This window comes from Embleya sp. NPDC056575, assembly GCF_042793325.1.
Classification (GTDB): Bacteria; Actinomycetota; Actinomycetes; order Streptomycetales; family Streptomycetaceae; genus Embleya.
The window spans coordinates 56,371-114,041 of sequence record NZ_JBHTVA010000026.1; the positions used below are offsets into that span (position 1 = coordinate 56,371).

At 70.5% G+C, this 57,671-nt stretch carries 51 protein-coding genes and 1 tRNA gene; 46 read left to right on the forward strand and 6 right to left on the reverse strand.

The window, feature by feature from the left end; genetic code table 11:
• The first annotated feature begins 247 nt into the window (after nucleotides 1–247).
• The 3 genes from sigK to ACFRCG_RS21610 all read left to right on the forward strand — a co-directional run bounded on the left by sigK (nucleotide 248) and on the right by ACFRCG_RS21610 (nucleotide 2,236).
• Nucleotides 248–832, forward strand: coding sequence for an ECF RNA polymerase sigma factor SigK (gene sigK / locus ACFRCG_RS21600; RefSeq protein ID WP_380033723.1), 585 nt, complete (start codon nucleotides 248–250; stop codon nucleotides 830–832).
• Nucleotides 829–1,581 carry an anti-sigma factor domain-containing protein gene (locus ACFRCG_RS21605; RefSeq protein ID WP_380033724.1) on the forward strand — a complete coding sequence of 251 codons (753 nt, stop codon included), beginning with the start codon at nucleotides 829–831 and terminating at the stop codon, nucleotides 1,579–1,581. Before sigK ends, ACFRCG_RS21605 begins: the two co-directional genes overlap by 4 nt.
• A 124-nt stretch (nucleotides 1,582–1,705) precedes the next feature.
• Nucleotides 1,706–2,236, forward strand: a complete 531-nt coding sequence (locus ACFRCG_RS21610; protein WP_126637333.1) for a hypothetical protein — start codon at nucleotides 1,706–1,708, stop codon at nucleotides 2,234–2,236.
• A gap of 205 nt (nucleotides 2,237–2,441) precedes the next feature.
• Here the strand turns inward: ACFRCG_RS21610 and recQ are convergent, their stop codons facing one another.
• The 3 genes from recQ to ACFRCG_RS21625 all read right to left on the reverse strand — a co-directional run bounded on the left by recQ (nucleotide 2,442) and on the right by ACFRCG_RS21625 (nucleotide 7,295).
• The gene (recQ, locus tag ACFRCG_RS21615; protein ID WP_380033726.1) at nucleotides 2,442–4,514 is read right to left on the reverse strand and encodes a DNA helicase RecQ; all 2,073 of its coding nucleotides are present in this window, start codon (nucleotides 4,512–4,514) and stop codon (nucleotides 2,442–2,444) included.
• Between the two features lie 76 nt (nucleotides 4,515–4,590).
• On the reverse strand, nucleotides 4,591–6,108 hold the full coding sequence (locus ACFRCG_RS21620) for an aldehyde dehydrogenase (NADP(+)) (protein ID WP_380033728.1): 1,518 nt from the start codon (nucleotides 6,106–6,108) through the stop codon (nucleotides 4,591–4,593).
• Between the two features lie 131 nt (nucleotides 6,109–6,239).
• On the reverse strand, nucleotides 6,240–7,295 hold the full coding sequence (locus ACFRCG_RS21625) for a LacI family DNA-binding transcriptional regulator (protein ID WP_379994904.1): 1,056 nt from the start codon (nucleotides 7,293–7,295) through the stop codon (nucleotides 6,240–6,242).
• A 167-nt stretch (nucleotides 7,296–7,462) separates the two neighbouring features.
• Between ACFRCG_RS21625 and ACFRCG_RS21630 the strand changes: the two genes are divergently transcribed.
• The 14 genes from ACFRCG_RS21630 to ACFRCG_RS21695 all read left to right on the forward strand — a co-directional run bounded on the left by ACFRCG_RS21630 (nucleotide 7,463) and on the right by ACFRCG_RS21695 (nucleotide 21,320).
• A complete protein-coding gene (locus ACFRCG_RS21630) occupies nucleotides 7,463–9,079 on the forward strand; it encodes an ABC transporter substrate-binding protein (RefSeq protein WP_380033829.1) in 1,617 nt (538 codons plus the stop codon).
• Entirely contained in the window at nucleotides 9,079–10,029 is a 951-nt protein-coding gene (locus ACFRCG_RS21635) for an ABC transporter permease (RefSeq protein ID WP_380033730.1), read from the forward strand. Before ACFRCG_RS21630 ends, ACFRCG_RS21635 begins: the two co-directional genes overlap by 1 nt.
• Complete coding sequence (locus ACFRCG_RS21640) at nucleotides 10,026–10,913, forward strand: ABC transporter permease (RefSeq protein ID WP_380033732.1); 888 nt, start codon at nucleotides 10,026–10,028, stop codon at nucleotides 10,911–10,913. Before ACFRCG_RS21635 ends, ACFRCG_RS21640 begins: the two co-directional genes overlap by 4 nt.
• A gap of 7 nt (nucleotides 10,914–10,920) precedes the next feature.
• Nucleotides 10,921–11,886, forward strand: coding sequence for an ABC transporter ATP-binding protein (locus tag ACFRCG_RS21645; protein ID WP_380033734.1), 966 nt, complete (start codon nucleotides 10,921–10,923; stop codon nucleotides 11,884–11,886).
• A 71-nt stretch (nucleotides 11,887–11,957) separates the two neighbouring features.
• The gene (locus ACFRCG_RS21650; protein ID WP_380033736.1) at nucleotides 11,958–12,851 is read left to right on the forward strand and encodes an ABC transporter ATP-binding protein; all 894 of its coding nucleotides are present in this window, start codon (nucleotides 11,958–11,960) and stop codon (nucleotides 12,849–12,851) included.
• A gap of 78 nt (nucleotides 12,852–12,929) precedes the next feature.
• On the forward strand, nucleotides 12,930–14,372 hold the full coding sequence (locus tag ACFRCG_RS21655) for an amidase (RefSeq protein WP_380033738.1): 1,443 nt from the start codon (nucleotides 12,930–12,932) through the stop codon (nucleotides 14,370–14,372).
• A gap of 139 nt (nucleotides 14,373–14,511) precedes the next feature.
• The gene (locus tag ACFRCG_RS21660) at nucleotides 14,512–16,170 is read left to right on the forward strand and encodes an amidohydrolase (RefSeq protein ID WP_380033740.1); all 1,659 of its coding nucleotides are present in this window, start codon (nucleotides 14,512–14,514) and stop codon (nucleotides 16,168–16,170) included.
• Nucleotides 16,171–16,601: 431 nt separating this feature from the next.
• Nucleotides 16,602–17,036, forward strand: coding sequence for a MarR family winged helix-turn-helix transcriptional regulator (locus tag ACFRCG_RS21665; RefSeq protein ID WP_380033742.1), 435 nt, complete (start codon nucleotides 16,602–16,604; stop codon nucleotides 17,034–17,036).
• A gap of 402 nt (nucleotides 17,037–17,438) precedes the next feature.
• Nucleotides 17,439–18,581, forward strand: coding sequence for an acyltransferase family protein (locus ACFRCG_RS21670; protein ID WP_380033743.1), 1,143 nt, complete (start codon nucleotides 17,439–17,441; stop codon nucleotides 18,579–18,581).
• Between the two features lie 883 nt (nucleotides 18,582–19,464).
• A complete protein-coding gene (locus ACFRCG_RS21675; protein WP_380033745.1) occupies nucleotides 19,465–19,701 on the forward strand; it encodes a hypothetical protein in 237 nt (78 codons plus the stop codon).
• A 561-nt stretch (nucleotides 19,702–20,262) separates the two neighbouring features.
• Nucleotides 20,263–20,580 (forward strand): hypothetical protein, encoded by a 318-nt coding sequence (locus tag ACFRCG_RS21680; protein ID WP_380033747.1) that lies wholly within the window; start codon nucleotides 20,263–20,265, stop codon nucleotides 20,578–20,580.
• Complete coding sequence (locus ACFRCG_RS21685; protein WP_380033749.1) at nucleotides 20,577–20,756, forward strand: hypothetical protein; 180 nt, start codon at nucleotides 20,577–20,579, stop codon at nucleotides 20,754–20,756. The genes ACFRCG_RS21680 and ACFRCG_RS21685 overlap by 4 nt, the downstream gene beginning before the upstream one ends.
• Before the next feature lie 39 nt (nucleotides 20,757–20,795).
• On the forward strand, nucleotides 20,796–21,074 hold the full coding sequence (locus ACFRCG_RS21690; protein ID WP_380033751.1) for a hypothetical protein: 279 nt from the start codon (nucleotides 20,796–20,798) through the stop codon (nucleotides 21,072–21,074).
• Between the two features lie 36 nt (nucleotides 21,075–21,110).
• Nucleotides 21,111–21,320: a hypothetical protein gene (locus ACFRCG_RS21695; RefSeq protein ID WP_380033753.1), complete on the forward strand. Its 210-nt coding sequence runs from the start codon at nucleotides 21,111–21,113 to the stop codon at nucleotides 21,318–21,320.
• A 138-nt stretch (nucleotides 21,321–21,458) separates the two neighbouring features.
• Here the strand turns inward: ACFRCG_RS21695 and ACFRCG_RS21700 are convergent.
• Nucleotides 21,459–21,530, reverse strand: a tRNA-Arg gene (locus ACFRCG_RS21700).
• Between the two features lie 130 nt (nucleotides 21,531–21,660).
• Here ACFRCG_RS21700 and ACFRCG_RS21705 point away from each other — a divergent pair.
• From ACFRCG_RS21705 to ACFRCG_RS21825, 25 genes are all read left to right on the forward strand, one after another.
• Entirely contained in the window at nucleotides 21,661–22,059 is a 399-nt protein-coding gene (locus tag ACFRCG_RS21705) for a response regulator (protein ID WP_379994952.1), read from the forward strand.
• Between the two features lie 52 nt (nucleotides 22,060–22,111).
• Nucleotides 22,112–23,764, forward strand: a complete 1,653-nt coding sequence (argS, locus tag ACFRCG_RS21710) for an arginine--tRNA ligase (protein WP_380033755.1) — start codon at nucleotides 22,112–22,114, stop codon at nucleotides 23,762–23,764.
• A 203-nt stretch (nucleotides 23,765–23,967) separates the two neighbouring features.
• The gene (gene lysA, locus ACFRCG_RS21715) at nucleotides 23,968–25,356 is read left to right on the forward strand and encodes a diaminopimelate decarboxylase (protein ID WP_380033757.1); all 1,389 of its coding nucleotides are present in this window, start codon (nucleotides 23,968–23,970) and stop codon (nucleotides 25,354–25,356) included.
• A 229-nt stretch (nucleotides 25,357–25,585) separates the two neighbouring features.
• Nucleotides 25,586–26,878: a homoserine dehydrogenase gene (locus ACFRCG_RS21720; protein WP_380033759.1), complete on the forward strand. Its 1,293-nt coding sequence runs from the start codon at nucleotides 25,586–25,588 to the stop codon at nucleotides 26,876–26,878.
• 6 nt (nucleotides 26,879–26,884) lie between these two features.
• Nucleotides 26,885–27,967 carry a threonine synthase gene (gene thrC, locus ACFRCG_RS21725; RefSeq protein WP_380033761.1) on the forward strand — a complete coding sequence of 361 codons (1,083 nt, stop codon included), beginning with the start codon at nucleotides 26,885–26,887 and terminating at the stop codon, nucleotides 27,965–27,967.
• A gap of 836 nt (nucleotides 27,968–28,803) precedes the next feature.
• Nucleotides 28,804–29,718 carry a homoserine kinase gene (thrB, locus tag ACFRCG_RS21730; protein WP_380033763.1) on the forward strand — a complete coding sequence of 305 codons (915 nt, stop codon included), beginning with the start codon at nucleotides 28,804–28,806 and terminating at the stop codon, nucleotides 29,716–29,718.
• A gap of 574 nt (nucleotides 29,719–30,292) precedes the next feature.
• A complete protein-coding gene (gene rho, locus ACFRCG_RS21735) occupies nucleotides 30,293–32,377 on the forward strand; it encodes a transcription termination factor Rho (RefSeq protein WP_380033765.1) in 2,085 nt (694 codons plus the stop codon).
• A 280-nt stretch (nucleotides 32,378–32,657) separates the two neighbouring features.
• On the forward strand, nucleotides 32,658–32,882 hold the full coding sequence (gene rpmE, locus ACFRCG_RS21740; protein WP_078975440.1) for a 50S ribosomal protein L31: 225 nt from the start codon (nucleotides 32,658–32,660) through the stop codon (nucleotides 32,880–32,882).
• 180 nt (nucleotides 32,883–33,062) lie between these two features.
• Complete coding sequence (prfA, locus tag ACFRCG_RS21745; protein WP_078975439.1) at nucleotides 33,063–34,130, forward strand: peptide chain release factor 1; 1,068 nt, start codon at nucleotides 33,063–33,065, stop codon at nucleotides 34,128–34,130.
• A 10-nt stretch (nucleotides 34,131–34,140) separates the two neighbouring features.
• Nucleotides 34,141–34,986: a peptide chain release factor N(5)-glutamine methyltransferase gene (gene prmC / locus ACFRCG_RS21750; RefSeq protein ID WP_380033767.1), complete on the forward strand. Its 846-nt coding sequence runs from the start codon at nucleotides 34,141–34,143 to the stop codon at nucleotides 34,984–34,986.
• A 172-nt stretch (nucleotides 34,987–35,158) separates the two neighbouring features.
• Nucleotides 35,159–35,806: an L-threonylcarbamoyladenylate synthase gene (locus ACFRCG_RS21755; protein WP_078975437.1), complete on the forward strand. Its 648-nt coding sequence runs from the start codon at nucleotides 35,159–35,161 to the stop codon at nucleotides 35,804–35,806.
• A complete protein-coding gene (locus ACFRCG_RS21760) occupies nucleotides 35,803–36,465 on the forward strand; it encodes a low molecular weight phosphatase family protein (protein ID WP_380033768.1) in 663 nt (220 codons plus the stop codon). Before ACFRCG_RS21755 ends, ACFRCG_RS21760 begins: the two co-directional genes overlap by 4 nt.
• 138 nt (nucleotides 36,466–36,603) lie before the next feature.
• Nucleotides 36,604–37,887 carry a serine hydroxymethyltransferase gene (gene glyA / locus ACFRCG_RS21765; protein WP_380033770.1) on the forward strand — a complete coding sequence of 428 codons (1,284 nt, stop codon included), beginning with the start codon at nucleotides 36,604–36,606 and terminating at the stop codon, nucleotides 37,885–37,887.
• A 256-nt stretch (nucleotides 37,888–38,143) separates the two neighbouring features.
• Nucleotides 38,144–39,499 (forward strand): MraY family glycosyltransferase, encoded by a 1,356-nt coding sequence (locus ACFRCG_RS21770; protein WP_380033772.1) that lies wholly within the window; start codon nucleotides 38,144–38,146, stop codon nucleotides 39,497–39,499.
• 234 nt (nucleotides 39,500–39,733) lie between these two features.
• Nucleotides 39,734–40,099: a hypothetical protein gene (locus ACFRCG_RS21775; RefSeq protein ID WP_379994976.1), complete on the forward strand. Its 366-nt coding sequence runs from the start codon at nucleotides 39,734–39,736 to the stop codon at nucleotides 40,097–40,099.
• Nucleotides 40,100–40,217: 118 nt separating this feature from the next.
• Nucleotides 40,218–40,400, forward strand: coding sequence for an AtpZ/AtpI family protein (locus tag ACFRCG_RS21780; RefSeq protein WP_078975432.1), 183 nt, complete (start codon nucleotides 40,218–40,220; stop codon nucleotides 40,398–40,400).
• Nucleotides 40,401–40,487: 87 nt separating this feature from the next.
• The gene (atpB, locus tag ACFRCG_RS21785; protein ID WP_380033774.1) at nucleotides 40,488–41,303 is read left to right on the forward strand and encodes a F0F1 ATP synthase subunit A; all 816 of its coding nucleotides are present in this window, start codon (nucleotides 40,488–40,490) and stop codon (nucleotides 41,301–41,303) included.
• Between the two features lie 76 nt (nucleotides 41,304–41,379).
• Nucleotides 41,380–41,613, forward strand: coding sequence for an ATP synthase F0 subunit C (gene atpE, locus ACFRCG_RS21790; protein WP_174861358.1), 234 nt, complete (start codon nucleotides 41,380–41,382; stop codon nucleotides 41,611–41,613).
• Between the two features lie 62 nt (nucleotides 41,614–41,675).
• The gene (locus ACFRCG_RS21795) at nucleotides 41,676–42,203 is read left to right on the forward strand and encodes a F0F1 ATP synthase subunit B (protein WP_235618905.1); all 528 of its coding nucleotides are present in this window, start codon (nucleotides 41,676–41,678) and stop codon (nucleotides 42,201–42,203) included.
• Nucleotides 42,203–43,018 (forward strand): F0F1 ATP synthase subunit delta, encoded by an 816-nt coding sequence (locus tag ACFRCG_RS21800; protein WP_379994980.1) that lies wholly within the window; start codon nucleotides 42,203–42,205, stop codon nucleotides 43,016–43,018. The genes ACFRCG_RS21795 and ACFRCG_RS21800 overlap by 1 nt, the downstream gene beginning before the upstream one ends.
• A 145-nt stretch (nucleotides 43,019–43,163) precedes the next feature.
• A complete protein-coding gene (gene atpA / locus ACFRCG_RS21805; protein ID WP_380033776.1) occupies nucleotides 43,164–44,807 on the forward strand; it encodes a F0F1 ATP synthase subunit alpha in 1,644 nt (547 codons plus the stop codon).
• 20 nt (nucleotides 44,808–44,827) lie between these two features.
• Nucleotides 44,828–45,736: a F0F1 ATP synthase subunit gamma gene (locus ACFRCG_RS21810; protein ID WP_078975427.1), complete on the forward strand. Its 909-nt coding sequence runs from the start codon at nucleotides 44,828–44,830 to the stop codon at nucleotides 45,734–45,736.
• A gap of 5 nt (nucleotides 45,737–45,741) precedes the next feature.
• A complete protein-coding gene (gene atpD / locus ACFRCG_RS21815; protein WP_380033777.1) occupies nucleotides 45,742–47,190 on the forward strand; it encodes a F0F1 ATP synthase subunit beta in 1,449 nt (482 codons plus the stop codon).
• Between the two features lie 207 nt (nucleotides 47,191–47,397).
• A complete protein-coding gene (locus tag ACFRCG_RS21820) occupies nucleotides 47,398–47,769 on the forward strand; it encodes a F0F1 ATP synthase subunit epsilon (protein WP_078975425.1) in 372 nt (123 codons plus the stop codon).
• A 79-nt stretch (nucleotides 47,770–47,848) separates the two neighbouring features.
• On the forward strand, nucleotides 47,849–48,424 hold the full coding sequence (locus ACFRCG_RS21825) for a DUF2550 domain-containing protein (RefSeq protein WP_380033779.1): 576 nt from the start codon (nucleotides 47,849–47,851) through the stop codon (nucleotides 48,422–48,424).
• Nucleotides 48,425–48,439: 15 nt separating this feature from the next.
• Here ACFRCG_RS21825 and ACFRCG_RS21830 read toward each other — a convergent pair whose 3' ends face one another.
• Nucleotides 48,440–49,012, reverse strand: coding sequence for a cob(I)yrinic acid a,c-diamide adenosyltransferase (locus ACFRCG_RS21830; RefSeq protein ID WP_078975424.1), 573 nt, complete (start codon nucleotides 49,010–49,012; stop codon nucleotides 48,440–48,442).
• An 88-nt stretch (nucleotides 49,013–49,100) separates the two neighbouring features.
• On the opposite strand from ACFRCG_RS21830, the gene murA reads away from it, so the two are divergent.
• The 4 genes from murA (at nucleotide 49,101) to ACFRCG_RS21850 (ending at nucleotide 54,057) form a co-directional block, all read left to right on the forward strand.
• Complete coding sequence (gene murA, locus ACFRCG_RS21835) at nucleotides 49,101–50,381, forward strand: UDP-N-acetylglucosamine 1-carboxyvinyltransferase (RefSeq protein ID WP_380033780.1); 1,281 nt, start codon at nucleotides 49,101–49,103, stop codon at nucleotides 50,379–50,381.
• Between the two features lie 112 nt (nucleotides 50,382–50,493).
• The gene (locus tag ACFRCG_RS21840; RefSeq protein ID WP_380033782.1) at nucleotides 50,494–51,342 is read left to right on the forward strand and encodes a 3-hydroxyacyl-CoA dehydrogenase family protein; all 849 of its coding nucleotides are present in this window, start codon (nucleotides 50,494–50,496) and stop codon (nucleotides 51,340–51,342) included.
• A 159-nt stretch (nucleotides 51,343–51,501) separates the two neighbouring features.
• On the forward strand, nucleotides 51,502–51,807 hold the full coding sequence (locus ACFRCG_RS21845; protein WP_380033784.1) for an STAS domain-containing protein: 306 nt from the start codon (nucleotides 51,502–51,504) through the stop codon (nucleotides 51,805–51,807).
• A gap of 282 nt (nucleotides 51,808–52,089) precedes the next feature.
• A complete protein-coding gene (locus tag ACFRCG_RS21850) occupies nucleotides 52,090–54,057 on the forward strand; it encodes a protein meaA (protein WP_380033831.1) in 1,968 nt (655 codons plus the stop codon).
• Nucleotides 54,058–54,339: 282 nt separating this feature from the next.
• Here the strand turns inward: ACFRCG_RS21850 and ACFRCG_RS21855 are convergent, their stop codons facing one another.
• Entirely contained in the window at nucleotides 54,340–57,309 is a 2,970-nt protein-coding gene (locus tag ACFRCG_RS21855) for a LamG-like jellyroll fold domain-containing protein (protein WP_380033786.1), read from the reverse strand.
• Between the last annotated feature and the right edge of the window lie 362 nt (nucleotides 57,310–57,671).

Here is a 57,671-nt window from a genome sequence, read left to right on the forward strand (position 1 = left end):
GATTGGTCGTTCACTCGAACGGGTCGGGGTGGCGACCCGGCCCGGAAATCGATGGGCGCGCGGACCAATCCGGGCGGTCCGCGGCGCCGAATACGGCTCGGATGGCCGTGTGTGGTGACGGGGCCGGGTGGGGCCCGGATGCCCGGCGCGGGTGTCCGCCTCGGGATCGGCGCGAGTGGGAGTGGGACATGGACGATCGGCACGGACACCGCCGCCGGGACGGGCTCGGGCAGGGGGGTGAGGCCGGGTGAGGACCGTCGTACACATCGCCGCGCCGGGTGGACGCGGGCCCACGCTGGAGGACCGGCTCGCCCTCGTCGCGCAGGGCGACCAGGAGGCGTTCTCGTTCGTCTACGACGCGGTGATCGGCGCGGTGCTCGGGGTCGCCCGGCGGGTGGTCCGCGATCCCGCGCAGTCGGAGGAGGTGGCACAGGAGGTGCTGCTCGACGTCTGGCGCGGCGCCGCGCGATTTCGCCCCGATCGGGGCAGCGCGATGACCTGGGTCCTGACGATGGCGCACCGTCGCGCCGTCGACCGGGTGCGCTCGGCCCAGGCGGCCACCGATCGGGAGCACCGCACCGCGCTGCGCGAGCACACGCCCGAGTACGACGAGGTGGTCGAGGAGGTCGAGGCGCGGCTGGAGCGCGAGCAGGTACGGCGCTGCCTGCGCACGCTCACCGAGTTGCAGCGCCAGTCCGTGACCCTGGCCTACTACCGGGGCTGTACCCACCGTGAGGTGGCCGGCCTGCTCGACGTACCGCTGGGCACGATCAAGACCCGCCTGCGGGACGGTCTGATCCGCCTCCGCGACTGCCTGGGAGTGGGCGCATGACTTCCGCCGACCTGCACACGATGACGGGCGCGTACGCCCTGCACGCCCTCGACGAGGACGAACGGCGGGAGTTCGAGAGCCACTTGGCCGATTGCCCGGCGTGCGCGGGGGAGGTGCGCGAGTTCCGGGAGACCTCGGCACGACTGGCCGTCGCGGTGGCCGAGACGCCGAGCCCGGAGCTGAAGCGGCGGGTGATGGACGAGATCGTGACCGTGCGTCAGCTGCCGCCGGAACTGCCCGATCGGCCCTCGCCCACCCCGGTGGAGCCGCGCCGGACCCGGCGGGTGGTGGTTTTGGTACTGGCGGCCTGCCTGGCGGCGATCGGCACGCTGGGCGGGGTGGCGATCGATCAGTACCGGGACGCGCGGGACGCCGAACGGGCCGTGGCCGAGCAGCGGGCGCGGGGCGCGGCGATCGAAGCGGTGATCACCGCGCCGGACGCGGTCGGGGGCTCGGCGCCGGCCGGTGGCGGCGGGACGGTGCGGGTGATCGCCTCGCCCGCGCTGGACCGGACCGTGGTGCTGACCTCGGGGCTGCCGGCGCTGCCGGACGCGCGGGTGTACCAGGGGTGGTACAACGACCACGGCCACATGCGGTCGATCGGGCTGATCCGGCCGGGGACGGCGCTGCTGGCGTCGGGGTTGGATCGGGCGTCGGGGGTCGGGGTGACGGTGGAGCCGGCGGGCGGCTCGACGCAACCTTCAGGTGAGCCGATCGTGCTGATCGACTTCCCGGTGGGGCGGTCGTGAGCGGTGAGTCGGGCGGCTCGGGCGACCTTGCGGGGTGCGGATCGGAGTTGCTGCGTCACGGTGGGTGATCAGCGATGTGGGCGTGACTTGATTTGTGGTCCGTCGTGTTCGAGGATTTCGGACCATGGGACCTCTCAAGCCGGATGTCGGCGAACTGATCTTCGGAGTCATCGTTTTCGGGCTGGTCTTCGCGGTCTTCGCGAAGGTCCTGCTGCCGCGGATCGGGAAGACGCTCGCCGAACGGCACGACGCGCTCGAAGGCGGCTTCGACCGGGCGACCGACATCCAGGCGGAGAGCGAGGCCGCGCTGGCCGAGCTGCGGGCGCAGATGGCCGAGACCCGGCGCGAGACCGCGCTGGTTCGGCAGCAGGCGGCCGAGGAGGGGGCCAGGCTGATCGCGGAGGCGCGCGCCGAGGGGCAGCGCATTCGTGAGGAGCTGGTGACCACCGGCCACGAGAAGCTGAACGGCGACGTCACGCTCGCGACCGCGTCGCTGCACGCGGAGCTGGGCCTGATCGCGACCGAGCTGGCGAGCAAGGTGCTCGGCGAGCCGGTCGGCACGCTGGTGGCCGACAGCGACGTGATCGAGCGCTTCATGGCGGAGCTGGCCGAGCTCGACGAGACGCCGGAAGGCGGCGCGGCGGACAAGGGCTGACCGACACGCTTTCGAGGCGACCGGTTCCGGGGTGCACTCCCCGGGGCCGGTCGTCTTCGTTTTCGGGGTGGGCCTGTGGTGTGGACGCGGGCGTGGGTTTTTTTTGGGACGGCGAGGCATTCGGGCCGGGCCGCGGTGGTCCCCGCGGCCCGGCTCTCGGCTCGGTACGGGGTGATCCGCGCGGCCCGGCCCTCGGCTCGGTTCGTCAGCCCCGGTAGTCGGGATCCGGGTCGAAGTCCGGGTCGTATTCCGGGGTGGGCTCGAAGTCCGGCTCGTAGTCGGGCGGGTAGTCGGCCTGATAGTCCGGCTGGTAGTCGGGGAGGGGCTCGCGGATGAGTTCGGACACGGGCTCGCGGGTGAGCTCGGCCGCCGGCCGCGTCGATTGCGCCGGTTGTGCGGGCACGGTGGCCGCGGCCGCCGGGGCCGCGCCGGCCAGCGTGTCCAGGATCGGCTGCCCGTACTTGGCCAGCTTGTTCTCGCCGATCCCGCTGATCGTGCCCAGCTCGGCGAGCGTGGTCGGCAGGGCCGTCGCGATCTCGCGCAGGGTCGCGTCGTGGAAGATCACGTAGGCCGGGACACCCTGCTCCTTCGCGGTCGCCCCGCGCCACGCCCGCAGCGCCTCGAAGATCGGCGTGGCCGCCGCCGGCATCTCGACCGGCGCCGCCTTGCCCTTGCCGGTCTTGGCCGCCTTCGCCGCCTTCGCCGCGCGCGCCGGCCGCTCGGGCTCGCGCCGCAACATCACCTCGCGCTTGCGGCCCAGCACCTCGTCGCTGCCCTCGGTGAGCACGAGCGCGTTGTACGACGGCTCCACGGCGAGCAGCTTCATCGCGAGCAACTGCCGCACCACGCTCATCCATTCGGTCCGGCTCAGCTCGGTACCGATGCCGAAGACGCGCAGCGTGTCGTGGTCGAACTGGATCACCTTGGCGGTCTTCGCGCCGAGCAGGATGTCGACGATCTGGCCCGCGCCGAACTTCTGCCCGCGCCGCTCGTTCTTGAGCCGCCATACCGTCGACAACACCTTCTGCGCCGCGATCGTGCCGTCCCACGCGGCGGGCGGGGACAGGCAGGTGTCGCAGTTGCCGCACGCGGTGCTCTGCTGGCCGAAGTAGGCGAGCAGGCGCACCCGGCGGCACTCGACCGTCTCGCACAGCGCCAGCATCGCGTCCAGGTGGGTGCCGAGTCGGCGGCGGTGGGCCGCGTCGCCCTCCGAGCCCTCGATCATCTTGCGCTGCTGTACGACGTCCTGGAGGCCGTAGGCCAGCCACGCGGTGGACGGCAGCCCGTCACGCCCCGCGCGGCCGGTCTCCTGGTAGTAGCCCTCGACCGACTTGGGCAGGTCCAGGTGCGCGACGAAGCGCACGTCGGGCTTGTCGATACCCATGCCGAAGGCGATGGTCGCCACCATCACCATGCCGTCCTCGCGCAGGAAGCGGGCCTGGTTGGCGGCGCGCACCCGCGAGTCCAGGCCCGCGTGGTACGGCAGCGCGTCGACGCCGTTGTCGACCAGGAACGCGGCGGTCTTCTCCACCGAGGCCCGGGACAGGCAGTAGACGATGCCCGCGTCGCCCGCGTGCTCGGCCCGGAGCAGGTCGAGGAGCTGCTTTTGCGGCTTGTCCTTGTGGGCGATCCGGTACTGGATGTTGGGCCGGTCGAAGCTGGCCACGAAGTGCCTGGCCTGCCGCAGGTTCAGCCGGGAGGCGATCTCGGCGTGGGTGGCCTCGGTCGCCGTCGCGGTGAGCGCCACGCGCGGCACGTCGGGCCAGCGCTCGTGCAGCTGGGACAGGGTGAGGTAGTCGGGCCGGAAGTCGTGTCCCCACTGCGCCACGCAGTGTGCCTCGTCGATCGCGAACAGCGAGACGATGCCCCGGTCCAGGAGCCGCAGCGTGGCGTCGACCCTCAGCCGCTCGGGCGCGAGGTAGAGCAGGTCCAGCTCGCCGGCCAGGAACTCCGCCTCGACCATGCGCCGCTCGTCGGGGTTCTGCGTGGAGTTGAGGAATCCGGCTCGCACGCCGAGCGCGGTCAGCGCGTCGACCTGGTCCTGCATGAGCGCGATCAGCGGGGAGATGACCACCCCGACGCCTTTGCGGACCAGCGCGGGGATCTGGTAGCAGAGCGACTTGCCGCCACCGGTGGGCATGAGCACGAGGGCGTCGCCGCCGCCGATCACATGCTCGATGATCTCCTGCTGGCTGCCGCGAAAGGAGTCGTAGCCGAAGACGCGATGCAGAACCTGCAGCGCTTCGCTGATCTGGGGACCGTCGTCGAGCGCTGTCATCCGAGCAGTCTAAGAGCTTGTGGCGACACCCGAGTGCGGTCTGTGGACAAGTGGTCGGGTCGGGGCCGTCGACGGGTCAGGGCTGGATTTCGCGGGGTACGCCCAGCGGGTTGGCGTCGCGCAGTTCCGGAGGCAGGAGGGCGTCGGGCCAGTCCTGGTAGGCGGTCGGGACGAGCCAGCGCCGCAGTGCGGTGCCGCCGACGGAGGTGTGGCCGGGGGCGGTGGTGGCGGGCCAGGGGCCGCCGTGGTGCATGGCCCAGCACACCGCGACGCCCGTGGGCCAGCCGTTGTGGACGAGCCGGCCGACGCGCGGGCGCAGGACGGCGGCGACCCGGGCGGCGAGCGGATGGTCGGCCTCGACGGCGTGGACCGAGCCGGTGAGGCTGCCCGGGAGCACGGCGAGGGCGGCGAGGAGGGCGTCCGGGTCGGGGTAGGTGACGACCAGGCCGGCCGGGCCGAAGGTCTCCTCGGTCAGCTCGGCGGCGTGCGCGACGAACTCGGCGAGGTCGGCGCGCCGGACCACGGGGGCGACCGCCCAGGCGCCTTCGCCGGCGATGCCTCGGGCCGCTTCGGGCCCGGTGTGCGTCGCCGTGGCCCGCTCGTACGCGTCCCGGACGCGCTCGGACAACATCGGGCCGCCGGTCGCGGTGCGGGTGTGCGCGGCGATGGCGTCGGGGAGGCCGCCGGTCTCGGGGACGAACAGCAGGCCGGGATTGGTACAGAACTGGCCGGTGCCCAGGGTGAGCGAGCCGAGGTAGCCCCGGGCCAGTTCGTCGGCCCGCTCGGCCGCCGCGCCGGGCAGTACCACGACCGGGTTGACGCTGCCGAGTTCGCCGAAGAACGGGATCGGGTCGCGCCGGCCGGCGGCCAGGTCGAACAGGGCCCGGCCGCCGGCGAGCGAGCCGGTGAAGCCGACGGCCGCGACGCCGGGGTGGGTGACCAGCGGAGCGCCGGAGGCGGGGCCGACGACCAGGCCGAGCAGGTCCTCGGCGACACCGGCGGCGGTCAGCGCGGCGCGGACCACCCGGGCCACCGCGATCGAGGTCGCCGGGTGCGCCTCGTGCACCTTGACCACGACCGGACACCCGGCCGCCCACGCGGACGCGGTGTCGCCGCCGACCACGGAGAACGCGAACGGGAAGTTGCTCGCGGCGAACACCGCGACCACGCCGATCGGATGCGACATGCGGCGCACGTCGGGCCGGCCGAGCGCCGGATCGGCCGGGCTGAGCACCGCGCCCACGTGCGCGCCGGTCCGGAGCAGCCCGGCGAACATGCGCAGTTGGCCCGAGGTACGCCCGACCTCCCCGCCCAACCGGACCACACCCAACGCGGTCTCCCCGTCGGCGACGGCCACCAACTCGTCCCGCGCCGCATCCAACGCGTCGGCAACGGCCTCCAACACCGAGGCCCGCTCCGCTCCCGTCCGCGCCGCCCACCCGGGCAACACCTCCCGAGCCGCCGCGACGACGCGATCCACCTCGGCCTCGGAACTCGCGGCCACGGGCTCGCCGATCGGCTTTCCGGTGCGCGGACTGAACCCCTGCACGGCGGTGGGCACGACGGTGCTGGGAGTCGAAGTCGACTCGATCACGGCATTTCCTCCGGGGCGACGAATGAACGAGCGGGGGCGCGAGCGGCGTTCGGGAGACATCGAACCACGCCCATCCGCGTGGTTCCGGGTCCGGCGGCCGAGGACCACGCCGTGCGCGGTCGGCCGAGGGATCAGTCGTGACCGCCGCTCCGGCGTGACGTTCCGCGTATCTCCAGGCGGGTTTCGATGGTTCGGCCCGTGGGGGACCGGTCGCCGGATTCCAGTGCCTTGATCAGCAACTCCATGCCGGCGGTGGCGATTTCGACGGGACGCAGGCTCAGGGTGGTGATCGGTGGGTCGGTCTGGGCGGCCGTCGGGTCGTCGCTGACGCAGACGATCAGCAGGTCGTCCGGGGTGCTCAGGCCGTGGGCGCGGATCGTCTCCAGGATCAGCGGCGGGTTGGCCTCGGTGAGTACGAACAGCGCGTCGGGGCGGTCGGATCGGGCCAGCATGACGTCGATCGCGGCGCGGGTGGCCCGGCTCCCGGGACGTTCGCTCAGTTCCACGAGCGGGGCGAACCCTCGTGCCGCGCACCATTCGTGATACGTCGTCAGCGCCAGCTCGTAGAACAGCGACGTGGTTCCCGCGCCGATCACGCCGATCCGTCGCGCGCCGCCCGCCGCCAGGTGATCGAGCACGCCCCGCACCGCGATCTCGTGGTCGATGTCCACCCAGTGCGCCCCCGGCTTGCCCTGCACGCGTCGGTCCGAGACGACCGGGATGTGCGCCGCCAGGAAGTCCTCCACCAGCGGGTCGTCGGCGAGCGGATCGGCCAGTACGGCGGCGTCGAGCGGCAGATCCGCCCACTCGTCGCGGGCCGATCGGGTGGGCAGCAGGACCAGCGCGTATCCGTGGGCGAGCGCGGCCTGCGCGGTGGCGCTGGTGAGTTGGGCGAAGTAGGGCGACTCCATGTACGACCACGGGGTTTCCACGTACTCGCGTACCGCGTAACCGATCAGCCTGGCGTGTCCCGCGCGCAACAGCCGCGCGGTGGCGTTGGGGCGGTAGCCGAGCCGGCGCGCGGTCTCCTGGGCGTGCAGGCGGACCGCGTCGGACAGCCGACCGGTGCCGTTCAGGGCGGCCGAGACGGTGGTCTTGGACAGCCCCGCCTCGCGGGCGACGTCGACGAGGCGGACCCGGGGTACGGGCGCGGGTCGTTTGCCGCCGCTTCGCGGTGAAGTGGTCATGTCGCCACATGCTGCCGGCTGGGCAGCCCTGCGTCACGTTCGCGCACCCCGCTGCGACCTTGAGAAAACCGTTCCCGCAAACCCTTGTGCGGGAACGTTCCCGCATCAATACTCCAGACGACCCCAGCGTCCCCGCTACCCCCTGGAAGAGGTGGGTTCCCTTGCGCATGCTCCGATCCGTCGCGGCGGTTGCCGTCATGGCCGCCGCCGTGGCCGGGTGCTCCGGTGGTTCCAACGACTCGGCCAAGCCGGCCGGCGGGTTCAAGGTCAGCCCGGACACCCCCGCGGCCAAGGGCAACATCCCCTCGGTCACCTGGTCGCTGTACGCCGAGCCGCAGACGCTCGACTACCTCTACGCCTGGGACTTCCCGATCAATACGGTGCTGGCCAACGTGTGCGAGCAGTTCCTGCGCACCACGCCGGACATGAAGATCGAGCCGGGACTGGCCACCTCGTACACCAACCCGGACCCCCTCACCTGGGTCTACGAACTGCGGCCCGGGGTCACCTTCCACGACGGCACGCCGATGACCTCCGCCGACGCGGTGGCCAGCCTCAAGCGGCACATGGACCCCGAACTCGCCTCCGCGTGGGGCACCGCGTTCCGCAACGTCGCCTCGATCGACGCCACCGGCCCGCTCCAGGTGACCATCAAGCTGAACAAGCCGGACGCGCTGCTCAATTCGCTGCTCGCCGCCTCGCCCGGCACGGTGGAGAGCGCCGCCTCGATCGCCAAGGCCGGGAAGGACTACGGCAACCCGCAGGGCGGGGTGAACTGCACCGGCCCCTACTCGCTGGACAAGTGGACCGCCGGCGACTCGATCGTGCTCAAGAAGAACCCGAACTACTGGGACCCGAAGCTGATCGCGAAGAACGACCAGTTCAAGTTCGTCTTCATCCAGGATCCGGCCGCCCGGGTGAACGCGCTGCTGTCCGGCTCGGTCGACGGCGGCTACACCGTGCCCTCCAACGCGTACGGCCGACTGCTCAACACCCCCCAGGGCAAGATGTACTTCGGTCCCGGTACCGGCGCCTACCTGCTCGGCATCACCAACATGCAGGGCCCGATGGGTGACCTGAGGATGCGTCAGGCGCTGTCCATGGCGATCGACCGGCCCGGCCTGATCAAGGCCGCGGCCAGCGGCTATGCCAACGAGGTCAAGAGCCTGCTCCCGATCACCGCCTGGGGTCTGGCCCCCGACCGGGCACAGGGCTATTACGCCACCCTGCCGCCGGTCGGGCAGGACCTCGCCGCGGCCAAGAAGCTGGTCGCCGAGGCGGGCGGCGCGAACAAGAAGATCGTGCTGGCCACCAGCGTGCTCGCCCCCGAGATCTCCGTCTCGTCCACCGCGATCCAGGCCGCCGGCAAGTCGATCGGCCTGGACATCGAGCTCAAGACGGTCACCCCCGACGCCTACACCGCGCTGTTCACCGACCCCGAGGCACGCAAGGGCATCGACCTCGTGGTGACCAACGGATACACGAACACCCCCGACCCGCTGGAGTTCTACGAGTCGTTCGTCACCGGGGCGTTCGCCAACTACGGCAACTACTCCAACCCCGAGTACGACAAGCTCTACGACCAGGCGGCGGCCACCGCCGACCCCGGCGCCCGCTCGGACCTGACCGGCAAGCTCCAGGACATCGCGATGCGCGACCTGGCCTCGATCCCGCTGTTCGAGCAGCCGTCGAACCTGTTCATGAACAAGCGGATCACCGGCGCCACGGTCAGCAGCGCCGCGCTCTACTGGCCGTGGGCCGCGACCGTCGGGGCCGCGGGCTGATGGCGCGTTACTTCCTGGGCCGTTTCCTCGGGTTGGCGATGGTACTGCTGGCGACCTCGTTCCTGGTCTTCAGCGCGATCCACCTCGCCCCCGGGGATCCGGTGACCTTCCTGCTCAAGGGCCACCCGGCGACGCCGGAGGCCAGGTCGGCCGTGCGTGCCCAGTACCACCTGGACGACCCGTTCCTGTCCCAGTACGCGCAGTGGCTCGGCGACGTGTGCACCGGCGACTTCGGCCGCTCGGTGCAATTCCGGCAGGACGTCGGCGCGTTGATCTCGTCCCGGCTGCCCACCACGTTGTTCCTGATCGGCTACGCGGCGCTGCTGATCGTGCTCGCCGGCGTGCTCCTGGGCATCCTGGCCGCGCTGCGCCCGGGATTCGTGGACAGGTTCGTGCTGATCGGCACCGGAGTGGCCACCGCGACACCGTCGTTCGTCGCGGCGATCGGACTGGTCTCGCTCTTCTCGGTCAAGCTCGGCTGGTTCCCCACCTTCGGGGGCGGCCAGGGCTTCGGGGGCCGCGTCGAGCACCTGACCCTGCCCGCGGTGGCGCTCGCGTTCACCCTGTCCGGGTTGCTGGCCCGGGTGACCCGGTCCTCGATGCTGGACGAACTCGCCCGGGAACACGTCGAGGTGGCCCGCGCCCGCGGTGTCGCGGAGACCGACGTGGTGCGCCGACACGTGCTGCGCAACGCGCTCGGCCCGATCGTGACGGTCGTCGGCACCATGATCGCGGGCCTGTTGGTGACCACGTCGATCGTGGAGACCGCGTTCTCCGTACCCGGCGTCGGCGGGCTGTTGGTGTCGTCCGTGAACGTCAAGGACTTCCCGGTGGTACAGGCCATCACGCTGCTGACCGTGGCCGCGTTCGTTCTGGTCAACCTCGTGGTGGACCTGCTGCAGCCGCTGGTGGACCCGCGGCTTTCCCTGACCGGGCGAGGTGCCTCGTGAGTACGATCCCCATCGGCCGAAAGGCCGCCGGCGGCGGGATCGTCCGGCGCCCCGGCTTCGGGGTGTTGCGCGCGCTGCGGCAGGGACCGCTGTTCGCCGGCGCGGCCGTCGTCCTCGTACTGCTCGTGCTGATCGCGGTGTTCGCACCGCTGATCGCGCCGTACGACCCCGACGCCGTGGACCTGACCGCCACGCTCGCCGGTTCCTCGTCCGATCACCTGCTCGGCGCCGACCAGTCCGGCCGGGACATCCTGTCCCGCGTCATCCACGGCGCCCGCACCGGTCTGCTCGGCCCGCTGCTCGTGGTCGGCATCTCCACGATCCTGGGCATCGTGCTCGGCGTCGCCGCCGCGTGGCGCGGCGGGTGGATCGACGCGATGTTGTCCCGCTCGATGGACCTGATCTTCGCGTTCCCGGGCATGCTCGTGGCCATCTTGTTCGTCGCCGTCTTCGGGTCCGGACTGACCGCGCCGGTGATCGCGATGAGCGTCGCGTACACGCCGTACGTCGGCCGCCTGGTGCGCTCGATCGCCGCGCAGGAGAAGGCGCGGCCGTACATCGAGTCCTACCGCGTCCAGGGCTGGTCGGGATGGACCATCTGCGTGCGGCACCTGGTCCCCAACATCACCCCGACCGTGCTGGCCCAGTCGGCGATCAACTTCGGCTACGCGCTGATGGACCTGGCCGCGCTGTCCTACCTCGGCTTCGGCGTGCAACCACCCGACTCCGACTGGGGATCGATGATCAACGAGGGTCAGGCCGCACTGCTCCAGGACGCCATGCTGCCGTCGTTCGCGCCGGGCCTGTGCATCGTCGTCGCGGTCGTGGCATTCGGCATCGTCGGCGAGGGCATCGCCGACCGAGTCGCGAAGCGGGAGCGCTGATCCGGCCATGGCATTTCTGGAAATCGACGAGCTGACCGTGCGGTTGCCCAAGGGACGGGCCGCCCGGCCGATCCTGGACGGCGTCTCGCTGCGGGTGGACGAGGGCGAAAGTGTGGGCCTGGTCGGCGAGTCCGGCTCGGGCAAGTCGGTCGCGTGCCGCTCGGTGCTCGGGCTGCTGCCGGAGGGGTCCTCGGTGAGCGGTGCGGTGCGCGTGGGCGGACGCGACGTACTGGGGTTGCGTCGGGCCGAGTTGCGTTCGCTGCGGGCGCGCGAGGTGGCGATGGTCTTCCAGGACCCGAGGGCGTCGGTCAATCCGATGCGCCGGGTCGGCGACTTCCTCACCGAGGGTCTGCGCGCGGCCGGGACCGCTCCGGCGGTCGCCGCGCGGCGTGCGGTCGAACTGCTCGAAGCGGTGGGCATTCGCGACCCCGAGGGCGCGATGCGCCGCTATCCGCACCACTTCTCCGGCGGCATGCTCCAGCGGGTGGTGATCGCCGCGGCGCTGGCCGGGGAACCGTCGTTGCTGCTGGCGGACGAGCCGACCACCGCGCTCGACGTGACCACGCAGGCCGAGGTGATCGGGATCCTGACCCGGCTTCAGGCCGAGCGCGGTACCGGCATGTTGTTCGTGACGCACGACCTGGAGTTGGCCGCGGCGGTGTGCGACCGGGTCTACGTGATGTACGCGGGGCGGATCGTGGAGTCGCAGACCGCGGCGGGATTGTTCGCGCGACCGAGGCATCCGTACACCGCCGGACTGCTCGCGTCCACGCCGCGCCTGGACCCGGACGCCGGGCCGCCGAAGCCGATTCCGGGACGCCCGGTGTCGCTGGCCGAGGCGCCGACCGGGTGCGCGTTCGCGGCGCGCTGTGCGCGGGTGGGGCCGGAATGCCTGGTCGAGCCGCCCGCGCTGGTGCGGGCCGACGACGCGTACGCGGCTTGTTTTCGGGTCGACGAGGGGATTGTGACGTGACCGGCTCGGTGGCCCGCAGGGCTGGGGGCAAGGGCGGGGGAGTTGTGGGGGCCGGGGATTCGGGGGGTTCCATGGGGTCCACGAGTGCCGGGGGCTCCACGGGTGCCGAGGGTTCCACGGGCACCGAGGGTTCCGTCGACTGCACGCTCGAAGTCGCCGACCTGTGCAAGGCGTTCGGGGGGCATCGGGCCGTGGACGGGGTGTCGTTCACGCTCCCGCCCGGCGGCTCGCTGGGCATTGTCGGCGAGTCCGGATGCGGCAAGACCACGACGGCGCGCATGCTCGTGGGGCTCGTCTCGCCCGACTCGGGCAGCATCCGAGTCGGGGGTCGGGAGCGGGCGGCGCGTACCCGCAATCGGGTCGAACGCCTGGCCCGCGCCCGGGAGATGCAGATGGTGTTCCAGGACCCCTACCTGTCCCTGGATCCGCGCATCGTGGTGCGCGAGTGCATCGACGAGGTGCTGCGCCTGCACTTCGACCTGAGCCGGGATCAGCGGGCGGCGCGTGTCGACGAGTTGCTGGACCAGGTGGGGCTGGGCGAGCGCGAGGCGGGGGCGCTGCCGAAGGCGCTGTCGGGTGGGCAGCGCCAACGGGTGGCGATCGCGAGGGCCTTGGCCGCCGAGCCGAAGGTGCTGATCCTGGACGAGGCGGTCGCCGCGCTGGACGTGTCCATCCAGGCGCAGATCCTCGACCTCCTGGCCGGGATTCGGCGCGACGCGGGAGTCGGCTTCCTGTTCGTCAGCCACGACCTCGCGGTCGTCCGGCACATCACGGAGGACGTGGTGGTGCTGCGTGGCGGGCGGGTGGTGGAGGCGGGCCGGACGGCCGATGTGCTGACGGATCCGCAACACGCCTATACGCGGCTGCTGCTGGATTCGGTGCCGCGGGTGGGGTGGGATCCGGCGCGGATCGCGGCGGATCGGCGGGCGTTGGAGCGGGAAGCGGAGGGCTCGTCGGGGGACTGATCCCCGGTCGACGGAGCCGAACTCGTCGCGGTGCGCCCGGCCGCGACGCAAACACAACGAAAGGAACCAGGACTTCCCATGTCCGATCACGCCGTCGATGAACTCGCCTACCTGCCCGCGACCGAGGCCCTGCGTCGTTTCCGGGACCGATCCCTGTCGCCCGTGGAACTGATGAACGCGGTGATCGCGCGCGCGGAGGCGGTCGAGCCCGTCGTCAATTGCCTCGCCGAGCGGCTGTACGACGAAGCGTTGTCCGCGGCCCGGGAGGCCGAGGCCCGCTACGCCGGCAAGGGCGACGCGCCACGGCCGTTGGAAGGACTCGCGGTGGCGACCAAGGAGGAACAGCCGATCGCCGGCCGGACCATCGCCGAGGGCTCGCTGCCCTTCGCGACCGAGATCGCCGATACGACCCACCCCGTGGTCGAGCGGGTGATGGCGGCCGGCGGCATCGTGCACGCGCGCACCACGACCCCGGAGTTCAGCTGCGCGGCGTTCACCAGCTCGAAGTTGTGGGGCGTGACCCGCAATCCGTGGAACCCGGACTATTCGCCCGGTGGTTCCTCGGGCGGCGCGGGCGCGGCGCTGGCGGCCGGGAGTACGACGCTGGCGACCGGTTCGGACATCGGCGGCTCGATCCGCATCCCCGCCTCGTTCACCGGCACGGTCGGCTACAAGCCGCCCTACGGGCGGGTGCCGGCGCTGCCGCCGTTCAACCTCGACACGTACTGCCACGACGGCCCGATGACCCGCACGGTCGCCGACTGCGTACTGCTCCAGAACGTCATCGCGGGCCCGCACCCGCTCGACGGCGTCGCGCTCGACCCCAAGCTGATCCTGCCGACCGTGCCGGAGGACGTCGCGGGGCTGCGGGTGGCGTTGTCGATCGGGTTGGGCGACTGGCAGGTCGACCCCGAGGTGGAGGCCAACACCCGCGCGGTCGCGGAGGCGTTGCGCGAGGCCGGTGCGATCGTCGAGGAGGTGGCGGTCGACATCCGCCGACGCGACGTGATGGACACCGCGATGGTCCACTTCGGGGCGATCTTCGGCTCGTGGGTGGGCGGGGTCGCGAAGGACCACGGTGATCGACTCAACGCGTACACCCTCAGGTTCGCCGAGGAGACGGTCGCGGCGGCGGACCGGCGCGGACTGCTCTCGGGCCTGGAACGCGAGGCGGCGATCCAGGCCGAGATCGGCGCACTCCTGGACCGATACGACGTGTTGCTGTGCCCGACGGCCGGCATTCCCGCGTTCCTCGCGGACGACGACTACACGTCGACCAAGGTCACGATCAACGACGTCGAGTTGGAGCACTACCTCGAGGCGTCGCTCACGACGGTGTTCAACATCGCGAGCCGGTGCCCGGTGTTGAGCGTGCCATCGGGGCGGGCGGCGAGCGGGGTTCCGACGGGGGTGCAGATCGTCGGGCGGTTCTACGACGACGCGACGGTTTTCCGGGTGGCGGCGGCGGTGGAGCGGGTTCGGCCGTGGGATTACGCGGGGGTGGGGACACCGGGGCGTTGAGGGGGCGCCTGGTCTTCGTGCTCTGACTCGTCTGCTCCCGCTTCGTCCCCTCACCCGCTTGCCTTCGTCGCTTCCTTCCTCTCCCTCTCCTCCGTCTCCTCCGTTTCCTTCTTCTTCGTTACAGCGCCGGGAGTTCCACATGTCTGCGTTCGCCGATGTCGTTTTCCGAGGTGGTGCGGTCCATACGATCGATGCCGTGCGTCGCCGGGCCACGGCGGTGGCCGTGCGGGATGGGCGGATCGTGGCGGTGGGCCATGATCCGGACGTACGGGACCTGATCGGGCCGCGTACCGACGTGATCGACCTGGCGGGGCGGGCGTTGGTGCCCGGGTTCCAGGACGCGCACGTACATCCCGCCCTCGCGGGGATGACGCTGATCCGCTGCGACCTGTCCGAAGCCCGGGACGCCGACGCGACGTTCGCGCTGATCCGGGCGTACGCGGCCGATCGGCCCGACGAGGAGTGGATCACCGGCGGCGGGTGGAACATGGAGGCGTTCGCCGGCGGCACGCCGAGTCGGCGGCAGTTGGACGCGCTCGTACCGGATCGGCCGGCGTTCCTGATCAACGCCGACGGTCACGGCGCATGGGTCAACACCCGCGCGCTCGAACTCGCCGGGCTCGACCGGCACACGCCGGATCCGGCCGACGGGCGGATCGAGCGCGAGCCGGACGGGACGCCGCAGGGCACCCTGCACGAGGGCGCGGCCGCCCTGGTCGGCGACCTGGTACCGGGTCTGGACGCGGCGGACGGCCTGCGGGCGCTGCTCGCCGGCCAGGCACGGATGCACTCGGTCGGCGTGACGTCGTGGCAGGACGCGATGGTCGGCTCCGCGCATCCGGGCCTGGATCCGCTGGAGGCCTACCTGACGGCGGCCCGCTCCGGGCAGCTGACGGCGCGCGTCGTGGGCGCGCTGTGGTGGGAACGCGATCGCGGCGCCGAGCAGTTGGACCGCCTGCTGGAACTCCGCGCGTCCTCGACGGTCGGCCGGTTCACCGCGACGAGCGTGAAGATCATGCAGGACGGCGTCGCGGAGAACTTCACCGCCGCGCTGAACGAGCCGTACTTCGACGGTTGCGGCTGCCACACCGGCAACAGCGGCCTGAGCTTCGTCGACCCGGCCGAACTGCGCGAACACGTCACGCTCCTCGACGCGCACGGGTTCCAGGTGCACGTACACGCGGTCGGCGACCGGGCGGCGCGCGAGGCCCTGAACGGCTTCGCCCAGGCGCTCGCCATCAACGGCCCCGGCGACCGGCGGCACCACATCGCGCACCTTCAGGTGGTCCACCCCGACGACATCCCGCGCTTCGCGGCACTGGGCGTGTCGGCCAACCTCCAGCCCCTGTGGGCCGCCCACGAGGCCCAGATGGACGAGCTGACCATCCCGTTCCTGGGCGACGAACGGGCCGCCTGGCAATACCCCTTCGGCGACCTCCTCCGCTCCGGCGCGACCCTCGCCGCCGGCAGCGACTGGCCGGTGAGCGCTCCGGACCCGATGTGGGGCATCCACACGGCGGTCAACCGAGTGCTGCCCGCCTTCGCCGAGCCGTCGGACACGATCTTCCTGCCCGAACAGCGCATCGACCTGACGGCGGCCCTGGCGGCCTACACGGTCGGCACGGCGTACGTGAACCACCGCGACCACGACACCGGCACGATCGAGGCCGGCAAACTCGCCGACCTGGTGGTCCTCGACCGCGACCCGTACGCGGCCTCGCCGACCGAAATCGCCGAGGCGCGGGTACTGGCCACATTCGTGGAGGGCAAGGCGGTGTATACGGGAGAGGGCCTGTAGGGCCGCCGGGCCGAGGGCGCGAGAGGGCCGGCGCCCGGGGTAGTCCTTGTAAAGATTATCCCCGCGCAGATAATCTGCCCTCGACGGCTCGACGGCTCGACGGCTCGACGGCTCGACGGCTCGACGGCTCGACGGCTCGACGGCTCGACGGCTCGACGGGCCGCTCGGTTTGACGGCTGGTGTGGTGAGTTGGGTGGACAGCCGTCCACCTGCGTGGTCCGCGCGTTCCGTCGGCGGGTTCGTCGATCGGCTGGTCGATCGCCCGAACGCCCGACGGACAGGCGGATGCCTGCCTCGACCATCGGCGTTCGTTCCCGAACGCCCTCCATCCCTCCGCCCCCACGCCATCCGACCTCACTCCGCCCCACCCCGCCCCGCCCCACCGCACCGCGCCGGCACCGCACCGGCACCCGCGCTCAGGGAGGCCCACCATGCCGCTCGCCCCCGACGACAGTCCGGGCTTCCTGCTCTGGCACACCACCCTCCGCTGGCAGCGCACGATGGCGGCCACGCTCGGCCCGCTCGACCTGACCCACCCGCAATTCGTGCTGTTGGCAAGCCTGTGGTGGCTGGAGGGCCGAGACGTACGCCCCAACCAGCTCACCCTCGCCAACCACGCGGGCATGGACGTCAAGACCGCCTCCCAGGTCCTCCGCCGCCTGGAAGCCAAGGCCCTCCTGGTCCGGGCCACCGACCCGACCGACACCCGCGCCAAGCTGCTGCACATCACCGACGCCGGCGCCCGCCTGGCCGCCGAAGCCATCGAGGCGGTGGAAGCCGCCGACACCACCTTCTTCGCCACCACCCCGGACCGCCCGGCCCTCCTGACAGCCCTGCGCCACCTGTCGGCCGGGAACGACGCATAGCCGGTCGGCCATGGTTCGAGCCGGCCGATCGTCGCCGGCCGACGGTCGGCCCGTCGGCCCGCGGCCGGGTCATGGCCGGTCGACCACCCCCGCTGGTCAAGAGCCGACGCGATCCGCGATACTGCCGTACGCACAAGCCCCGGTCGATCCGCCGATCGGCACGCACATGATCACGGCTCACGACTCACGGAACGGCGTGGACGCACATTTCCCGGCCCGCTGCCCGAGTTCCTGTCGCGGATATCGCATACCGACCGTTCGAAATCAGATCATCAGGTCGTCAGATCACGAGATCACTCGATATCCGTCGCAGGCCGAGCGAGATCGCCCGCGACCAGGTCGTGTAGAGACATCACGGCCGCCACGACCGCGCACTCCCGCCGCCCACTCGGAGATTCCAGAATGCGGAAACTGACACACGGCGAATTCCTGGCGATGCGGAGGTTCGACGCGCTCGACGGCCTGCGCGCCTTTGCCGCCGTGATCGTGATCTTCTTCCACTTCGGCGGTCGGAAGGTCGAATTCCTGTCCGGCTGGATCGGCGTTCACGCGTTCTTCATCATCTCCGGCTTCCTGATCACCACGTTGATGCTGCGCGAGCGGGACAGAACCGGACGGGTATCCCTCCGGAACTTCTACATCCGCCGAATCTTCCGCATCATGCCGCTCTACTATGTGGTGCTTGCGGTGGTCGTCGTGGGAGCCTACAAAAACGGCCGTTCGTGGACCCTGCTGAAAGAGCACCTCCCGAACTACCTGGGCTTCATGAACGAGTACCACCTCCCGGCCGGCGACGTGCCGTACCTCTATTCCTGGACGATCGGAATCGAGCAGAAGTTCTACCTGGTATGGCCGCTCGCGCTCATCCTGGTGAGCTTCGTCTCCAGCCGCCTCCGGATTCCCCTCGCCATCATCGCGATCGCCCTGGTCCTGGTCCCCTACTCGGACACCTGGCGCGGAATGGGCATTCACTACGCGGTCCTGCTCACCGGAGCCCTGCTCGCCCTCGTCCTGCACCAGCCGCGCGGATTCGCCCTGTTCAGCCCGCTCACCCACCCCGTGGTCGGCGCAATCGTCGGCGCGGGCTTCGTGACCCTGCACCTGAACCTCAAGAACCTCGTCGAATACTTCGACGACGAACGCCCGGTAGTCCTGCTCTACGGCGTCGCGGTGGCCATTTTCCTCCCCACCCTGCTGGCCCCGGGCATCGGCAAGTGGACCCTGTCCCTCCGCCCCCTGGTATTCGTCGGCGAACGCTCCTACGGCCTATACCTGATCCAGGGCCCCGCCGAGATCGCCGTGGTCGCCATGGCCCCCCACCTCCGCCCCGGTACGGTCCTGTTCGCCATCGCGGTAACCCTGGTCGCGCTCTTCGCCGCCGACGCCCTCCACCACCGCCTCGAAAAGCCCATGGTCGAAGTGGGCCGCCGCGTCATCAAAACCCTCGACGCCCGCAAATCCACCCCCACCGACCAGCCCCCGACCACCCCTCACCACACCCCCCAAAAACCCGAACCCCAAGTCCCCGCCCACCAATCCACCTAACCGCAACACCCCACCCTCAGCCGGAGAACCGAGCCTCCCGAACTCAACAGCAACCTCGGCCGCTCCGCCGACCCCGAGGGCCACGACTCCACGGCCCAACACCAACAAGGCCCCGCCCGACCCTCGAACGGCCCGGGATCCAGAGGTCGGTGCGTATCTCGACCCAGCGAGCGACGCCGAACCACCCACCTGGCACGATGCGTTGGACGACCTGCGCGACAAAGCCGAACCGATCCACGTCGCCCGCCGCGCAGCGTTGCATCGGCCCCACGAAGCCCAGAGCGGGCCCGGAATGCTCACGTGGACCCAACCCGTGGAAGCGCCGCGCTACGAGCCCTGCTCGCCCACCCTGGCCAACTGGCCGCTGTACGGGGTCCGGCAAGATCCCGCTCGTGCAGTCCGTGGACCGGCGCTCGGTGGCCTCGCCGGTCCAGGCCCGTGATCTGCCGACCTCGGTCCCGTACGTCGCCGGCTACAAGCGGGCCGGCGGCCGGCGTCCGCGGTGATCGTGGCTGCTGAGACTGTTCACGCTGTGTGCCCCTGGCAGGATTCGAACCTGCGCACACGGCTCCGAGGGCACTCCGCACACGGCCCTGACCTGCATGTTTAGTCCGCCCCGGGCTTCCGGGGTCGATTGTGGGCGCAGGATGGGCGCGCAGCTGCCACTAGTAGCATGTGGCCCACGGTCGAAGGGGGCGCGTTCATGGTGGGGGACACGACGGAGTCCGCGGGTTTCGGGTGTGCGGCGTGTTGTGCTGAGGACGCGGTGGTGGCGCGGGCGCACCACGGGAGCCCGACCAGGGTCCGGGTCGAGAGGATGATTCGGGACGACTCGCATTTCATCGTCTCCGTTCATCGCTGCGGCCTGTGTTCGCAGGCTTTTGTGAGCGTCTTCACCGAGTACGTGGACTGGGTCGCGTCGAGGGACGCGCAATACCGGACCGTGCTGCCGATCACGGACGCCGAGGCGGACGACCTGATGGCGGGGCGGTTGAGCCCGCACCGGGTCGGGGCCCTCGGACACCGCCGCCGCCGTCTGCAGAGCGACTGGCCGAGCGAGGCCGACGAGCCGTCCGTGTACTGGGACAGCGGCGTCTTCGAGGTGCGCGAGGGGTACTGACCCGGACGGCCCCGTGCCGGCTATGCCGGTTGCGCGTCGTCGTTTCGCCGGCGGGCTCGCTGGTCCAGCAGTCAGCCACCCTTACTCGGCCGGGTACCGGGTCCGGCAGGGGCCCGCCGCGTGATGGCCGAAGCGGCCGAGGGAAGGGGCGCCCGTCCGGGCGCCCTGCCCCCGCCTCTGACGAGTTTTCGTTCAACGTCCGTCTGTGGCGGGTTGCGAAGTCTGCCGGCAAGTCCGCGCCGTGGCGCCTGCGTTGGCGAGTCGCGGGGTGGCCGGCCAACGAGCAGTTCGCCACACTGCCCCTCGCGGAGAGCCGCCGGTCGGAGCTGTCGCAGGCGATGCGCCGCGGTGAGGCGTTCCACGTCCTCACGGGCCCGCCCGAGTCCGAGTACCGCGCCGCGCAGGCTGCCCACGCCGCCCGGGAGGCCGAAGAGGAGGAGGCGGCGCCCAACTCCGGTGGTCCTGCCGGGGGATGCCCTGTGGCCCGCGTTCGGCCGGGCCTATCCAGGGGTACGGTGGCGGACCCTCGCGGGCAAGAGCCGCGAGGGGATCGCAGACGGGTTGGCCGCCGTCGCCATCGCGATGGTCGAGCCCGACGCGCCGGGCCGGCCGGCGCCTCTGGACGTCCGGGCGGTGATGCGGTGGATCGTGGTCCCGGACCACACGCCGGACGACCTGTCCGCCGAACTCCTGCCGGTGTGGGAGTGGTTGGAGAAGAACGCCCGGCCGGTATCGGCTCTGGAGGATCCCGCCGTCGTCCGGGAGGTCCGCTACCGGGTGACGTACAAGCTGGACGGCGCCTGGCCGGGGCCGAAACGGTCAAGCGGCGACGGCGGTCCCTGCAAGGGGCCGTGGCGTACGCCCGGGACGGGGCCTTGACCGTCGACCCGTTCGCCGGCGGGTGGTCCAAGCTGGGCACGACGATGCACCCGATCGACCGCCGGTCGCCGCCGAATCCGACGCAGACTCAGCAGCTCCTGACGGCCGTCTCGTACGTCGGTTCGTGGGACCGGATGCGAGGGCGCCGCCTGGTGGCGTTCTTCGCCGTCATGTAGTTCGCCGCCCTGCGCCCGGCCGAGGTGGTGGGGCCGAGGGTGGCCGACTGCGAGCTCCCCGAATCGGGCTGGGGCGCCCTGACGCTCTGGGAGACGCGCCCGGTCTCGGGCAAGCGGTGGACCGACAGCGGCGCGCGGCGCGACAAGCGCGGCTTGAAGGGTCGGGAGCCGGGGACGGATCGTCCGATGCCCATCCCGCCCGTCCTGGTGGCCATCCTCCGGGCGCACCTCGAGGAGTTCGGCACAGCGAAGGACGGTCGCGTATTCGGCCACGAGCGGGACGAGTCGGTGGGGACGTCCACGTATTGGCGAGTCTGACAGGAGGCCCGAGAACTCGCCCTCCCGCCGGCCCGGGTGCACTCGATCCTCGCCGAGAAGCCCCACGCGCTCCGGGCCGCGGCCACCACCCGCTGGCTGAACGCCGGGATACCGGTCGCCGAGGTGGCGCGCCGGGCAGGCAACTCGGTGGAGGTCATCCACAAGCGGTACCAGGCGTGCATGGACGCCGGTGAGGAGGCGGCGAACCGAGCGATCGATCGAGCCCTGGGGGAGCCGGCCACGTAGGCCCGGGAACCTGGGCGCAGGATGGGCGCGGACAGCGCGACACAACGAGAAGCGCCCGGACTCAGTAGGACTGAGTCCGGGCGCTTCGTCGTTGCGTTCTGGCTGGTCAGCGGCCGATTTCTCGTCCTGACCTTTACGTGCCCCTGGCAGGATTCGAACCTGCGCACACGGCTCCGGAGGCCGTTGCTCTATCCCCTGAGCTACAGGGGCTCGGGTGACGTGAACATTACCAGTTCTTCGGGGGCGGTTGCGAAGGGGTTGGGGTTGGGGGTGGGCGGGGTGGGGACGAGATGTGCGGATCGGGCCCCCTCGCGGGTGTGGGGGGCCTAACCTCACTGGCGTGGGCGGGATTGGTGGTGAGGCGGCGCGGGTCCTTGTCGTGGATGACGACGAGGTGATTCGGCAGCTGATCGCGGTCAATCTGCGGCTGGAGGGGTTCGTGGTGAGCACCGCCCGCGATGGTGAGGAGTGTCTGCGGCTCGTGCACGAGGTGCGGCCGGATCTGGTGACGCTCGATGTGGTCATGCCGCATTTGGACGGGATCGGGACGGCCGCGCGGTTGCGGGCGGATCCGCGGACCAAGGGGTTGAAGATCTTGATGATCAGCGCCTGTGCGCAGGACGAGGATTTTTCCCGGGCGCGGGCGGTGGGCGTGGACGGGTATCTGACCAAGCCGTTCCATCCCGAGCAGTTGATTCGCCTCGTGCGGGCGTTGTCGCCGGAACTGTCACCCGAATGACCTACCCCGCCCGCCGGGCGGGTCGGTCGGCGGGTCGCCTACCCTTGTGCGCGTGACCCCCGCAGAGCTTTCGCAGTCAGTGTTGTCCGCGGTTCGTGCCGCCGTCGAGGCGGGCGAGCTCGCCGTTGCCGTGCCCGAGAGCACGACGGTGGAGCGACCGAAGAACCGCGAGCACGGCGACTACGCGACGAACATCGCGCTGCAGCTCGCGAAGCCGGCGAAGCGGGCGCCGCGGGAGATCGCCGAGCTGTTGGCCGTGCGCATCGCTCAGGTGCCCGGCATCGCGAAGGTCGACGTGGCCGGTCCCGGCTTCCTCAACATCACCGTCGACACGGCCACCCAGGGCGAGCTGGCCCGCGCCATCGTCGAGGCCGGCGCCGACTACGGCAGCAACAACGCGTTCGACGGGCTGAAGATCAACCTCGAATTCGTGTCCGCCAACCCGACCGGGCCGATCCACATCGGCGGGGTGCGCTGGGCCGCCGTCGGCGACTCGCTCGGGCGGATCCTGCGCGCGTCCGGCGCCGACGTCACGACCGAGTACTACATCAACGACGCCGGCGTACAGATCGACAAGTTCGGCAAGTCGCTGATGGCGGCGGCGAACAAGCGGCCCGTGCCCGAGGACGGCTACGTCGGCGCGTACATCAACGACATCGCCGCCGACATCCTCGCCGAGCACCCCGACGTGCTCGGCATGGACGAGGCCCTCCAGGAGAAGATCTTCCGGGCCACCGGACTGCGGCTGATGGTCGCCGAGATCCAGCGCTCCATGGAGAACTTCGGCGCGCACTTCGACGTCTGGTTCTCCGAGACCACGCTGCACGCGTCCGGCGCGGTGGAGAAGGCGATCGAGCGGCTGCGCGAGCAGGGCCACGTCTACGACGACAACGGCGCGATCTGGCTGCGCACCACGGACTACGGGGACGACAAGGACCGCGTCCTGATCAAGTCCGACGGCGAGAAGACCTACTTCGCCTCCGACGCCGCGTACTACCTGAACAAGCGCGACCGCGGCAACGAGGTCGCCGTGTACATGCTCGGCGCCGACCACCACGGCTACGTCGGGCGGCTCAAGGCGATCGTGGCCTGCGCGGGCGACGACCCCGAGCACAACATCGAGGTCATCGTCGGCCAGTTCGTGAAGATGATGCGCGCCGGCGAAGAGGTCCGGATGTCCAAGCGCGCGGGCAACATCATCACCATCGACGACGTCGTGGAGTGGATCGGCGTCGACGCCGCGCGCTACTCGCTGGCCCGCTCGTCCACCGACTCCACCATCACCCTCGACATCGACATCCTCACCTCGCACAAGAACGAGAACCCGGTGTTCTACGTTCAGTACGCGCACGCGCGGATGTCCTCCGTCGAGCGCAAGGCGGCCGAACGCGGCATCGTCAAGGGCGAGTTCAAGCCGGAACTGCTCTCCACCGAGTGGGAGTCCGACCTGCTCGGCATGCTCGGCGAATTCCCGCGCGTGGTCGCCAAGGCCGCCGAGATGCGCGAGCCGCACCACGTCGCGCGCTACCTCGAGCAGTTGGCCGGCACGTACCACCGCTTCTACGACCACTGTCAGATCCTGCCGAAGGGCGAGGAAGCGGTCACCGACCTGACGTACGCCCGAATGTGGCTGGCCGAAGCCGCGAAAACCGTGGTGGCCAACGGCCTCGCCCTCCTGGGGGTGTCCGCCCCCGAGCGCATGTGACGGATCGTCACAACGCAACAGGCGACAGGTCGAAGGCCGGGCGGAAGTACTTGCCCGGCCTTCGGTCGTATCCGCCCCGGCGCACAGACGGACAGCCGCCGACGGACACTCACCGACACCCGGCGACCGAAACCCGCCGACACCCGCCGACGGACACCCCCCGACCCCCACCGACGCCCTGACTCCAAGGGGAGCACCACGACATGAGCCGCTCCGCCCACCCCGCCGGTCCCCGCCACGCGGACGTCCTGCCCGACGGCGCACCGCCCCTCGCGCCGGAGGACCTGGCCCTGCTCGACCCGAAGATCTGGCCCACCACCACCGCCCGCGGGACCGACGGCGTGGTCACCGTCGCCGGCCTGGACGTACGCGACCTGGCCCGCGAGTTCGGCACCCCCGCCTACATCCTGGACGAGGCCGACTTCCGGGCCCGCTGCCGGGACTGGCGCGAGGCGTTCGAGGGCGCCGACGTGTTCTACGCCGGCAAGGCCTTCCTCTGCCGCGCGCTCGTGCGCTGGATCGCCGAGGAGGGCCTGAACCTGGACGTGTGCACCGCCGGCGAACTCGCCATCGCGCTGTCCGCCGGCATGGACCCGGCCCGGATCGCCTTCCACGGCAACAACAAGTCCACCGACGAACTCGACCGCGCCCTGGACGCCGGCGTCGGCCGGATCGTGGTCGACTCCTTCGAGGAGATCAGCCGCCTCGCCTTCCTGGCCGACCGGCGCGGCGTCCGGCAAAAGGTGCTGGTCCGGATCACCGTCGGGGTCGAGGCGCACACCCACGAGTTCATCGCCACCGCGCACGAGGACCAGAAGTTCGGCTTCTCGCTCGCCGACGGGCAGGCCGCCGAGGCGGTGCGCCGGATCCGCAAGCTCGACTCGCTCGAACTGATCGGCCTGCACTCGCACATCGGCTCGCAGATCTTCGACACGGCCGGCTTCGAGGTCGCCGCGCGCCGCGTGGTCGCCCTGCTGGTCGCGGTCCGCGACGAGCACGGGGTCGAGCTGCCCGAGATCGACCTCGGCGGCGGCCTCGGCATCGCCTACACCTCCGCCGACGACCCGCAGCAGCCCGCCACCATCGCCGCCTCGCTCCTGGACATCGTGCGCCGCGAGTGCGCGGCGGCCGGCCTGGCCGCGCCCCGGCTCTCGGTCGAACCCGGCCGCGCGATCGCCGGGCCGGGCACGTTCACCCTGTACGAGGTGGGCACCATCAAGCCCCTGGAGGGCCTGCGCACCTACGTCAGCGTCGACGGCGGGATGTCGGACAACATCCGCACCGCGCTCTACGACGCCGAGTACACCGTGACCCTCGTCTCCCGGACCAGCGACGCCGCGCCGATGCTCTCGCGCGTGGTCGGCCGGCACTGCGAGTCCGGCGACATCGTCGTGCGCGACGCGTACCTGCCCGCCGACCTGGCCCCCGGCGACCTGATCGCGGTGCCCGCCACCGGCGCCTACTGCCGGTCGATGGCGAGCAACTACAACCACGTGACCCGCCCGCCGGTGATCGCGGTACGAGACGGCGAGGCGCGCGTGATCGTGCGCCGCGAGACCGAGGCGGACCTGCTGGCCCTCGACGTCGGCTGAGCGGGACACCCCGTCGGGGGCCGCCGCTCGGCGGCCCCCGCACACAGGAGAAAATCACGGGAGAAAATCCCGTCGGCACCCAGTCGAGCCGCAAGAATTCCCGTCTCGGATCCTGGACCGCAGCCGGTTCGGGGCCTGATCCGAGCGACACTTGTCGGCACTGCCCGTCGCCGGAAAACCGCCGGGGCGGCAGACTCGGACAACCTTTGTCTTCGAGAAGTGAGGTCGGATGATGCGTACGCAGCCGCTGAAGGTGGCGCTGCTCGGTTGTGGTGTGGTCGGCTCCGAAGTGGCCCGCATCATGACGACGCACGCGACCGACCTCGCCGCCCGGATCGGGGCCCCCATCGAACTCGCCGGCGTGGCCGTACGCCGGGCCGGGCGCGAGCGCGCGGGCATCGACCCCGCGCTGATCACCACCGACGCCGTCGAACTCGTCAAACGCGACGACATCGACGTGGTGGTCGAGGTGATCGGCGGCATCGAGCCCGCCCGCGCGTTGATCCTGTCCGCGATGGAGCACGGCGCCTCCGTGGTCTCGGCCAACAAGGCCCTGCTCGCCGAGGACGGCTCGACGCTGCACGCCGCCGCCGCGAAACACGGCGTGGACCTCTACTACGAGGCCGCCGTCGCCGGCGCCATCCCGCTCCTGCGCCCGCTGCGCGAGTCGCTGGCCGGCGACAAGGTCGAGCGGGTGCTCGGCATCGTCAACGGCACCACCAACTTCATCCTGGACCGGATGGACTCCACCGGCGCCGGCTTCGCCGAGGCGCTGGACGAGGCCACCGCGCTCGGCTACGCCGAGGCCGACCCGACGGCCGACATCGAGGGCTTCGACGCCGCCGCCAAGGCCGCGATCCTGGCCGGCCTGGCGTTCCACACCCGGGTGACCGCGGCCGATGTGTATCGCGAAGGGATCACCGAGGTCAGTGCCGCCGACGTGGCCTCGGCCAAGGCGATGGACTGCGTGGTGAAGCTGCTCGCGATCTGCGAGCGCGGCGCCGACGGGCAGAGCGTGAGCGCTCGCGTACACCCCGCGATGATCCCGCGCTCGCACCCGCTCGCGTCGGTGCGCGAGGCGTACAACGCGGTCTTCGTCGAGTCGGAGGCGGCCGGGCAGCTGATGTTCTACGGCCCCGGCGCGGGTGGCGCGCCGACCGCCAGCGCGGTCCTGGGCGACCTGGTCGCGGTCTGCCGCAACAAGCTCTCCGGCACCACCGGGCCCGGCGAATCGGCGTACGCGGCGCTCACCCCGCAGCCGGTGGGCATCGCCCGCACCCGCTACCACCTGAGCCTGGACGTGGCCGACCGGGCCGGTGTCCTGGCCCAGGTCGCCGCGGTCTTCGCCCAGCACGACGTGTCCATCGACACGGTGCGTCAGCAGGGCCGGGACGGGGATGCCACACTCGTGATCGTCACCCATACCGCCACCGACGCCGCGCTCGCGGCGACCGTCGCCGATCTGCGCGGTATGGACATCGTCCGTGACATCGCAGGCATCATGCGGGTCGAAGGGGAGTAGAGGACCGTGAGCGCGCTCAAGGAAGACGTCCGCACCACGCAGTGGCGCGGGGTCATCGAGGAATATCGCGACCGGCTGCCGGTCTCGGCGAGCACACCGGTGGTCACTCTGCGTGAGGGTGGCACGCCGCTGGTCCCGGCCCAGGTGCTCTCCGAGCGCACCGGATGTGATGTTCACCTCAAGGTCGAGGGGGCCAACCCGACCGGGTCCTTCAAGGACCGCGGGATGACGATGGCCATCTCCAAGGCCAAGGAGGCGGGTGCCCAGGCGGTCATCTGCGCCTCCACCGGCAACACCTCGGCCTCCGCCGCGGCGTACGCGGTGCGTGCCGGCATGGTGTGCGCCGTGCTCGTCCCGCAGGGCAAGATCGCGCTCGGCAAGATGGGCCAGGCCCTCGTGCACGGCGCGCGCATCCTGCAGGTCGACGGCAACTTCGACGACTGCCTGACCCTCGCCCGCGATCTGGCCGAAAAGTATCCGGTCGCGCTGGTGAACTCGGTCAACCCGGTGCGCATCGAGGGCCAGAAGACCGCCGCCTTCGAGATCGTGGACATGCTCGGCGACGCGCCCGACATCCACGTGCTGCCGGTCGGCAACGCGGGCAACATCACCGCGTACTGGAAGGGCTACAACGAGTACGCCGCCGACGGCCTCGCCGCCCGCCGCCCGCGCATGTGGGGCTACCAGGCGGCCGGTTCGGCGCCGCTGGTCAAGGGCGCGCCGGTGCTCTCGCCGCAGACGATCGCCACCGCGATCCGGATCGGCAACCCCGCCTCGTGGGACCTCGCGATCGCCGCGCGGGACGAATCCGGCGGCCACATCGAGTCGGTGACCGACCGTCAGATCCTGTCGGCGTACCGGCTCCTGGCCGCGCAGGAGGGCGTCTTCGTGGAGCCCGCGTCCGCCGCGAGTGTGGCCGGATTGCTCCAGGCGGCCGAACAGGGCCGGGTCGACCCGGGCCAGCGGATCGTCTGCACGGTCACCGGCAACGGCCTCAAGGACCCCGACTGGGCCGTCGCCGGCGCGCCCAAGCCGGTCGTCGTCCCGATCGACGCCGCCGCCGCGGCCGCGCAACTCGGGCTGGGCTGACCGCACACCGCACCGCGCCGCATCGACCACGACGCGTCGGCCACCCACGAAAGCGGGTGGCCGACGCGCACGCGCGGCGCCGACACGCGCGCCGCGACGACGTGCACACCACGCCACGCCGGGGCGCACGCGCCACGCCCGACACGCGCGACAACCCCCGACTTCGGTACCGATACGTGTAACGCCCACACAGGCCGAGCCGCACCCGCGAAGCCGATACCCGCGCGGCCGACACTCCCGAAGTCGAATTCCCCCGAAGCCGCGCACCCGCGGAATATCCGCCGGGAAAGCCGCCGACCAGGCGCGCGGCTACGGGAAAATTCCGAGTCGATCGACCGGGTGGGACACACCCCGGGCGAGCCCCACCACGGCCCCGTCGAGCCATTCGGCGGGCGTACCCGATGCCGCCACCCGCCCGGGCGCTCCGCCGACACATGCTCCCGAAGTGCCTGGTCGGCGCCCCGGCCCGACCCGCGCGACGGCCGTCCATCGCGGCCGTTCGGGCGCGCCGCCGACTGGAACACCCGATCGGAGCACGACCGGCGACAAGATCGAATCAGGTCGGCCCATGATCGACCGTCGACCGCCCGCGGTCCTTTTCGATCCCATTTCCGGTACCAATCCCACGACGCGGTGGTTACGGTGTCCCGCGAGGGAACGCACCTTCGGTAGGCTGATCACCGGACGCGACCTTCCACTCGTTCCGCGGCGCATGCCGCCCGAGTCTCGCGTCTGTTCCTGCCGTTCCGCAGCACCCGCGATTTCCCGAATGCGTCACCGGTTCGGACCGCCCCGCGAAGGTGCCCGGAACTCCACGAGGAGGAGTGTCCACGCGTATGGCCGGCCCCGCATTCCGTGCCGCCCCCGTCCGGGTCCGCATCCCGGCCACGAGCGCCAACCTGGGTCCCGGGTTCGACGCGTTCGGACTCGCGCTCGGACTGTACGACGACGTCGCGATCCGGGTCGCGGACGAGGGCTTGTCGATCGACATCGCAGGTGAGGGCGCCGACGACCTGTCCCGTGACGAGAACCACCTGGTCGTTCGCGCGGCCCACGCCGCGTTCGAGGCGATGGGTGGCCGTCCGCCCGGCCTGGACGTCGTCTGCGCCAACCGCATCCCGCACGGCCGCGGCCTGGGCTCGTCGGCCGCCGCCATCTGCGCCGGGGTGATCGCCGCCCGGGCGCTGACCATAGGCGGCGCCGAGCGGCTCGACGACGAGGCCGCGCTCGCCCTGGCAACCGAACTCGAAGGCCACCCCGACAACGTCGCGGCGTGTCTGCTCGGCGGCTTCACGATCGCGTGGACCGACGAGGACGGGCCTCGGGCGGTGCGATCGAGCCCCGACCGGGGTATATCTCCCGTCGTGTTCGTACCTTCCACCCCGCTGTCCACCGAGGTCGCGCGCGGTCTGCTGCCGGCCAAGGTGACCCATCGCGACGCCTCGGCGAACGCGGCGCGCGCCGCGCTGCTGGTCACCGCGCTCACCTCGCGGCCCGACCTGCTCTTCGCCGCGACCGAGGATCGACTGCACCAGACGTACCGGGCGCCCGCGATGCCGGCGAGCGCCGAATTGATCGACAAGCTCCGCGCACAGGGGATGGCCGCGGTCGTCTCCGGCGCGGGGCCGACCGTACTCGCCCTGGTCACACCGGACCGCGTGGACGAGGCGATCGGCACTGCCGGGCCCGATTGGGTGGTTCGGCAATTGGACGTGGACGGGGCCGGAGCAAGCGTCATGCCACTGGCGTGACCTGCGTACTCGCCGTTCGTTGGCAGTACGCCCGGTAGGTCGGAACCGGACCGGCGGCACACTCGGCGCAGCCGGGCGACGGGTCGGCGACGACGGTGGATCCGTTCACTCCACTGCACTACCGCAGGAAAAATGGGCTGCGCCGGGGGAGCGATGGGGTGGGGGAATGTCTCTTGGGTCCGGTAGTGTTAGCGTCATCACCGCACCAGATCCCCCGCCCGCATGGGGTTGGGCGCGTTCGGTGCTCTGTGGCCACGATCCTTTGGGAGTTTCCCCTCCTGTCTGTCCTTCGTGACGAACGTGGCTCCCCGATACAGACCGGCGGGACCACCGCGCCGCGTCGAGCTCATCCCGGGGACCCGAGGGCTGTTCCTTCGCAGGAAATCGAGCCCCTACAGGAATACGAGCCCCCACAGGCATACATGAGCCCGATCCTCGCAGTACCGGGCACATTTTCGACGATTCCCGCCATCCGGCGGACCACCGCACCGGACCGCACTGGAAGCGGGACGGACAGCACAACCGGTCGCCGAGCCCCCTCAAGGCCGACGCCCGCTCCAGGGAAGGACCCTTCGTGAGCGACACCACCGAACTCATGGACGCAACGCCGCAGGCCGCGTCCGCCTCGGGTGACGCGGCTGCCACCGCGGACGCCCCCGCTCCCACGCGGCGCCGCCGCTCGACGGGCACCGGCCTCAACGGCATGGTGCTGGCGGAGCTGCAGCAGGTCGCCACCGGTCTCGGCATCAGCGGCACCGGCCGCATGCGCAAGAGCCAGCTGATCGAGGCCATCCAGGCGAAGCAGGGTGGTTCGGACGCCGCTCCCGCCGCCGCTGCCGCCACGAAGCCGGCCCGGGCGACCAGGGCCAAGGCCGCCGCCGCCACCGCGGCGGACAACGGCGCGGCGCCCGCCGAGGCCCCCGCCGTCGCCGCCGAGGCGCCGGCCGCGGAGGCGCCCACCCGGACCCGCCGGGCCGCCCGCACGCGGGTGGCGGTCGAGACCGCCGCGCAGATCGAGATCCCGGAGCAGGCCGCCGCCGAGGCGCCCGCCAATGGGCGTGGGCGGCGTGAGCAGGGCGAGCCGACCGCCGAGGTCGCCGAGACCGGCACGCGCCGTCGTGGCGAGCGGGCCGAGCGCACCGAGCGCACCGCCGAGGACCAGGGCGAGCAGCGCGAGGGTGGCGAGCGCGAGGGCCGCCGCGAGCGGCGTGAGCGTGGCCAGAACCGGCGCGACCGCGGCGAGCGGGGCAACGAGCGCGGCGAGCGGACCGAGCGCGGTGAGCGTGCGGAACGCGGCGAGCGTGGCGAGCGGGGCAACGACCGCGGCAGCGACCGCGGCGACCGGGCCGAGCGCGGCGAGCGCGGCAAGCAGCAGCAGCAACAGCAGCAGCAGGACAACGGCCCGCTGGACGACGACGACTTCGAGGGCGGCGGCCGCCGGCGTCGTGGCCGCTACCGCGACCGCAACCGTCGTCGCGGCGGCCGTGAGGGCTTCGAGACCAACGAGCCCGTGCTGGCCGACGACGACGTCCTGGTCCCCGTCGCGGGCATCCTGGACATCCTCGACAACTACGCCTTCGTGCGGACCTCGGGCTACCTGCCCGGCTCCAACGACGTGTACGTCTCGCTCGCCCAGGTCCGCAAGAACGGCCTGCGCAAGGGTGACGCGATCGTCGGCGCGGTGCGTCAGCCGCGCGACGGCGAGCGTCGGGAGAAGTTCAACGCCCTCGTGCGGCTGGACACGGTCAACGGCATGGAGCCGGAACAGGCCCGCCAGCGCGCCGACTTCAACAAGCTGACCCCCCTGTACCCGCAGGACCGGCTGCGCCTGGAGACCGACTCCAGCGCGCTGACCACGCGGATCATCGACCTCGTGTCGCCGATCGGCAAGGGCCAGCGCGGTCTGATCGTCGCGCCGCCGAAGGCGGGCAAGACGATGGTGCTCCAGGCGATCGCCAACGCGATCACCGTGAACAACCCCGAGTGCCACCTGATGGTCGTGCTCGTGGACGAGCGCCCCGAAGAGGTCACCGACATGCAGCGGTCGGTGAAGGGCGAGGTCATCTCCTCGACCTTCGACCGCCCCGCCGAGGACCACACGATCGTCGCCGAGCTGGCCATCGAGCGGGCCAAGCGCCTGGTCGAGCTGGGCCACGACGTGGTCGTGCTGCTCGACTCGATCACCCGCCTGGGCCGCGCGTACAACCTCGCGGCGCCCGCCTCCGGCCGCATCCTGTCCGGTGGTGTCGACTCGACCGCGCTGTACCCGCCGAAGAAGTTCTTCGGCGCCGCGCGCAACATCGAGAACGGCGGCTCGCTGACCATCCTCGCCACCGCGCTCGTCGAGACCGGCTCGCGCATGGACGAGGTGATCTTCGAGGAGTTCAAGGGCACCGGCAACATGGAGCTCAAGCTCGACCGCAAGCTCGCCGACAAGCGCATCTTCCCGGCGGTGGACGTGGACGCGTCCAGCACCCGCAAGGAAGAGATCCTGATGGCGCACGACGAACTCGCGGTGGTCTGGAAGCTGCGCCGGGTGCTGCACGCGCTCGACCAGCAGCAGGCGATCGAACTGCTCCTGGACAAGATGAAGAAGACCAAGAGCAACGGCGAGTTCCTCATGCAGATCCAGAAGACGACGCCGATGCCGAACGACTAGCAGGGCCCAGGCGTGGGGTCCGGGGGTCGCCCCCGGATCAGCACAGTCGGAAGACGACGCCGATACCGAACGACCAGTCGATCCGACTGTTCGTCGTACGCAAGACATGGCAGCGCGTCCGCCGGGAGGGAATGCCGCGACCCCGGTCGTGGTTGGGCGGTACAGACCCTGATTTGGGTCCGGTCGCCCCCTCCTGGCAGACTGCTCTGTCGGCCCCGGTTCACGTGATGCCCATTCGGGCGTACGACCCGGCGCCCTCCCGAACCTCAAGGAGACTCCCGTGAAGCCCGACATCCACCCCGAGTACGTGGAAACCACCGTCACCTGTGGCTGTGGCTCGACGTTCACCACGCACAGCACCGCGACGAGCGGCCAGATCCGCGTCGAGGTCTGTTCGCAGTGTCACCCGTTCTACACGGGGAAGCAGAAGATCCTCGACACGGGCGGCCGGGTGGCGCGCTTCGAGAAGCGTTTCGGTACGCAGCCGGTGGCCGGCAAGAAGTAGCGACCCTGCGGCGCCGGAGGAGCGGTGGGCCTTGTCCAAGGTCCGCCCCGCCCCTCCGGCGCCGTTCGTTTGTCTCCGAAAGCCGTACTCCGAAAGCCGGTCCCGAAATCCCGTCCGGCTCCGGTAGCCCCGTCGTCACCGATCCCGCCGAGTTCGCGGCCACAACCAGAGGAGCCCCCAGTGTTCGAGGCGATGGACGACCTGCTCGCCGAGCACGCCGACCTGGAGCGGCAACTCGCCGACCCGGCCGTGCACACTGACCAGACGCGTGCCCGCACCCTCGGGCGGCGCTACGCCGAACTGGGGCCGATCGTGGACGCCTACCGGCAGTGGTCGAGCGCCGCCGACGACGTCGAGGCCGCCCGCGAACTGGTCGCCGAGGACCCGGACTTCGCCGCCGAGGCGGCCGAGGCCGAGGAGCGCCGCGAGGAGTGCGCGGAGAAGCTGCGCCGACTGCTCGTGCCGCGCGATCCGGCCGACGACAAGGACGTGATCCTGGAGGTCAAGGCGGGCGAGGGCGGCGAGGAATCCGCCCTGTTCGCGGGCGACCTGCTGCGGATGTACCTGCGCTACGCCGAACGCGCGGGCTGGAAGACCGAGATCCTCGAGTCCAACGAGTCCGACCTCGGCGGCTACAAGGACGTCCAGGTCGCGGTGAAGACCAAGGGCAACCCCGCGCCCGGCGAGGGCGTCTACGCCCGGCTGAAGTTCGAGGGCGGCGTGCACCGCGTACAGCGGGTCCCCGCCACCGAGTCGCAGGGCCGCATCCACACCTCCGCGGCCGGCGTCCTGGTCCTGCCCGAGGCGGAGGACGTCGAGGTCGAGATCAACGCCAACGACCTGCGCATCGACGTGTACCGCTCGTCCGGTCCCGGCGGCCAGTCGGTCAACACCACCGACTCCGCGGTGCGCATCACGCACCTGCCCACCGGCATCGTGGTCTCCTGCCAGAACGAGAAGAGCCAGCTCCAGAACAAGGAGTCGGCCATGCGCATCCTGCGCGCGCGGATGCTCGCCGCGGCCCAGGAGGAGGCCGACAAGGAAGCCTCCGACGTGCGCCGCAGCCAGGTCCGCACGGTGGACCGCTCCGAGCGCATCCGGACGTACAACTTCGCGGAAAACCGGATTTCCGACCACCGCGTGGGCTACAAGGCGTACAACCTGGACCAGGTGCTCGACGGCGATCTCGATCCGGTCATCCAGGCGTGTGTGGACGCCGACATGGCCGCCCGGCTCGCCCACCAATAACGGAGACGAGATGAATCTGCTGCTCGCCGAGGTGGCCCAGGCCACCCTGCGACTGGCCGACGCGGGCGTTCCCTCTCCGCGCTTCGATGCCGAGGAACTGGCGGCGTACGTGCACGGCGTCAAGCGTGGCGCCCTGCACACCGTCGCCGACGGGGACTTCGACGCCCGGTTCTGGGAGGCCGTCGCGCGGCGCGAGGCCCGCGAGCCGCTGCAGCACATCACCGGACGCGCCTTCTTCCGCTACCTCGAACTCGAGGTGGGTCCGGGCGTGTTCGTACCCCGCCCGGAGACCGAGGTGGTGGTCGGGTGGGCGATAGACGCGCTGCGCGCGATGGACGTGGCCGAGCCGCTCGTGGTGGACCTGTGCACCGGCTCCGGCGCGATCGCGCTCGCGGTCGCGCAGGAGGTGCCGCGCTCCGTGGTGCACGCGGTCGAGCTGGACCCGGGCGCCTGTGCCTACGCCGAGCGCAACGCGAGCGGGTCGCGGGTGATCCTGCACCGGGGCGACGCGCTCTCCGCGCTGCCGCAGCTGGACGGCACGGTCGACCTGGTGATCAGCAATCCGCCCTACGTGCCGCTGGAGGAGCGGGACGAGATGGCCCCCGAGGCGCGCGACCACGATCCGGAGCTCGCGCTGTTCTCCGGGCCGGACGGGCTCGACTTCATCCGGGTCCTGGCCAAGACCGCCTACCGCCTGTTGCGGCCCGCGGGGCTCGTGGTGGTCGAGCACGCGGACACCCAGGGCGGCGCGGTGCCGTGGATCTTCAACGAGGAGGCCGGCTGGGTGGACGCGGCCGACCACCGCGATCTGACCAACCGCCCCCGCTTCACCACCGCGCGCAAGGAAGGCGCGTGAACCGCGCCTCCCGCCCGGCGGCCGGACCCGCGCGGCCCGCATCACCCGTACCACACGCATCACCCGTACCACACGCATCACCCGTATCCCCCGCTTCGCCCGTATCCCCCGCTTCGCCCGTACCCCCCGCTTCGCCCGTACCGTCTGTACCTTTTCTGGAGGTAAGTGCCCGATGAGCCGACGCTACGACTGCTCCGACGCGATGGACCGCGGGCTCGGGCTGCGGGAGGCGACCGGGTCGATCAAGCGCGGCGATCTGGTCGTGCTGCCGACGGACACCCTGTACGGCATCGGCGCGGACGCCTTCACCCCGCACGCGGTGCACGCGCTCCTGGACGCCAAGGGTCGCGGTCGCAACATGCCCTCGCCCGTCCTGGTCGGCTCGCCCAACACGCTGCACGGGCTGGTCACCGGCTTCCCCGAGGTCGGGTGGGAACTGGTCGACGCGTTCTGGCCGGGCGCGCTGACCATCGTGGCCTTCCACCAGCCGTCGCTGATGTGGGATCTGGGCGATACGCGCGGCACCGTCGCGGTGCGCATGCCGCTGCACCCGGTGGCGATCGAGCTGTTGACCGAGACCGGGCCGATGGCGGTCAGCAGCGCGAACCGGTCCGGCAACCCGGCGGCGACCACGGTCGACGAGGCCGAGGCGCAGCTCGGCGATTCGGTGTCGGTGTACCTGGACGGCGGGAGTTGCCCCTCCACCGCGCCGTCCTCGATCGTCGATCTGACCGCCGGCCGCCCCCGGCTGCTGCGTGAGGGTGCCCTGTCGTTGGAGACGTTGCGCGAGGTCGTTCCCGACCTGGAGGGCGTGAATTGACCGCGCCCCCTCCGGTCGGCCGGCCCCCCGGGCACACCTACGGGCCCTACGGCTCCGCGGCCGACTCGTTCCGGATCCTGTTCGTGTGCACGGGGAGCATCTGCCGCTCCCCGATCGCCGAACGGCTGGCGCGGCTCGGCCTGCAGCGCCGGCTCGCCGCGGACGACGCGGTGCGGCTGAGCGTGCAGAGCGCCGGGACCTGGGGCCACGAGGGCGCGCCGATGGAGCCGCACGCGGCCGAGGTGCTGCTCGAATACGGCGCCGACCCGGGCGACTTCCACGGGCGCGAGCTGCTCGACGAGCATGTCGCCGAGGCGGACCTGGTGCTCACCGCGACCCTGGACCACCGTGCGCACGTGGTGTCCATGGGGCACGCGTCGGGCCTGCGTACCTTCACGCTGAAGGAGTTCACCCGGCTGGTCGCGGTGCTGGAGCGGGCCCCCTACCCCGAGCGTGACCTGGTCCAGCGCGGGCGTTCGCTCGTGCGGGCCGCCGCGGCGCTGCGCGGGCGGTTGGCCGCGCCCGATCCGGAGTGGGACGAGGTGGCCGATCCGTACGGCGCGCCGCTGAGCGTGTTCCGGGCCTGCGCCTTCGACATCGGCTCGGCGCTGGACCCGGTCCTGACCGCGCTCACCGGGCACCCCGCGCACACGCACTGACCCACGCGCCCCGACGGGCCCCGGCGCGTTGGCGCGCACGGCCCGACAACGGCGCGGAATCGCCCCCGGAAGGCCCTGTCCGTGTCCGGACCCCCGCCCTATCGTGGAGAGGTCCCTGCGGCCTTGAGGAGCGATGCCATGGGCACTCCCGACGCCTTGTCAACTCCCTTCTGGGGACCGGACTTCCTCGCGCTGCGGCAAGAGGATCCGGAGATCGCCGAGGTGCTGCTCGGCGAGTTGGCCCGGCAGCGCGGCGGTCTCCAGTTGATCGCCGGGGAGAACTTCACCTCCCCGGCCGTGCTCGCCGCGCTGGGCAGCACGCTCGCCAACAAGTACGCCGAGGGTTATCCCGGGCGGCGCTACTTCGGCGGCTGCGCCGAGGCGGACCGGGCCGAGCGGCTCGCGGTGGGCCGGGCGCTGGCCCTGTTCGGCGCGGAACACGCCAACGTGCAGCCGCACTCGGGCACCGCCGCGAACCTGGCGGTGTACGCGGCGCTGCTGAGCCCGGGCGAGACGATCCTGGCCATGTCGCTGCCGCACGGCGGGCATCTGACCCACGGCTCGCGGGTGAACTTCTCCGGTCGTTGGTTCCACGCGGTGGCCTACGGGGTCCGCGAGGGCGACGAGCGGATCGACTACGAACAGGTCCGGGACCTGGCCCGGGCGCATCGGCCCCGGCTGATCGTGTGCGGTGCGAGTGGGTATCCGCGTCTGGTCGACTTCGCCGCCTTCCGCCGCATCGCCGACGAGGTGGGCGCCTACCTGATGGTGGACGCGGCGCACTTCGCGGGGCTGGTCGCGGGCGACGCGACGGCCTCGCCGGTCCCCTGGGCCGACGTGGTCACCGCGACCACGCACAAGGTGCTGCGCGGGCCGCGCGGCGGGCTGATCCTGTGCCGCGAGGAGTTCGCCGAGCGGATCGACCGCGCGGTGTTCCCGTTCAGCCAGGGCGGCCCGCACATGCACGCGGTGGCCGCGAAGGCGGTCGCGCTGCGCGAGGCGGGCACCCCGGCGTACCGCGCCTACGCGCGCCGGGTGGTGGCCAACGCGCAGGCCCTGGCGCAGGGTCTGCAGGCCGAGGGGTTGCGGCCGGTCACCGGCGGCACCGACACCCACATGGCGCTGCTGGACCTGCGGGGGATCGGGGTGAGCGGTCGGGACGCGGAGCGCCGCTGCGAGCGGGCCGGGATCACCCTGAACAAGAACGCGATCCCGTTCGACCCGGCCAAGCCGATGATCGCGTCCGGGATCCGGGTCGGCACGGCCGCGGTGACCACGCAGGGGATGACGGAGACGGACATGAAGGAGATCGCCCTGCTCCTGGGTCGGGCGGTGCGCGAGGACGATCCGGCGGTCCTGGGTGAGGTGCGGGCGGCGGTCGGCGAGCTGGTGGCGACACACCCGGCCTACCCGGGGCGGTGAGAGCCGGCGGGAGTGTTCGCGCCGGCGGGCCCGATGAGACCTATACGACCGACGGGCCGCAATCGCCCTCCGGGGTGGCTGGGATCAGGGTGTTTGTGGTTACGTGTGGGGCGACGGGCCGGTGGTGGCGCCACCGAGCTTGGTGCGATCGTCCCTCGCCGGTGCAGGTTCGGCGATTCTCCCGGTGAGCGGCGGCACGTCTAGTCTGATGCCCGTGCTGCCGCTGGGATGTGCCGAAGCCGGGGACGGTTGAGTCTTGCGCGAATACCTGCTCACGCTGTTCGTCGCCGCCGCGGTGACCTACCTGCTGACGGGCGCCGTCCGCCGCTTCGCGATCGCCGCCGGGGCGATGCCCGAGATCCGTGCGCGCGACGTGCACAAGGAGCCGACGCCGCGCCTGGGCGGGTTGGCGATGTTCGGCGGATTGTGCGCGGGCCTGCTGATGGCCCGGCATCTGCCGGTGCTCTCCGAGGTGTTCACCGCCTCGACCGACGTGCAGGCACTGCTGTCCGGGTGCGCGCTGATCTCGGTGCTCGGGGTGATCGACGACAAGTGGGGCGTCGACGCGATCATCAAGCTGCTCGGCCAGGCGCTCGCCGCGGGCGTGATGGTCTGGCAGGGCATCGTGATCCTGTGGTTGCCGATCCCCGGCTACGGCCCGGTCAGCCTGACGCCGACCCAGGGCACGCTGCTGACCATCGGGATAGTGGTCATCACGATCAACGCGGTGAACTTCGTGGACGGCCTGGACGGCCTCGCGGCCGGGATGGTGTGCATCGCCGCACTCGCGTTCTTCGGATATTCGTACCGCTTGTGGTTCGGTTACGGTGTGTCGTCGGCCGCGGCACCGACGCTGTTCAGCGCGCTGTTGATCGGTATGTGTGTCGGCTTCCTGCCGCACAACCTGCATCCGGCGCGCATCTTCATGGGGGACTCGGGGTCGATGCTGATCGGCCTGATGCTCGCCGCTTCGGCGGTCACCCTCACCGGGCGGATCGACCCGGAGGCGATCACCGCGCAAAACGGCGGCTCGATGGCCTTCACCACGCACAAGCTGGTGCCCGTCTACATTCCGCTGGTGTTGCCCTTCGCGGTGCTGATAGTGCCGCTGATGGACCTGGTGATGGCGGTCGGCCGGCGCGGTTGGGCCGGGCGCTCGCCGTTCGCCGCGGACAAGGGACACCTGCACCACCGGCTCCTGGAGATCGGCCACTCGCACAGTCGCGCGGTGCTGATCATGTACTTCTGGTCCGGGCTGATCGCGTCGTTCACGGTGCTCATCTCGGTGCGGCCGGAACGGCGTCCGATCGTCTACACGGGACTGGGCCTGATCGCCATCGGCCTGGTGTTCCTGATGCTCCCGCGGTTCAAGCCGCACGTGCCGACGGAGCTGCACAACGTGGTTCCGCCGCGCTATCGGCGGCTCCGGCGCGGGAGGCGCGGCGCGAACGTTCCGGCCGACACGATGGTTCCCGGCGAATCAGACGGCGTACGGCTGAACGGAGCAACCGCCACACCCGCAACAGAGTCCCCGGGAAACCCCACGGACCCCTCCCGACCTGCGCATTTGCCTGCGGGGAGAGGGGCGCGAAAGGGTGGGGCAGGGCTGTGAGCTTGTACACACGAACGGGTAAAGCTCTGCTCAAATAGTTTGTGATATCGTTCACGAACCAGGATCAATGGCCGATGAACCCCCAGCAACGAGGGTTCTGGTCCTTCACGGCCAATCCCGAGCGTTGCGTCGCCCCGAGCCCTGCTCGGACGACTGATCCGCCCCCTGCCCCCCACTGATGCCGGAGTCACCGACATGCAGGCCAACGACGTCCGCCTTCTCCGTGGTTCGGTCGTGCCCACGACCGCCGCCGGAGTGATCGCGGCAGTCGCGGCATTGCTCGCGGCCGGTGGCAAAGGACTTCTCGGCGCGGTGTTCGCCACCGTCGTCGTCCTGGCCTTCTTCGTGATCGGCCAGGTCGCGATCGGTCGGATCTCGCGCGACAACCCCATGATGATGATGAACATGGCGTTGTTCACCTACATCGTGCAGATCCTGCTCCTGGGGTTGGTTCTGTTCCTGTTCAAGGACACCGAGGCGTTCGACACGAAGGTGTTCGGGCTCACCATCCTCGGGGCCACGCTGGTCTGGGTCGCCTCGCAGGTGTGGGTCTTCACCCGGCTGAAGATCGCCTATGTCGAACCGGATGGAGAGCGATGACATACGCACAGCGCCCTTCCGGGCCGGCGCGGTGTTCAGCCTCGCCGCCGGTACTGCTAATGTCCGGGGCGTCATGAGCGAGAGAGGCCCCCGTCCACCGGACCGAGAGAATCGGGCGATGGACGGTGCCGCATGGTCGAGTGTCGGTTATCTGCTGAGCGGCATGCTCATCTACGGCGGCATCGGCTGGCTGATCGACCGGTGGACCGGCCACTCCGCACTGTTCCTGCCGATCGGCCTGGTCGTCGGAATCGCTCTGGCCCTTGTTCTGGTCTTTGTCCGCCACGGCAGGTCCTCCTGACCGGGCCCTGTTGCGTGCCGCTCCGTGGCCCCTCGCCACGCCGACACATCGAGGTAGCCGAAAACATGCTTCACGACGAAGGAGTCGGTGGTGACTGCTGACGTCCAGACGCTCGCCAGCGAGAGCGGATGTCACCTGTTCTCCGGGTGCGGCTTCCCCTCGCCCGGGCTGAACGTCTTCGAGTTCAAGCCGATCTTCTCCATCGGGGCCTTCGACTTCACGAAGCCGATGTTGCTCGCGCTCATCTCGATGCTGCTGGTGATCGGCTTCTTCTGGAGCGCGTTCGCCAACCCCAAGATGGTGCCGCGCGGCGCGCAGAACGTCGGCGAGTTGGGCTACCTGTTCGTTCGCGACAACATCTCGCGGGAAACGATCGGCAAGAAGGGCGACCCCTACGTCCCCTTCCTGTTCTCGATCTTCTTCTTCGTCTGGGTCATGAACGTGATGGCGATCATCCCGTTCGCCCAGTTCCCCGCGACCTCGCGAATCGCCTTCCCGGCATCGATCGTCGGCATCGTGTGGGTGACCTACCTGGTCCTCGGCATCAAGAACCAGGGCTTCGTCGGTTACTTCAAGAACATGATGTTCCCGCCCGGTCTGCCGAAGGCGATCTACTTCCTCCTCGCCCCGATCGAGCTGCTGCAGGGTCTGATCACCCGGCCGTTCACGATGGCGGTCCGACTGTTCGCGAACATGTTCGCCGGACACATGCTGATCGTGACGTTCAGCGTCGGCGCCTGGTATCTCCTCGGCTTCCACATCGGGGCGCTCTACTCGGCCACCTCGTTCCTCGTGGTCGTCGTGCTGACCGCGTTCGAGCTGATGATCCAGGCGCTGCAGGCGTACATCATCACGCTGCTCGCGGCGTCCTACATCTCGACGTCGCTCGAAGCCGAGCACTGAGAGACCCACAGACCTTTCTCTCCTCGACCGTCGTCCGGTGGATCGTCCATCGGCCTCGAAAAAAGGATCAGTTCCCATGATGAACCTCGCCGCCGACGGCGTTTCTGGCAGCCTCGGTTCCATCGGTTACGGCCTCGCCGCGATCGGCCCCGGCATCGGTATCGGCATCATCTTCGGTAACGGTGTCCAGGCGATGGCCCGTCAGCCCGAGGCCGCCGGCCTGGTTCGCCAGAACATGCTGCTCGGCTTCGCCCTCGCCGAGGCGCTCGCCCTCATCGGCGTCGTCATGCCGTTCGTCTACGGCACCTGATCAACCCGCTACGGACGGAAGGTCCTCACACCGTGATTGACTTCGCCAACAGCGAGGAGAAGATGAACCCTCTTCTCCCGCCGCTCGACGAGATCATCATCGGTGGCGTGGCGTTCCTCATCGTTTTCGGTTTCCTGTGGAAGGTGCTCCTTCCCAAGATCGCGAAGACGCTGGCGGACCGTACGGACGCCATCGAGGGCGGTCTCAAGCGCGCCGAAGAGGCGCAGGCCGAGGCCCAGGCCGAGTTGGAGCGCTACCGCACCCAGCTCGCCGAAGCCCGTCGCGAGGCCGGTCGCCTCACCGAGGACGCCCGCGAGCAGGGTGCCGTCGCCATCGCGGAGATGCGCGCCGAGGGCCAGCGGATCAAGGACGAGATCGTCACCGCCGGCCACACCCAGATCGAGGCCGACCGCAACCAGGCCCAGAACGCGCTGCGTCAGGACGTCGGCAAGCTCGCCGTCTCCCTCGCGTCGCGCATCGTCGGGGAGTCGCTCGAGGACGAGGCGCGTCAGCGTCGGGTCGTCGACCGCTTCCTGGAGGAGCTGGAAGTCAAGGCTTCCGCCGGAGCGAGCTCGGAGAAGGTGCGCTGATGCAGGGCGCCAGCAGGGAATCCCTAGCCGCGGCCCGTGAGCGCCTGGACGCGCTCGCGACCGCGACCGGTACCGACATGGTCGCGTTGGCCCAGGAACTCCACTCCGTGGTGATCCTGCTCGACAAGAACGTGTCACTGCGTCGGGTCCTCACCGACTCGACGCGCTCCGGGGAGGCCCGCGCGGCCTTCCTGGCAGAGCTTCTGTCCGGTCAGATCTCCGGAACCGCGGCGGATCTGCTCGGCGGACTCGTGCGTACGCGCTGGTCGCGGCCGACCGACCTGGTCGACACGATCGCCGAACTCTCGGTGTCCGCCGAGCTGATCGCCGCAGAGCGCGACGGCAGGCTCGACGAGCTGGAGGACGAGCTCTTTCGTTTCGGCCGGATCGTGGCGGGCGAGCGCGAACTGCGCTCGACCCTGACCGACCCGGGCGTGGCGAACGAGCGCAAGGCGGAGCTGGTCTCCGGTCTGCTGGAGGGTCGGGCCCAGCCCGTCACCCGGCGACTGGTCGCCAGGCTTGTCGCACACCCGCGCAGCCGTAACCTTGAACACGGGCTCGAGTCGTACGCGCGCCTCGCCGCCGATCGCCGGCGTCGCATGGTCGCGTTGGTCACGGTCGCCCTGCCCCTCACCGAGGAGCAGCGCACCCGTCTGGCCGCGGCGCTGGGCCGGATGTACGGCCGCGAGATCCACCTCAACGTGGAAATCGATGCCGACGTCATCGGCGGGGTCCGCGTGGAGATCGGTGACGACGTCATCGACGGCACCGTGACCACACGTCTCGAAGAGGCGGGCCGACGGCTCGCCGGTTGAGACACCGGACGACAGGGGTGTCGTCGACCATCCGGGAAAACCCCCGGACCGGAGCGGCGACCCCCACAGCAGCACCGCGGTTCCGTACGACAAGCGACGGACAGCGGACCGTTAACCCCACCACCTAGGAGAGCAGGGACACCAGATGGCGGAGCTCACGATCCGGCCGGAGGAGATCCGGAACGCGCTGGAGCGCTTCGTCGCCTCGTACGAGCCGGAGACTGCCGCGCGCGAAGAGGTCGGTACCGTCACCGAGGCGTACGACGGCATCGCCAAGGTCGAGGGCCTGCCCTCGGTCATGACGAACGAGCTGCTCAAGTTCGAGGACGGCACCCTCGGTCTGGCGCAGAACCTCGACGTCCGCGAGATCGGTGTCGTCATCCTCGGTGACTTCAGCGGTATCGAAGAGGGCCAGAAGGTCCGTCGTACGGGCGAGGTTTTGTCGGTTCCGATCGGTGACGGCTACCTGGGTCGCGTCGTCGACCCGCTGGGCCAGCCGATCGACGGCCAGGGTGAGATCGAGTCCGAGGGCCGTCGTGCCCTGGAACTGCAGGCCCCCGGCGTCATGATGCGCAAGTCGGTCCACGAGCCGATGCAGACCGGCATCAAGGCGATCGACGCGATGACCCCGATCGGCCGCGGCCAGCGTCAGCTGATCATCGGCGACCGGCAGACCGGCAAGACCGCGGTGTGCCTGGACACGATCATCAACCAGCGCGACAACTGGCGCTCGGGCGACCCGAAGAAGCAGGTTCGCTGCATCTACGTCGCGATCGGCCAGAAGGGCACGACCATCGCGTCCGTGCGCCGCTCGCTCGAAGAGGCCGGCGCGCTGGAGTACACCACGATCGTCGCCGCCCCGGCCTCCGACCCGGCCGGCTTCAAGTACCTCGCCCCGTACACCGGTTCGGCCATCGGCCAGCACTGGATGTACCAGGGCAAGCACGTGCTCATCGTGTTCGACGACCTGTCGAAGCAGGCCGAGGCGTACCGCGCCGTGTCCCTGCTGCTTCGTCGTCCGCCGGGGCGCGAGGCCTACCCCGGTGACGTCTTCTACCTGCACTCGCGTCTGCTCGAGCGTTGCGCGAAGCTCTCGGACGACCTCGGCGGCGGCTCGATGACCGGTCTGCCGATCATCGAGACCAAGGCCAACGACGTGTCGGCGTACATCCCGACCAACGTCATCTCGATCACCGACGGCCAGTGCTTCCTGGAGTCCGACCTGTTCCTGCAGGGCGTGCGCCCCGCGGTCAACGTCGGTATCTCGGTCTCGCGAGTCGGTGGCTCGGCGCAGATCAAGGCGATGAAGAGCGTCGCGGGTCGACTCCGCGTCGACCTGGCCCAGTACCGCGAACTGGAGGCGTTCGCGTCCTTCGGCTCCGACCTGGACGCCACCTCCAAGGCTTCGCTCCAGCGTGGTGCGCGCATGGTCGAACTGCTCAAGCAGGGCCAGTTCGAGCCGTTCGCGATCGAGCTCCAGGTCGTCTCGATCTGGGCCGGTACCACCGGCAAGCTGGACGAGGTGCCGGTGCAGGACATCCGCCGCTTCGAGAAGGAGCTGCACGACTACCTGCAGCACAAGCACGCGGGCCTGCTCACCGGGATCGTCGAGACCGGCAAGCTGGAAGACGACACCGTGATGGCGCTCACCGACGCGGTGGACTCCTTCAAGCAGACGTTCACCAAGTTCGACGGCGAGCCGTTGATCCAGGACGTGGCGCCTGCCGGTCTGACGAAGGAAGACGTCGGCCAGGAGAAGATCACCCGTCACGTGGCCAAGTCCGAGTAAAGAACGGAGAACCCTGACCAATGGGAGCCCAGCTTCGGGTCTACCGGCGTCGGATCCGTTCCGTGTCGGCGACCAAGAAGATCACGCGCGCCCAGGAGCTCATCGCGGCGTCGCGGATCGTGAAGGCGCAGCAGCGCGTCGCGGCCTCCAAGCCGTACGCCGACGAGCTGACGCGCGCCGTTTCCGCGGTCGCCACCTTCTCCAGCACGCAGCACCCGCTGACCACCTCGGTGGAGCGGCCCACCCGGGCCGCGGTGCTGCTGGTTACCAGTGACCGCGGTTTCGCGGGCGGCTACAACTCGAATGCCATCAAGGCCACCGAGCAGCTGGTCAAGCTGCTCGAGGACGAGGGCAAGACGGTCGACCGCTACGTGATCGGGGCCAAGGGCATCGGATTCTTCCAGTTCCGCGACGTGGACCTGGCCGGGCAGTGGAAGGGATTCTCCGACCGCCCCGAGTACTCCGACGCCAAGAAGGTGGCAGGTGAGCTGATCGACGCGTTCGTGACGCCCACCGACGAGGGCGGTGTGGACGAGATTCACCTCGTCAGCACCGAGTTCGTCTCCATGCTCACGCAGAACCCGGTCGCGGTGCGGGTGCTCCCGTTGGCGGTCGAGGAGACGGACGAGCCGCCGGCCGGCGGTCCCTTCCCGCTCTACGACTTCGAGCCCTCGGCCGAGGGTGTTCTCGACGCACTGCTGCCGCGGTACGTGGAAAGTCGCATCTTCAACGCCCTGCTGCAGTCCGCCGCTTCCGAGCACGCGGCCCGCCGGCGGGCGATGAAGTCGGCGACCGAGAACGCCGAAGACCTCATCCGGACCCTCTCTCGACTGGCGAACAATGCCCGCCAGGCCGAGATCACCCAGGAAATCAGCGAGATCGTCGGTGGCGCCAACGCCTTGGCCGACGCGACCGCGGGGAGTGATTAGACATCATGACTGCCACTGTTGAGACGGCCGCTGCCACGGGCCGCGTCGCCCGCGTCATCGGCCCGGTCGTCGACGTGGAGTTCCCCGTCGACGCGATGCCGGAGATCTACAACGCGCTGTACGTCGACCTGGACCTCACGGAGCAGGGCGAGGGCGAGGGCAAGACCACGCTCACCCTCGAGGTCGAGCAGCACCTTGCCGACGGCATCGTGCGCGCGATCTCCATGCAGCCCACCGACGGCCTCGTTCGCGGCGCCGTCGTCACCGACTCGGGCGCGCAGATCTCGGTTCCCGTCGGCGACGTCACCAAGGGCCACGTGTTCAACGCCCTCGGCGAGGTCCTGGACGTGGACCGGGCGACCTTCGAGGTCACCGAGCGCTGGCCGATCCACCGCCAGGCGCCGGCCTTCGACCAGCTCGACTCGAAGACCGAGATGTTCGAGACCGGCATCAAGGTCATCGACCTGCTCACCCCGTACGTCAAGGGTGGCAAGATCGGCCTGTTCGGCGGTGCGGGTGTCGGCAAGACGGTGCTCATCCAGGAGATGATCGTCCGTGTCGCCCGTCTGCACGAGGGTGTGTCGGTGTTCGCCGGCGTCGGCGAGCGCACTCGTGAGGGCAACGACCTGATCGAGGAAATGAAGGAAGCGGGCGTCTTCGAGCAGACGGCGCTCGTCTTCGGCCAGATGGACGAGCCCCCGGGCACCCGTCTGCGCGTGGCGCTGTCCGGTCTGACCATGGCGGAGTACTTCCGCGATGTGCAGAAGCAGGACGTGCTGCTCTTCATCGACAACATCTTCCGGTTCACCCAGGCCGGTTCCGAGGTGTCGACGCTGCTCGGCCGCATGCCCTCCGCGGTGGGTTACCAGCCGACGCTCGCCGACGAGATGGGCACCCTCCAGGAGCGCATCACCTCGACCCGCGGTCACTCGATCACCTCGATGCAGGCGATCTACGTCCCCGCGGACGACCTGACCGACCCGGCCCCGGCCACGACGTTCGCGCACCTCGACGCCACGACGGTGCTCTCGCGTCCGATCTCCGAGCTGGGCATCTACCCGGCCGTGGACCCGCTGGACTCGACGTCCCGGATCCTGGACCCGCGCTACGTCGCGCAGGACCACTACGACTGTGCGATGCGCGTCAAGAGCATCCTGCAGAAGTACAAGGACCTCCAGGACATCATCGCGATTCTGGGTATGGACGAGCTGTCCGAAGAGGACAAGCTCACCGTGCACCGCGCGCGTCGCATCCAGCGCTTCCTGTCGCAGAACACCCACGTGGCGAAGCAGTTCACCGGGCTCGACGGATCGGACGTCCCGCTGTCCGAGACCATCGAGGCGTTCAACGCGATCGCCGACGGCAAGTACGACCACGCTCCCGAGCAGGCGTTCTTCATGCTCGGTGGGCTGGACGACCTCGAGAAGAAGATCGCCGAGCTCAACAAGGGCTGACGATCGCCTGATCGACGAGGGGCGGTCCCGCACGGGTCCGCCCCTCGTGTCGGTTCCCGGTACCCGCCGCGCGCGGATACCGGAAACCCGCCGGCGTTCGAGCCGGTTGGAGCCAGGCCCGTCCGGGCCACTATCCTTGGACACCACCCGCCCCTCGAGGGCGGAGGCGAAGACCCGCGTGTCTTCGACCCGACATGAGGAGCCACGTTGGCTGAGCTGCACGTCGAGCTGGTCGCGGCCGACCGCAAGGTGTGGTCCGGCGAGGCCACCATCGTCATCGCACGCACCGCGGACGGTGACATCGGCATCCAGGCCGGTCACCAGCCGGTCCTCGGAGTGCTCGAATCCGGCCCGGTGACGATCCGTCAGGCCGACGGTTCGGTCGTCATCGCGGCGGTCCACGGCGGGTTCATCTCGTTCGCGGACAACAATCTCTCGCTGCTCGCCGAGATCACCGAGCTGGCCGACGAGATCGATGTCGCCCGCGCGGAGCGGGCGCTCGAGCGCGCCGGCGCGGCGAAGGACGCGGGCGCCGAGCGGCGCGCGGAAACGCGTCTGCTCGCCGCCCAGCGGCGCTAGATCCGGTAGCGGCACCAGAGCCCGGACCGACACACGGCCGGGACCACTGCTCAACGCGCGAACGAGGAGGTCGATCGGGATGGTCCTCGTCGTGCTGAGCGTGGTGTCGGCCGTCGTCGTGGTGTTGGTCGTCGGTGTCGCGGCGTTCGCGTTGCGTCGTCGACTCATCCAGCGACCGGGCGGCACCTTCGACTGTTCGTTGCGTACGCGCCCACCGGTATCCCCGGCCGGCGCAGCCGGATCCACCGCCGCGGCGTCCCCCGGACAGACTCCGGGAGGCGCCGCGTCGTCGTCCCCGGAGGGTGCCGGGAAGGCACCGGCGGACGACGATCCGGCCGCGCCGTCGGCCGATCCGGACCACGGCAAGGGCTGGGTCTTCGGGATCGCCCGCTACAGCGGCGACCGGATCGAGTGGTTCCGGGTGTTCAGCTACGCGCCGCGCCCGCGTCGGGTGTTGCAGCGCGCGGGCATCCATGTGATCGGTCGGCGGGAGCCGGCCGGCCAGGAGGAGTTGGCGCTGCTCGCCGGCGCGGTGATCCTGGTCTGCGAACACGCCGGCGACCGGATCGAACTGGCCCTGAGCGACGACGCGTTGACCGGCTTCCTGGCCTGGTTGGAAGCGGCGCCGCCGGGACAACGCGTCAACGTCGCCTAGCGAGTGCCGGCCGGTTCAGCGATTGGCGCCCGGTACCCACAACACGTCGCCGACCTCGCGGTTGGCGTGTCGGGCGAGAATGAACAGCAGGTCGGACAGGCGGTTGAGGTACTTCACCGTCAGCGGGTTCATCGAGTCGCCGTGCACCTCCAGGGCCGCCCACGTGGTGCGCTCGGCACGGCGGGCGACGGTGCGGGCCTGGTGCAGCAGGGCAGCGCCCGGGGTGCCGCCGTTGAGAATGAAGCTGCGCAGCTTCTCCAGGTTCTCGTTGTACGCGTCGCAGGCCGCCTCCAGGGCGTCGATGTAGCTCTGCTCGACCCGCAGCGGCGGATACTTGGGGTCCTCGACCACCGGGGTGGACAGGTCGGCGCCCAGGTCGAACAGGTCGTTCTGGACGCGGGTGAGCAGCGTGACGACGTCCTCGTCGAGGTTGCCGAGCGAGAGCGCGACGCCGATCACCGCGTTCGTCTCGTCCACGTCGGCGTAGGCCGCGAGCCGCGGGTCGGTCTTGGCCGTGCGCGACATGTCGCCGAGGGCGGTGGTGCCGTCGTCGCCGGTGCGGGTGTAGATCCGGGTGAGGTTGACCATGTACGCACCCTAACGGCGCGCCCGCGTCTGGCTTTGTCCCGGCTTGGTGCCGTCCGTGGACGGGCCCCGGAATCAGTACGATTCTCCGATGGACAGGTTCCGGGTGACAGGTGGTCAGCGGCTCGCCGGCGAGGTGCGGATCACGGGCGCGAAGAACAGCGCGCTGAAATTGATGGCGGCCGCGTTGCTCGCGGAGGGCACCACGGTGCTGGAGGAGGCTCCCCGGATCCTCGACGTCGAGATCATGAGCGAGTTGTTGCGGCGCCTCGGGTGCGAGGTCGAGGGCGAGACCACCGGGACGGTGCGGATCGACGTGCCGGCCGCGCCGCGTTTCGAGGCCGACTACGACCTGGTGCGCAGCATGCGGGCGTCGATCTGCGTGCTCGGGCCGCTGCTCGCGCGCTGCGGTGAGGTGCACGTCGCCTACCCGGGTGGGGACGCGATCGGCTCGCGCGGCCTGGACATGCACATCGAGGGCCTGGTCAAGCTCGGCGCGACCGTGGAGAACTCGCACGGCGTGCTGATCGCCAAGGCGCCGAAGGGATTGAAGGGCACCACGGTCTGGCTGGACTTCCCCAGCGTCGGCGCGACCGAGAACATCCTGATGGCCGCGGTCCTGGCCGACGGGCGCACGGTGATCGACAACGCGGCCCGCGAGCCGGAGATCGTGGACATCTGCGCGATGCTCACCGAGATGGGCGCGCGGATCGAGGGCGCGGGCTCGTCCACCCTGGAGATCGAGGGTGTCGACGGGCTCAAGCCGGTGCGCCACCGCACCGTCCCGGACCGGATCGTGGCCTGCACCTTCGCGGTCGCGGCGGCGATGACGCTGGGCGATGTGACGGTGCGCAACGCGCATCCGGAACATCTGGAGATCGCGCTCGACAAGCTGACCCTCGCCGGCGCCGAGGTCTCGCACGTGGGGGACGGCTTCCGGGTGGTGATGGACCGGCGGCCGAAGGCGGTGGACGTGGTGACGCTGCCCTACCCGGGGTTCGCGACCGACATGCAGCCGTTCTTCGCGGCGATGAACTCGATCGCCGAGGGCTCGGCGATGATCACCGAGAACCTTTTCGAGGCACGGTTCGTGTTCCTCCAGGAACTGCTCCGGCTCGGCGCGTCGATCCGCACCGACGGGCACCACGCGATCGTGCGCGGGGTGGAACAGCTGTCCGGTGCACCGGTGTTGACCGCCGACATCCGCGCGGGCGCGGGTCTGGTGCTGGCCGGTCTGGTGGCCGACGGGGACACCACGGTGAGCGGGGTGCACCACATCGACCGCGGCTACACGGGCCTGGAGGTACAACTCCAGTCGCTCGGCGCGAAGATCGTCCGGGAGCCGGAGCCGGAGAGTACCTCGCGTTTCTGACGGGTCGTCAGGTGGGGGTGCGCGGATCCCGGGGCCGCTGCGGCTACGCTCCGGGCGAAGGGCGTTCGTGTGTGGACGCCGGCTCGGGATCGTGTACTGGAGAGGTTGCGCAGTGACCAAGAAGATCGCCGTCATCGGGGCCGGGTTGATGGGATCGGGCATCGCCCAGGTCGCCGCCCGGGCGGGCCACACCGTCGTGCTGCGCGATGTCACCGACGCCGCGCTGGCCCGCGGTCTGAGCGGGATCGAGGCCTCGTTCGAGAAGTTCACGGCCAAGGGCACGCTGACCGCGGAGGACGCCTCGGCGGCGCTCGCCCGGATCACCACCACGATCGACCTGGACGCGGTGGCGGACGCGGACGTCGTGGTCGAGGCGGTGTTCGAGAAGGTCGAGATCAAGCAGGGCGTATTTCGCGAACTGGACCGCATCTGCAGGGCCGACGCGGTGCTCGCGACCAACACCTCCGCGATCCCGATCACCGAGATCGCCGCGGTCACCGGCCGCCCGGAGGCGGTGGTCGGCATGCACTTCTTCTCCCCGGTACCGCTGATGAAATTGTGCGAACTGGTCCGCGGCTTCAAGACCTCCGACGAGACGCTGGCCGCCGCGCGGGAACTCGCCGAGGAGATGGGCAAGACCTGCATCGTGGTCAACCGGGACGTGGCCGGCTTCGTGACCACCCGACTGATCACCGCGCTCACCGTCGAGGCGGTCAAGCTGTACGAGGCGGGCGTGGCCACCGCCGAGGACATCGACATCGCCTGCCGGCTCGGTTTCGGACACGCGATGGGCCCGCTGGCCACCGCGGACCTCACCGGCGTGGACATCATGCGCAACGCGACGAGCAACATCTACACCGAGACCAAGGACGAGAAGTTCGCGCCGCCGGAGCTGCTGAACCGTATGGTGGCCGCGGGCGACCTGGGTCGCAAGTCCGGCAAGGGTTTCTACGCCTACTGAGCGGGCCGTGCGACGGGTGGTGCGCAATCGGCGCATCATCCGATCAATCGTCACCGGTACGAGTGAAGTCCACTGTGATGAGTGAGGATTATCGGGTTTTGGGTGTTCTGCTGGGGAGTCGAACCGTCGGCGAACGGACGGACTCCCCAGGAGGAGACGATGCGCGTTTGGGGCGACCCGCGTGAGCTGCACTTGGAAGGCGTGCTCGACGTGCGGTCCACCGCCGACGTCCGGTTGGCGCTGCACGACGCGCTGGACCACGGCGACGGCGACCTGATTCTCAACCTCACCCACGTGCCCGCGCTGGACACCACCGGCCTGGGCCTGATCGTCGGCGCGCATCGGCGCGCGGGCCGACGCGAGCGTCGACTGGTGCTGATCGGGGTCAATCCCGACGTGCACCGCGTCCTGGTGCTGACTCGATTGCACCGCATCCTCACCCTCCGCCAACCCACCGCGGCCTGATGGGACGGTGCGTCGACCGGCGCCGACACACTGTCAGGCAGGCCGGGAAACGACTTGCGGGCTGTGGTCGATCACACCTGTCCGGAGCTGTTACCCGTCAGTACACTCCGTGGTAAGCAGGGCCGAACCAGGCGCGGTGACAGCGGACCAGCGGGGTTGCCCAGGCCGGTAGTCGCCGAGGTCCGGTCGGCCCGGAACCTCCGGAGGTATTCCGTGGCGAGCCAGACGCCCTCAGCTCAGCCCTCGCAGCCGACCCCGGTCGAGCGCGACCGCCCCTGGGTCATGCGCACCTACGCCGGTCACTCCTCGGCCGCCGCGTCCAACGCGCTGTACCGCCGCAACCTGGCCAAGGGCCAGACCGGTCTGTCCGTGGCCTTCGACCTGCCCACCCAGACCGGCTACGACCCCGACCACGAACTCTCCCGCGGCGAGGTGGGCAAGGTCGGCGTACCGATCTCGCACATCGGCGACATGCGCGAACTCCTGGACGGCATCCCCGTCGAGGGCATGAACACCTCGATGACGATCAACGCGACCGCGCTGTGGCTGCTCGCGCTGTATCAGGTGGTCGCGGAGGAGCAGGGCGCCGACGTCGCCAAGCTCACGGGCACCACGCAGAACGACATCATCAAGGAATACCTCTCGCGCGGGACCTACGTCTTCCCGCCCGGCCCCTCGCTGAAGCTGATCACCGACACGGTCGCCTACACCGTCTCGCACCTGCCCAAGTGGAACCCGACCAACATCTGCAGCTACCACCTCCAGGAGGCGGGCGCGACGCCGGTGCAGGAGATCGCCTACGCGATGTGCACCGCGATCGCCGTGCTGGACGCGGTCCGCGACTCCGGGCAGGTGCCGCAGGAGCGCATGGGCGACGTGGTCCAGCGCATCTCCTTCTTCGTCAACGCCGGTGTGCGCTTCGTCGAGGAGATGTGCAAGATGCGGGCGTTCGTGCAGCTGTGGGACGAACTCACGCTGGAGCGCTACGGCGTGCGCGACGCCCGACAGCGCCGGTTCCGCTACGGCGTACAGGTCAACTCGCTCGGGCTGACCGAGGCGCAGCCGGAGAACAACGTCCAGCGCATAGTGCTGGAGATGTTGGCCGTGACGCTGTCCAAGGACGCCCGGGCCCGCGCGGTACAGCTGCCGGCCTGGAACGAGGCGCTCGGGCTGCCCCGGCCGTGGGACCAGCAGTGGTCGTTGCGGATCCAGCAGGTGCTGGCCTACGAGTCGGACCTGCTGGAGTACGGCGACATCTTCACCGGCTCGCATGTGATCGAGGCCAAGGTCGCGGACCTGGTGGCGGGCGCGCGCGAGGAGATCGACCGGGTGCAGGCGATGGGCGGCGCGGTCGCGGCGATCGAGTCGGGCTACATGAAGTCGCAACTGGTCGGCTCGCACGCGGCCCGGCGGGCCCGGATCGAGGCGGGCGAGGAGGTGGTGGTCGGGGTGAACCGGTTCGAGACCACCGAGGAGAACCCGCTCACCGCGGACCTGGACGCGGCGATCATGAGCGCCGACCCCGACGCCGAGCGCTCGGCGATCGAGAAGGTCCGGGCGTGGCGGCGGGCGCGCGATCCGCAGGCGGCGGAGGCGGCGATGAGGCGGCTGCGCGAGGACGCCCGGTCGTGGAAGGCGGCCGACGCGGTCAACCTGATGCCGGCCACGCTGGCGTGTGTACGGGCCGGGGTGACCACGGGGGAGTGGTCGCAGGCGCTGCGCGAGGAGTTCGGCGAGTATCGCGCGCCGACCGGGGTGTCCGGGGTGGTCGGCGTGCAGGACGGCGCCGGGCTCGGCGAGGTGCGGGGGGCGGTGCGCCGGACCGGGGAGGAACTGGGCGGGCGGCTGCGGTTGTTGGTGGGGAAGCCGGGGCTGGACGGGCACTCGAACGGGGCCGAGCAGATCGCGGTTCGGGCGCGCGATGTCGGGTTCGAGGTGGTGTACCAGGGGATTCGGCTGACGCCTGCCCAGATTGTCGCGGCCGCGGTGGAGGAGGACGTGCACTGTGTGGGGCTGTCCATCCTGTCGGGATCGCATCTGGAGCTGATCCCCGACGTGCTCTCGCGCATGCGCGGCGCGGGGATCGGTGATGTGCCGGTGGTGGTGGGCGGGATCATTCCCGCCGCGGATGCGGCGTCGTTGTCGGCGCAGGGGGTGGCGGCGGTGTTTACGCCGAAGGACTTCGGGATCACGGAGATCATGGGGCGGATTGTTTCGGTGATTCGGGAGGCGAACGGGCTGTCCGCCTGAGTGGGTCGGGCTCGGTCGTGGTGTGGGCCGAGGTCGGCTTGCCGTCCTCAAACGCCGGACGGGCTGGAGTGGGTGGGCTTCGGCTTGTGGCCGGCTTTGTGAGGTCGGTGGGTTTCCTGTGTCCTCAAGCGCCGGACGGGCTGGGGTGGGTGGTGGCTTCTCCTGTGTCCTCAAGCGCCGGACGGGCTGGTTTTGGGTTCGGGTTTGGGCGGGGGTGGGGTTTCCGGTGTTCTCGGGCGCCGGACGGGCTGGGATGGGTCCGTCCGGCGCTCGCGGGTTCGGTTATGGGATCGGGGTGGTCATGTCCGTGGTGATTTCTGTGGGGGTCAGGGCTCGGTTGTAGATGCGGATGTCGTCGATCAGGCCGGCGAAGTGTTCGCCCCAGATGGTGTTTCCGCCGATTCTGAGGGCGCCGCCCTCGTCGATGATCGGGCCGGTGTGTGGGGTGGCCCGGACCTGGACGCCGTTGACGTAGAGGCGCAGGGTGGTGCCGTCGTACGTGGCTGTGAGGTGGGTCCAGGTGTTGGTGGGTAGTGGTGCGGTGCCGTCCGCGTAGGTGTCGTTGTTGGTGCCCGTGGTGTTGATGGACGTGTTGGGTGCGGTGGTGCCGTTCGCGTACAGGGCGTAGGACAGGCCGCCCCCGCGTTCCTTGAGCAGGATCGAGCGCCAGCCGGTGATCGTGGTGGGTTTGACCCACGCCTCCAGGGTCATGCCCGCCGTGAGGGTCAGGCGAGCGCTGTGCGGGACCGTGACCATCGATGAAGTGCCGTTGAAGGAAAGGGCGTTGCCGGTACGACCGGGTACCCATGCGGCGCCGGCGACGGTGCCGTCGTTGCCCTGTCCGGTGCCGTCGACTAGGACCGTGCCGCCGGCGGCGTTGAAGCCGTACCGCGCCATCAGCCCGGGTACCGGCCCGTCGACCTCGCGGAACGTGGCGGTCAGGGTGAGCGGTGTCGCGGGCGCGGTGATGTTGTGTGCCGCCGCGCCGCCGTCGGACCACGACGCGAACTCGTAGCGTTTGCCGTTCAGCGTCTGCGGCGACGGCGCCGCGATCGACGAGGTGCCGCCGACGATCACCGTGCCGGTGAACGGTGCCGGGCGCTGGGACGAGAACAGGCCCAGGGTCAGGCCGGGCGGATTCGAGGCGAGGGTGATGTCCACCGTCCGCGGATCCAGGCGCACGCTCGTGGTCCCGGTCAGGCCGCCGGAGTCGGTTGCGGTCAATCGCAGTTCCAGCCAGGACGGATACTCGTGGTCGACCGCGGTGAAGGTGCCGGAGGCGCCGTCCTGTGCGGTGATCTGGTGCTCGTGGCAGCTGGTCGGCGTGGTGCAGTGGTGCATGACGATGCGCCAGTTCAGGCCGCTGCCGGGAATGGCGCCGTCCTGGGGGTCGGTCGCGTGCCCGGTGAAGGCGATCGGGTCGCCCACCTTCCAGGTCAGCGTCGACGCCGGGGAGTCGATCACCGGTACCGGCGGCGAGTTGCCGGCGGTGACGGTGATCGGGGCGGAGTCGCCGGTCAGCCCGACCGGGTCGGTCACCCGCAACCTGGCGCGATAGGTGCCGGGCACGGTGTACGTGTACGACGGGTTCGCCGCGGTCGAGTCGTCGAACGCGCCGTCGCCGTCGAGGTCCCACGCGTACGTGAGGGTCTCGCCCGGATCCGGGTCGGTGGAGGCGGATCCGGTGAAGGCCACGGTCAGCGGGGTGCTCCCGGTGGTCGGCGTGGCCGAGGCGACCGCGGTGGGCGCGCTGCCGGTGTAGCGGATCCGGTGGATCGCGCCGTCCTCGAAGCCGACGTAGTACACGTCGCCCTCGGGGCCGGTGGTCAGCTGCACCGGATTGGCGTTGGTGACGAAGACCTGGCGCGTGGCCGGGTCCGGAAGGCCGTCGGCGCCCGCGCGCATGCTCCAGACGCACCGCCGACTGTGGTCGGCGAAGAACATCGCGTCGCGGTAGGCGGCGGGGTAGCGCTGTCCGCTGTAGAAGGTCACCCCGGAGATCGCCGAGCCGTTGCCGGTCGGGCAGCCGTCGCCCGGCGTCACCACCGAGCCGTGCCGGTACGCGTAGTAGGGGGCCCGGACCGCGCCGGCGCCCTCCGCGTACAGGTTGGCGCACAGGTTCAGGCCGATCGACTCGTAGCCGCCCTGGCGGGCCGAGCCCTCGTAGCAGGGCCAGCCGAAGTTGGCCACGGCCGTGCTCGACGGGGTCAGCCGGTCGATCTCCTCCCACGTGCTCCAGCCCACGTCGCCGACCCAGACCTCGTTGGTGCCCGGCCGGAAGCCGAACCGGAACGGGTTGCGCAGGCCGGCCGCCACGAGTCGGCGGGCGTTGGCGTCGGCGTTGCCCGCGAGCGGGTTGCCGGGCGCGCCCGCGCCGGTGGCCGGGTCGATCCGGATGATGCTGCCGTTGAGCGCGAACGGATCGCCCGCGGTACGGAAGTCCTGGGCCCGCAGCGCACCGCCCTCGGCGTTCGGCGCGGTCAGTACGGTGCCCACCGCGGCGGTGCCGTCGGCGCACGGATTCGCCGGGATCGGCTCCTTGCCCGGGATCGCGCCGCTCGCCGGGGTCTGCCCGTAGTCCGCCCAGTCGAAGCTGGCCCCGTCCCCGGCGGAGGCGTAAAGGTAGCCGTCCGGGCCGAAGGCGAGCGAGCCGACCGAGTGCGACGGGAACTGCTGGCACCAGCCCTCGACCAGCACCTGCTCGGGACCGGCGGTGTTCCCGGTCGCGGTCAGCCTGCTGATCCGGCCGGTGATCAGACAGCCCTTCGCCTGGGCGCCGGGCGGGTCGGGACACCCGTCGTCGGCGCCGGTGGCGGTGCCCCAGTAGGGCGCGGAGCCGCCGGGGCGCGCGTCGTGCGCGTACATCACGTAAACCGACGGGTCGGTCGGGAAGTTCGGGGCCAGGGCCAGGCCGAGCAGGCCGCGATCCCAGAAGTTGTGCACCTGCGCCCGCAGATCGGTGAACACCGTGGGTGTGGTGTCGGTGGGCGAGTCGAACACCTTGACGACGCCGGACTTCTCGGCGACGAAGATCCGGCCGTCCTTGGCGAAGGCCACGTCGATCGGCTGGGACAGCCCGGTCAGTACCGGTTCGTCGGCGAACTTCGGCGGTACGGCGGCGGCTCGGGCCGTCGCGTCGCGCGCGGTCGGCGGGGAGGCGAAGAGTTCGGGGCCGGGCGGGCGCGTGGATGTGCTCGACGTACTCGTGGTCGCGGCCGGCGATGCGCCGGCCGAGGGTATCGACAGTGCCAAGGAGGCGAACAGCGCGACGGCGCACGCAAGTCGGGTTCGTCCCCGGTGCACCTGCCGTCCCGCGTGTCGCGAGTGTATGGAACCGGACATATATGTCCCCCTGTTCCCCCTGTGCGCCTGGCAGTTGTGGCGCCACATCTGCACCATAGGGTGACTCGCCGGGCGTAGGCCGACTTTTCGGCAACCTCATCCGCCCCCGGTCACCCGCGTGCGCCGGCCCCGTGACCACTTGCGGACGCGCGCGTTGTTGTTGTGAAGAGCGAGCGAAGGTCGACCCGGAGACGGTCCGCTCGACGGCGGGAGGTGGCAAGGTGGAACGTGGTACGAGGGGGAGACACGATGCCCATGCTCGGCCGCCTCGG

Coding starts and splice junctions, on each gene's coding strand:
- thrB (WP_380033763.1), top strand. CDS start 28,804: ATGGCCGGCCCCGCATTCCGTGCCGCCCCCGTCCGGGTCCGCATCCCG.
- murA (WP_380033780.1), top strand. CDS start 49,101: ATGGACAGGTTCCGGGTGACAGGTGGTCAGCGGCTCGCCGGCGAGGTG.
- ACFRCG_RS21830 (WP_078975424.1), bottom strand. CDS start 49,012: ATGGTCAACCTCACCCGGATCTACACCCGCACCGGCGACGACGGCACC.
- ACFRCG_RS21630 (WP_380033829.1), top strand. CDS start 7,463: ATGCTCCGATCCGTCGCGGCGGTTGCCGTCATGGCCGCCGCCGTGGCC.
- ACFRCG_RS21810 (WP_078975427.1), top strand. CDS start 44,828: ATGGGAGCCCAGCTTCGGGTCTACCGGCGTCGGATCCGTTCCGTGTCG.
- ACFRCG_RS21665 (WP_380033742.1), top strand. CDS start 16,602: ATGCCGCTCGCCCCCGACGACAGTCCGGGCTTCCTGCTCTGGCACACC.
- ACFRCG_RS21755 (WP_078975437.1), top strand. CDS start 35,159: ATGAGCCGACGCTACGACTGCTCCGACGCGATGGACCGCGGGCTCGGG.
- ACFRCG_RS21825 (WP_380033779.1), top strand. CDS start 47,849: ATGGTCCTCGTCGTGCTGAGCGTGGTGTCGGCCGTCGTCGTGGTGTTG.
- ACFRCG_RS21780 (WP_078975432.1), top strand. CDS start 40,218: ATGGACGGTGCCGCATGGTCGAGTGTCGGTTATCTGCTGAGCGGCATG.
- prmC (WP_380033767.1), top strand. CDS start 34,141: ATGAATCTGCTGCTCGCCGAGGTGGCCCAGGCCACCCTGCGACTGGCC.
- ACFRCG_RS21655 (WP_380033738.1), top strand. CDS start 12,930: ATGTCCGATCACGCCGTCGATGAACTCGCCTACCTGCCCGCGACCGAG.
- ACFRCG_RS21800 (WP_379994980.1), top strand. CDS start 42,203: ATGCAGGGCGCCAGCAGGGAATCCCTAGCCGCGGCCCGTGAGCGCCTG.
- recQ (WP_380033726.1), bottom strand. CDS start 4,514: ATGACAGCGCTCGACGACGGTCCCCAGATCAGCGAAGCGCTGCAGGTT.
- atpD (WP_380033777.1), top strand. CDS start 45,742: ATGACTGCCACTGTTGAGACGGCCGCTGCCACGGGCCGCGTCGCCCGC.
- ACFRCG_RS21635 (WP_380033730.1), top strand. CDS start 9,079: ATGGCGCGTTACTTCCTGGGCCGTTTCCTCGGGTTGGCGATGGTACTG.
- ACFRCG_RS21720 (WP_380033759.1), top strand. CDS start 25,586: ATGATGCGTACGCAGCCGCTGAAGGTGGCGCTGCTCGGTTGTGGTGTG.
- atpA (WP_380033776.1), top strand. CDS start 43,164: ATGGCGGAGCTCACGATCCGGCCGGAGGAGATCCGGAACGCGCTGGAG.
- atpE (WP_174861358.1), top strand. CDS start 41,380: ATGATGAACCTCGCCGCCGACGGCGTTTCTGGCAGCCTCGGTTCCATC.
- ACFRCG_RS21625 (WP_379994904.1), bottom strand. CDS start 7,295: ATGACCACTTCACCGCGAAGCGGCGGCAAACGACCCGCGCCCGTACCC.
- ACFRCG_RS21670 (WP_380033743.1), top strand. CDS start 17,439: ATGCGGAAACTGACACACGGCGAATTCCTGGCGATGCGGAGGTTCGAC.
- ACFRCG_RS21605 (WP_380033724.1), top strand. CDS start 829: ATGACTTCCGCCGACCTGCACACGATGACGGGCGCGTACGCCCTGCAC.
- ACFRCG_RS21845 (WP_380033784.1), top strand. CDS start 51,502: ATGCGCGTTTGGGGCGACCCGCGTGAGCTGCACTTGGAAGGCGTGCTC.
- lysA (WP_380033757.1), top strand. CDS start 23,968: ATGAGCCGCTCCGCCCACCCCGCCGGTCCCCGCCACGCGGACGTCCTG.
- ACFRCG_RS21650 (WP_380033736.1), top strand. CDS start 11,958: ATGGGGTCCACGAGTGCCGGGGGCTCCACGGGTGCCGAGGGTTCCACG.
- ACFRCG_RS21645 (WP_380033734.1), top strand. CDS start 10,921: ATGGCATTTCTGGAAATCGACGAGCTGACCGTGCGGTTGCCCAAGGGA.
- ACFRCG_RS21660 (WP_380033740.1), top strand. CDS start 14,512: ATGTCTGCGTTCGCCGATGTCGTTTTCCGAGGTGGTGCGGTCCATACG.
- ACFRCG_RS21795 (WP_235618905.1), top strand. CDS start 41,676: ATGAACCCTCTTCTCCCGCCGCTCGACGAGATCATCATCGGTGGCGTG.
- ACFRCG_RS21610 (WP_126637333.1), top strand. CDS start 1,706: ATGGGACCTCTCAAGCCGGATGTCGGCGAACTGATCTTCGGAGTCATC.
- glyA (WP_380033770.1), top strand. CDS start 36,604: ATGGGCACTCCCGACGCCTTGTCAACTCCCTTCTGGGGACCGGACTTC.
- ACFRCG_RS21850 (WP_380033831.1), top strand. CDS start 52,090: ATGCGCACCTACGCCGGTCACTCCTCGGCCGCCGCGTCCAACGCGCTG.